At 68.2% G+C, this 55,132-nt stretch carries 59 protein-coding genes and 1 tRNA gene (1 of these 60 cut by a window edge); 31 read left to right on the top strand and 29 right to left on the bottom strand.

The features are described 5' to 3' along the window. From NUV94_03805 to NUV94_03825, 5 genes are all read right to left on the bottom strand, one after another. Positions 1-527 (bottom strand): ABC transporter substrate-binding protein (locus NUV94_03805; protein MCR4391908.1); only part of this gene is annotated, 527 nt, incomplete at its 3' end. Between the two features lie 310 nt (positions 528-837). Then, positions 838-2,388, bottom strand: a complete 1,551-nt coding sequence (locus tag NUV94_03810) for a DUF4384 domain-containing protein (GenBank protein ID MCR4391909.1) — start codon at positions 2,386-2,388, stop codon at positions 838-840. Between the two features lie 3 nt (positions 2,389-2,391). Further along, positions 2,392-3,054, bottom strand: coding sequence for a hypothetical protein (locus tag NUV94_03815; protein MCR4391910.1), 663 nt, complete (start codon positions 3,052-3,054; stop codon positions 2,392-2,394). Next, complete coding sequence (locus NUV94_03820) at positions 3,051-3,572, bottom strand: glycogen-binding domain-containing protein (protein ID MCR4391911.1); 522 nt, start codon at positions 3,570-3,572, stop codon at positions 3,051-3,053. Before NUV94_03820 ends, NUV94_03815 begins: the two co-directional genes overlap by 4 nt. Continuing rightward, on the bottom strand, positions 3,559-4,098 hold the full coding sequence (locus tag NUV94_03825; protein ID MCR4391912.1) for a sigma-70 family RNA polymerase sigma factor: 540 nt from the start codon (positions 4,096-4,098) through the stop codon (positions 3,559-3,561). Before NUV94_03825 ends, NUV94_03820 begins: the two co-directional genes overlap by 14 nt. Before the next feature lie 167 nt (positions 4,099-4,265). Here NUV94_03825 and NUV94_03830 point away from each other — a divergent pair, with 167 nt between their 5' ends. After that, positions 4,266-5,243, top strand: a complete 978-nt coding sequence (locus NUV94_03830) for a PKD domain-containing protein (GenBank protein ID MCR4391913.1) — start codon at positions 4,266-4,268, stop codon at positions 5,241-5,243. Between the two features lie 2 nt (positions 5,244-5,245). Here NUV94_03830 and lnt read toward each other — a convergent pair whose 3' ends face one another. Next, positions 5,246-6,718: an apolipoprotein N-acyltransferase gene (gene lnt, locus NUV94_03835; protein ID MCR4391914.1), complete on the bottom strand. Its 1,473-nt coding sequence runs from the start codon at positions 6,716-6,718 to the stop codon at positions 5,246-5,248. Between the two features lie 132 nt (positions 6,719-6,850). On the opposite strand from lnt, the gene lgt reads away from it, so the two are divergent. Beyond that, positions 6,851-7,621 (top strand): prolipoprotein diacylglyceryl transferase, encoded by a 771-nt coding sequence (gene lgt, locus NUV94_03840; protein ID MCR4391915.1) that lies wholly within the window; start codon positions 6,851-6,853, stop codon positions 7,619-7,621. An 82-nt stretch (positions 7,622-7,703) separates the two neighbouring features. Next, positions 7,704-10,310: an alanine--tRNA ligase gene (gene alaS, locus NUV94_03845; GenBank protein ID MCR4391916.1), complete on the top strand. Its 2,607-nt coding sequence runs from the start codon at positions 7,704-7,706 to the stop codon at positions 10,308-10,310. Here the strand turns inward: alaS and dnaN are convergent. The 3 genes from dnaN to lspA are packed head-to-tail and all read right to left on the bottom strand — an operon-like array spanning position 10,297 to position 12,508. Then, the gene (gene dnaN / locus NUV94_03850) at positions 10,297-11,436 is read right to left on the bottom strand and encodes a DNA polymerase III subunit beta (GenBank protein ID MCR4391917.1); all 1,140 of its coding nucleotides are present in this window, start codon (positions 11,434-11,436) and stop codon (positions 10,297-10,299) included. The genes alaS and dnaN overlap by 14 nt on opposite strands. Then, on the bottom strand, positions 11,394-12,062 hold the full coding sequence (gene tmk, locus NUV94_03855) for a dTMP kinase (protein ID MCR4391918.1): 669 nt from the start codon (positions 12,060-12,062) through the stop codon (positions 11,394-11,396). The genes dnaN and tmk overlap by 43 nt, the downstream gene beginning before the upstream one ends. After that, positions 12,059-12,508 (bottom strand): signal peptidase II, encoded by a 450-nt coding sequence (gene lspA / locus NUV94_03860; GenBank protein MCR4391919.1) that lies wholly within the window; start codon positions 12,506-12,508, stop codon positions 12,059-12,061. The genes tmk and lspA overlap by 4 nt, the downstream gene beginning before the upstream one ends. A 114-nt stretch (positions 12,509-12,622) precedes the next feature. Here lspA and NUV94_03865 point away from each other — a divergent pair, with 114 nt between their 5' ends. From NUV94_03865 to lepB, 3 genes are read left to right on the top strand one after another with little or no spacing between them, the layout of a single operon-like run. After that, the gene (locus NUV94_03865; protein MCR4391920.1) at positions 12,623-13,186 is read left to right on the top strand and encodes an RNA methyltransferase; all 564 of its coding nucleotides are present in this window, start codon (positions 12,623-12,625) and stop codon (positions 13,184-13,186) included. Further along, the gene (gene rplS, locus NUV94_03870; protein ID MCR4391921.1) at positions 13,170-13,508 is read left to right on the top strand and encodes a 50S ribosomal protein L19; all 339 of its coding nucleotides are present in this window, start codon (positions 13,170-13,172) and stop codon (positions 13,506-13,508) included. The genes NUV94_03865 and rplS overlap by 17 nt, the downstream gene beginning before the upstream one ends. Beyond that, positions 13,505-14,428, top strand: coding sequence for a signal peptidase I (lepB, locus tag NUV94_03875; GenBank protein ID MCR4391922.1), 924 nt, complete (start codon positions 13,505-13,507; stop codon positions 14,426-14,428). The genes rplS and lepB overlap by 4 nt, the downstream gene beginning before the upstream one ends. Here lepB and NUV94_03880 read toward each other — a convergent pair. Continuing rightward, complete coding sequence (locus NUV94_03880; protein MCR4391923.1) at positions 14,425-15,009, bottom strand: sulfite oxidase-like oxidoreductase; 585 nt, start codon at positions 15,007-15,009, stop codon at positions 14,425-14,427. The two genes, lepB and NUV94_03880, sit on opposite strands and share 4 nt — an antisense overlap. A gap of 104 nt (positions 15,010-15,113) precedes the next feature. On the opposite strand from NUV94_03880, the gene orn reads away from it, so the two are divergent. Next, positions 15,114-15,671 (top strand): oligoribonuclease, encoded by a 558-nt coding sequence (gene orn / locus NUV94_03885; protein ID MCR4391924.1) that lies wholly within the window; start codon positions 15,114-15,116, stop codon positions 15,669-15,671. A 45-nt stretch (positions 15,672-15,716) separates the two neighbouring features. Here the strand turns inward: orn and NUV94_03890 are convergent, their stop codons facing one another. Then, the gene (locus NUV94_03890; protein MCR4391925.1) at positions 15,717-16,493 is read right to left on the bottom strand and encodes a serine/threonine protein phosphatase; all 777 of its coding nucleotides are present in this window, start codon (positions 16,491-16,493) and stop codon (positions 15,717-15,719) included. Positions 16,494-16,638: 145 nt separating this feature from the next. Here NUV94_03890 and NUV94_03895 point away from each other — a divergent pair, with 145 nt between their 5' ends. Then, a complete protein-coding gene (locus NUV94_03895) occupies positions 16,639-18,201 on the top strand; it encodes an FGGY-family carbohydrate kinase (protein ID MCR4391926.1) in 1,563 nt (520 codons plus the stop codon). Here the strand turns inward: NUV94_03895 and NUV94_03900 are convergent. The 8 genes from NUV94_03900 to rsmA all read right to left on the bottom strand — a co-directional run bounded on the left by NUV94_03900 (position 18,183) and on the right by rsmA (position 26,668). Next, the gene (locus NUV94_03900; GenBank protein ID MCR4391927.1) at positions 18,183-19,601 is read right to left on the bottom strand and encodes an L-fucose/L-arabinose isomerase family protein; all 1,419 of its coding nucleotides are present in this window, start codon (positions 19,599-19,601) and stop codon (positions 18,183-18,185) included. The two genes, NUV94_03895 and NUV94_03900, sit on opposite strands and share 19 nt — an antisense overlap. Positions 19,602-19,632: 31 nt before the next feature. Beyond that, positions 19,633-20,676: an exo-alpha-sialidase gene (locus NUV94_03905; GenBank protein ID MCR4391928.1), complete on the bottom strand. Its 1,044-nt coding sequence runs from the start codon at positions 20,674-20,676 to the stop codon at positions 19,633-19,635. 13 nt (positions 20,677-20,689) lie between these two features. After that, on the bottom strand, positions 20,690-21,511 hold the full coding sequence (locus tag NUV94_03910) for a carbohydrate ABC transporter permease (protein MCR4391929.1): 822 nt from the start codon (positions 21,509-21,511) through the stop codon (positions 20,690-20,692). Beyond that, positions 21,508-22,428 carry a sugar ABC transporter permease gene (locus NUV94_03915; GenBank protein ID MCR4391930.1) on the bottom strand — a complete coding sequence of 307 codons (921 nt, stop codon included), beginning with the start codon at positions 22,426-22,428 and terminating at the stop codon, positions 21,508-21,510. The genes NUV94_03910 and NUV94_03915 overlap by 4 nt, the downstream gene beginning before the upstream one ends. Positions 22,429-22,488: 60 nt before the next feature. Continuing rightward, on the bottom strand, positions 22,489-23,748 hold the full coding sequence (locus tag NUV94_03920; GenBank protein MCR4391931.1) for an extracellular solute-binding protein: 1,260 nt from the start codon (positions 23,746-23,748) through the stop codon (positions 22,489-22,491). Between the two features lie 63 nt (positions 23,749-23,811). Continuing rightward, positions 23,812-24,735: a dihydrodipicolinate synthase family protein gene (locus NUV94_03925; GenBank protein ID MCR4391932.1), complete on the bottom strand. Its 924-nt coding sequence runs from the start codon at positions 24,733-24,735 to the stop codon at positions 23,812-23,814. Beyond that, on the bottom strand, positions 24,732-25,724 hold the full coding sequence (locus NUV94_03930; GenBank protein MCR4391933.1) for a LacI family transcriptional regulator: 993 nt from the start codon (positions 25,722-25,724) through the stop codon (positions 24,732-24,734). The genes NUV94_03925 and NUV94_03930 overlap by 4 nt, the downstream gene beginning before the upstream one ends. Before the next feature lie 92 nt (positions 25,725-25,816). Continuing rightward, positions 25,817-26,668, bottom strand: a complete 852-nt coding sequence (gene rsmA, locus NUV94_03935) for a 16S rRNA (adenine(1518)-N(6)/adenine(1519)-N(6))-dimethyltransferase RsmA (GenBank protein ID MCR4391934.1) — start codon at positions 26,666-26,668, stop codon at positions 25,817-25,819. Positions 26,669-26,766: 98 nt separating this feature from the next. On the opposite strand from rsmA, the gene NUV94_03940 reads away from it, so the two are divergent. The 7 genes from NUV94_03940 to NUV94_03970 all read left to right on the top strand — a co-directional run bounded on the left by NUV94_03940 (position 26,767) and on the right by NUV94_03970 (position 32,510). Continuing rightward, positions 26,767-27,261, top strand: coding sequence for a 3-isopropylmalate dehydratase (locus NUV94_03940; GenBank protein MCR4391935.1), 495 nt, complete (start codon positions 26,767-26,769; stop codon positions 27,259-27,261). Then, positions 27,262-28,389 carry an isocitrate/isopropylmalate dehydrogenase family protein gene (locus NUV94_03945; protein ID MCR4391936.1) on the top strand — a complete coding sequence of 376 codons (1,128 nt, stop codon included), beginning with the start codon at positions 27,262-27,264 and terminating at the stop codon, positions 28,387-28,389. Then, entirely contained in the window at positions 28,389-29,636 is a 1,248-nt protein-coding gene (locus NUV94_03950; GenBank protein ID MCR4391937.1) for an aconitase/3-isopropylmalate dehydratase large subunit family protein, read from the top strand. Before NUV94_03945 ends, NUV94_03950 begins: the two co-directional genes overlap by 1 nt. Positions 29,637-29,653: 17 nt before the next feature. Further along, entirely contained in the window at positions 29,654-30,532 is an 879-nt protein-coding gene (trpS, locus tag NUV94_03955; GenBank protein MCR4391938.1) for a tryptophan--tRNA ligase, read from the top strand. Then, the gene (locus NUV94_03960; protein MCR4391939.1) at positions 30,532-31,053 is read left to right on the top strand and encodes a 3-isopropylmalate dehydratase; all 522 of its coding nucleotides are present in this window, start codon (positions 30,532-30,534) and stop codon (positions 31,051-31,053) included. The genes trpS and NUV94_03960 overlap by 1 nt, the downstream gene beginning before the upstream one ends. Before the next feature lie 8 nt (positions 31,054-31,061). Next, positions 31,062-32,069 (top strand): thiamine-phosphate kinase, encoded by a 1,008-nt coding sequence (gene thiL, locus NUV94_03965; GenBank protein MCR4391940.1) that lies wholly within the window; start codon positions 31,062-31,064, stop codon positions 32,067-32,069. A 102-nt stretch (positions 32,070-32,171) separates the two neighbouring features. Then, entirely contained in the window at positions 32,172-32,510 is a 339-nt protein-coding gene (locus NUV94_03970) for a rhodanese-like domain-containing protein (protein ID MCR4391941.1), read from the top strand. A gap of 7 nt (positions 32,511-32,517) precedes the next feature. On the opposite strand, the gene NUV94_03975 is transcribed toward NUV94_03970, so the two are convergent. Genes NUV94_03975 through NUV94_03985 form a run of 3 tightly spaced genes read right to left on the bottom strand, consistent with a single transcriptional unit; the run spans position 32,518 to position 34,853 of the window. Continuing rightward, a complete protein-coding gene (locus NUV94_03975) occupies positions 32,518-32,814 on the bottom strand; it encodes a hypothetical protein (GenBank protein MCR4391942.1) in 297 nt (98 codons plus the stop codon). A gap of 15 nt (positions 32,815-32,829) precedes the next feature. Beyond that, entirely contained in the window at positions 32,830-33,168 is a 339-nt protein-coding gene (locus NUV94_03980; protein MCR4391943.1) for a hypothetical protein, read from the bottom strand. Beyond that, complete coding sequence (locus NUV94_03985; GenBank protein MCR4391944.1) at positions 33,168-34,853, bottom strand: formate--tetrahydrofolate ligase; 1,686 nt, start codon at positions 34,851-34,853, stop codon at positions 33,168-33,170. Before NUV94_03985 ends, NUV94_03980 begins: the two co-directional genes overlap by 1 nt. Before the next feature lie 45 nt (positions 34,854-34,898). Here NUV94_03985 and NUV94_03990 point away from each other — a divergent pair, with 45 nt between their 5' ends. Beyond that, positions 34,899-35,825 (top strand): bifunctional 5,10-methylenetetrahydrofolate dehydrogenase/5,10-methenyltetrahydrofolate cyclohydrolase, encoded by a 927-nt coding sequence (locus tag NUV94_03990; protein ID MCR4391945.1) that lies wholly within the window; start codon positions 34,899-34,901, stop codon positions 35,823-35,825. Beyond that, a complete protein-coding gene (locus tag NUV94_03995; GenBank protein MCR4391946.1) occupies positions 35,822-36,493 on the top strand; it encodes a cyclodeaminase/cyclohydrolase family protein in 672 nt (223 codons plus the stop codon). The genes NUV94_03990 and NUV94_03995 overlap by 4 nt, the downstream gene beginning before the upstream one ends. On the opposite strand, the gene NUV94_04000 is transcribed toward NUV94_03995, so the two are convergent. Then, positions 36,461-36,534, bottom strand: a tRNA-Gln gene (locus NUV94_04000). The genes NUV94_03995 and NUV94_04000 overlap by 33 nt on opposite strands. A 78-nt stretch (positions 36,535-36,612) precedes the next feature. Here NUV94_04000 and amrB point away from each other — a divergent pair. From amrB to NUV94_04020, 4 genes are read left to right on the top strand one after another with little or no spacing between them, the layout of a single operon-like run. Next, positions 36,613-37,461 carry an AmmeMemoRadiSam system protein B gene (gene amrB, locus NUV94_04005; protein MCR4391947.1) on the top strand — a complete coding sequence of 283 codons (849 nt, stop codon included), beginning with the start codon at positions 36,613-36,615 and terminating at the stop codon, positions 37,459-37,461. Position 37,462: 1 nt separating this feature from the next. After that, the gene (locus tag NUV94_04010) at positions 37,463-38,311 is read left to right on the top strand and encodes a YicC family protein (GenBank protein ID MCR4391948.1); all 849 of its coding nucleotides are present in this window, start codon (positions 37,463-37,465) and stop codon (positions 38,309-38,311) included. Then, positions 38,308-38,931: a guanylate kinase gene (gmk, locus tag NUV94_04015; protein MCR4391949.1), complete on the top strand. Its 624-nt coding sequence runs from the start codon at positions 38,308-38,310 to the stop codon at positions 38,929-38,931. The genes NUV94_04010 and gmk overlap by 4 nt, the downstream gene beginning before the upstream one ends. Beyond that, positions 38,919-39,308, top strand: a complete 390-nt coding sequence (locus NUV94_04020) for a 4'-phosphopantetheinyl transferase superfamily protein (protein MCR4391950.1) — start codon at positions 38,919-38,921, stop codon at positions 39,306-39,308. Before gmk ends, NUV94_04020 begins: the two co-directional genes overlap by 13 nt. Here the strand turns inward: NUV94_04020 and NUV94_04025 are convergent. From NUV94_04025 to hutI, 5 genes are all read right to left on the bottom strand, one after another. After that, positions 39,250-40,935, bottom strand: a complete 1,686-nt coding sequence (locus NUV94_04025) for a 30S ribosomal protein S1 (GenBank protein ID MCR4391951.1) — start codon at positions 40,933-40,935, stop codon at positions 39,250-39,252. The genes NUV94_04020 and NUV94_04025 overlap by 59 nt on opposite strands. A 116-nt stretch (positions 40,936-41,051) precedes the next feature. Then, positions 41,052-41,678 (bottom strand): 1-acyl-sn-glycerol-3-phosphate acyltransferase, encoded by a 627-nt coding sequence (locus NUV94_04030; GenBank protein MCR4391952.1) that lies wholly within the window; start codon positions 41,676-41,678, stop codon positions 41,052-41,054. Beyond that, on the bottom strand, positions 41,659-42,276 hold the full coding sequence (gene cmk, locus NUV94_04035) for a (d)CMP kinase (GenBank protein ID MCR4391953.1): 618 nt from the start codon (positions 42,274-42,276) through the stop codon (positions 41,659-41,661). Before cmk ends, NUV94_04030 begins: the two co-directional genes overlap by 20 nt. Further along, positions 42,273-43,109: a 4-(cytidine 5'-diphospho)-2-C-methyl-D-erythritol kinase gene (gene ispE / locus NUV94_04040; GenBank protein ID MCR4391954.1), complete on the bottom strand. Its 837-nt coding sequence runs from the start codon at positions 43,107-43,109 to the stop codon at positions 42,273-42,275. Before ispE ends, cmk begins: the two co-directional genes overlap by 4 nt. A gap of 3 nt (positions 43,110-43,112) precedes the next feature. Then, positions 43,113-44,366, bottom strand: a complete 1,254-nt coding sequence (hutI, locus tag NUV94_04045; GenBank protein MCR4391955.1) for an imidazolonepropionase — start codon at positions 44,364-44,366, stop codon at positions 43,113-43,115. 81 nt (positions 44,367-44,447) lie between these two features. On the opposite strand from hutI, the gene hutH reads away from it, so the two are divergent. From hutH to fabF, 8 genes are all read left to right on the top strand, one after another. Further along, a complete protein-coding gene (hutH, locus tag NUV94_04050; GenBank protein ID MCR4391956.1) occupies positions 44,448-45,944 on the top strand; it encodes a histidine ammonia-lyase in 1,497 nt (498 codons plus the stop codon). Beyond that, positions 45,934-46,821, top strand: a complete 888-nt coding sequence (gene era / locus NUV94_04055; protein MCR4391957.1) for a GTPase Era — start codon at positions 45,934-45,936, stop codon at positions 46,819-46,821. The genes hutH and era overlap by 11 nt, the downstream gene beginning before the upstream one ends. Positions 46,822-46,865: 44 nt before the next feature. Further along, positions 46,866-47,732: a hypothetical protein gene (locus NUV94_04060; GenBank protein ID MCR4391958.1), complete on the top strand. Its 867-nt coding sequence runs from the start codon at positions 46,866-46,868 to the stop codon at positions 47,730-47,732. After that, on the top strand, positions 47,732-48,838 hold the full coding sequence (gene menC, locus NUV94_04065; protein MCR4391959.1) for an o-succinylbenzoate synthase: 1,107 nt from the start codon (positions 47,732-47,734) through the stop codon (positions 48,836-48,838). Before NUV94_04060 ends, menC begins: the two co-directional genes overlap by 1 nt. 9 nt (positions 48,839-48,847) lie before the next feature. Beyond that, complete coding sequence (gene deoC, locus NUV94_04070) at positions 48,848-49,519, top strand: deoxyribose-phosphate aldolase (GenBank protein ID MCR4391960.1); 672 nt, start codon at positions 48,848-48,850, stop codon at positions 49,517-49,519. A gap of 82 nt (positions 49,520-49,601) precedes the next feature. Continuing rightward, complete coding sequence (gene recO / locus NUV94_04075; protein MCR4391961.1) at positions 49,602-50,306, top strand: DNA repair protein RecO; 705 nt, start codon at positions 49,602-49,604, stop codon at positions 50,304-50,306. A 65-nt stretch (positions 50,307-50,371) separates the two neighbouring features. After that, positions 50,372-50,623 (top strand): F0F1 ATP synthase subunit epsilon, encoded by a 252-nt coding sequence (atpC, locus tag NUV94_04080; protein ID MCR4391962.1) that lies wholly within the window; start codon positions 50,372-50,374, stop codon positions 50,621-50,623. Then, the gene (gene fabF / locus NUV94_04085; GenBank protein MCR4391963.1) at positions 50,616-51,845 is read left to right on the top strand and encodes a beta-ketoacyl-ACP synthase II; all 1,230 of its coding nucleotides are present in this window, start codon (positions 50,616-50,618) and stop codon (positions 51,843-51,845) included. The genes atpC and fabF overlap by 8 nt, the downstream gene beginning before the upstream one ends. On the opposite strand, the gene pheS is transcribed toward fabF, so the two are convergent. After that, positions 51,842-52,843, bottom strand: coding sequence for a phenylalanine--tRNA ligase subunit alpha (pheS, locus tag NUV94_04090; GenBank protein MCR4391964.1), 1,002 nt, complete (start codon positions 52,841-52,843; stop codon positions 51,842-51,844). The genes fabF and pheS overlap by 4 nt on opposite strands. A 109-nt stretch (positions 52,844-52,952) precedes the next feature. Between pheS and NUV94_04095 the strand changes: the two genes are divergently transcribed. Both NUV94_04095 and NUV94_04100 read left to right on the top strand, forming a co-directional pair. After that, positions 52,953-54,041 (top strand): Xaa-Pro peptidase family protein, encoded by a 1,089-nt coding sequence (locus NUV94_04095; protein MCR4391965.1) that lies wholly within the window; start codon positions 52,953-52,955, stop codon positions 54,039-54,041. Positions 54,042-54,098: 57 nt separating this feature from the next. Then, positions 54,099-55,132 carry the 5' portion of a bis-aminopropyl spermidine synthase family protein gene (locus NUV94_04100; GenBank protein ID MCR4391966.1) on the top strand. 22 nt of this gene lie beyond the right edge of the window, so the window shows 1,034 of its 1,056 coding nt (coding positions 1-1,034); it begins with the start codon at positions 54,099-54,101; its stop codon lies off the right edge, out of view.

Consider the following 55,132-nt stretch of genomic DNA (forward strand, 5'->3'; position numbering starts at 1 on the left):
GCCAAGCCGATGCGTCCGGTCGGGCTGGCATAGAACAGGTTGGGCTCCTTGTAGACGATGGTGAAGTTCTTGTCGTCCCGAACCTTGATCTCCTCGATGATCGCCGAGAACGTTCGGAACGTCACCGGGATCAACGGGTGGTTCTGGACCTCAAGGGTGAACAGGACATCGGCGGTGGTGATGGGGACCCCGTCCGACCAGAAGGCCTCATCGCGGATCGTCCAGTCCACTTCCTGGCGCACGAAGTTCCCCGCCGCGTCGCGGACGATCCGAAGACGGCCGTTGGCCTCGCTGGGGACCTCCGTGGCCAGCCCGGGCAGAAGGTTCCCTTCGGTGTCGAAATAGGTGAGGCCGATGAAGAACAAGGCCATCACGTTCTCTTTCGTGTCGGCTGCACCCTCCCACGGATTGAGCTGGTCCGGTTCCTGGGTTGTCCCAATGACGATGTTGTTCTGGTCTGGCCCACCCCATACAATCGCTCCCACCAGAACAATCAACAGAAATGCCATTCCAACCTTGTGCACCATCGAACACCTCCTTGCATCAAACACGCTGGTTGAGACGCCTCATCCAAATGGAGGTTGCCAGGTGCCTCCCTTCCCACCCCCTTGCGCTCCGAGGACATGGCCCAGCTCGGGGCCGGAGTCAACGCTGGGGGGCATTATACGTGGTTCCCGGCGGGAAGTGAAGAGCTCTGCCTCTAGCCTGTGTGGGAAACCGGGAACCTCCGCCCCGGGGCTTCCTCATCGTCTTCATTCTCAACGCGAGTGGACCTGGGCCGAAAAAAGCCCGGCCCATTCGGGCCGGGCCCCGTCCGTCAACCGAAGAACCCCTGGCTTAGGGGCCCTCCAGGGCCCCGATCGTGGTCTGCCACCACACGATCCTGACCACGTCCGTATAGGAGATCGGCATCCCGATCCGGAAGTTCAGGCTGGGCACCAACGCCCCGGTGTACCCCTCCGGCACCCCCACCACGAGCGGGTTGGTGGGTGGGCTGACCATAAACTCTCGCAGCCGCACGAATCCCGACGAGCGGTCGAGGTTCCCATCGCCGTCCATGTCCAGGCGCAGGTCCATGTAGATGGACGTGGCCCCGGTGACCTGGAACGCGTACGTCACTCGGTTCGATACCACCGAGCCCTCGAACACCAGGCGCCACCCCTCGGTGGTGGGCTCAGGGATCAGCCCAAGCGGGGATGGACCGGCCTCGGTGGACACCCCCACGAACTGGCCGTCGGTGCGGAGCTCGATCCGGTAAGCGTGCGGGGTGGTCCAAGTGGACGCCCCGTTCACGGTGATCCGCCAGGTGTCGGTGCCCCACACGTAGATCCCGGGGATCCCGAACATGGGGGGCATCCCGGGGATCCCGGTCCACACCACCGTCACCGGCCGCGTGGTCTGCCCGGTGGCGCCCATGTTGTCCATCACGTACAGGGTCACGTTGTAGGTGCCGGGCAGGGTGTAGGTCCACGTCACGACTGCCCCCGTCCGGTCCACCACCCCGTCCCCGTTCAGGTCCCACTGGTAGGCGATGATGGACCCATCGGGGTCATAGGACCCGGTGCCGTTGAACGTCACCGATGTCCCCGGAAGCGGGGTCGGAGGCGTGTAGGTGAACTGGGCCACCGGCGGCTGGTTTACCGCGAAGGGGGTCAGGGCCACATCGAGGGTGCGGGTCCGCCCAGCGATGATGAACACCCGGACCGAGTGGTCCTGGTACCCGGACTTGCGGATGAGGACATCGTGGAACCCGGCAGTGAGGTTGAGGGTCCGCGGCGTCCACCCCCGGAACACCCCATCCACGTACAGACGGGCCAGGGAAGGCGTGGTGTTCACCACAAGCGTCCCATAGCCGGGGGCCACCCCCGACACGATCTCAAAGCTCGTGAAGTCGAACGCTCGCTCCGCCGGCTCCGGCACCAGCCCCTGGATCTGCACCTGGAACTGGAGCGGGTCTGGGCTCAGGATCGGGAACGGGATCTCCACCGAGAACCCGCCGAAGATCCCCGGGATGGGCTGGGTTACAGCCATGATCTGCAGCCACTCCGTGCCTGTGGGCGGATCCACCCTCCATCGGAACGTGCCCGGCCGGGGCAACGTGTGCCGGCCGGCCGGGAAGTAGTTCTGCTGGTCGTACTGGTTGGGGAAGATCTGCTGCACTCGGCCGTCGGGCAGGATGTCCCAGATGTAGATGTACGCGGCCTTGTTCACCTCGAAGTTGACCTGAACGTACTCGCCGATCGCATACGCCGGCTTGTCCACCCAAATCCGTACCGTAAGCCCTTCCGGCGTCGGGGGCTCGATGATGATCCCCTTCGGCTCCACCTGGCCCAAGCCGGTGGCGGCCAGGGCCAGCACCAATGCCACGATCCATGCCATCTTCTTCATGCACTACCTCCTTTCCGGTTGCAACACGCGCTCCATGATCTGCGCCAAGACTGGCGCCCTAACCGCCGCCAAAAGAGCGTCGATTTCCGGGGCCAACGGCGTGCCCGTCCGCGCGAGCTTCCCGAGCTCGCTTTGGACAAACAAAAGCATCCCATCGTAATCCGTAAAACTCCCCGACACCCCGGTGATGAAGTCCCCGAGGATGCGGGCCACCTCCATCCTGAGCGCGGGGCTGTATGCACCGAGGACGACGAAGGTGGCCGCGCCCAGCCGGGCCCGCAACTGGAGCTCGGAGGCGACGTAGTCCCACCGCTGCGTCTGCATCCCCTTGGCGATCGCTTTGGATGCGGTGACCAGAAGATGATCCATGACCACACCCTGCTGGAGGACCGGGATGAGGATCTGGGTGAGCTGGATGGCGACCTCTACAGGCACCGTGGCCAACGCTTCGAAGAACGGCTTGGCCACGCGGGGATCAACCGTGCCCTGAGCGAACGCGCCCGGCAGGATGCCGAGCCACGATGCCTTCACCTCGGGCGGCAGGCTCGACCGCTCTAGCCAGTCCAGCACCTGGGCCGGGGAAACCTGTTCCACGATGAGCGGGACCTGGGCCTGGGCGATGGCCCACGCCCCTACCACGAGGACCGCCACCACGCGACGGATCACGAGCCCCCCCCGATGTACCGCACCGAGGCGTACTCGCCGAAGCTGCGGACGTACTCGTCGGCCAAGGGGTCCTGGCCGATCCACCGCCCGTCCACGACGAACGCGTACTCGTACCGCCCGGGAGGAAGGGCGATGGTCGCGGTCCAGATACCGTCGCCATCCGGATCGGCCAGGGGCACCGGCTGCCAGGCGGAGAAGTCCCCGACCACGGCCACCATCCGGGCGCCGGGGACGGCCACCGCGAACAGGCTGCCCCCGTGGGCAAGAAGGGGGGACGGACCCGGCGCCGATAGGCGCCCGATGACGAACCCGATGGCCAACACGGCCACACCGCACCCGGCAAGGGCCCACCGCCACCGCGCCCGGGCGAGCCGGGCCCAAAATGGACGCCGATCCGGGCGGGCAGCGAGTTCGGCCATGACCCGGGCCTCCATCCCCGCCAGGCGGGGCAGCCCCGCTTCCACTTCTTGGGCGATGGCATTCCGAATGCGCTCGTCCAGTTCGTCAAACGGCATCATGGATCACCCCCCGTTCCGCGAGCTCGGCCCGTACCAGGGCCCGCGCCCGGTGCAGGCGCGTCTTCACCGTCCCCAGCCGGAGGCCGAGGGTCTCGGCGATCTCCTCCAGAGAAAGCTCGTGCCAGTACCGCAGCACGAGCGGGGCCCGGTACGCCTCCGGGAGCCCCCACACCGCCTCCCGAACCGCGGCCTCCATGTCTTCCCGCCACACCATGTGCGCTGGGTCCTCGGCCCAAATGGCCTTGGGCATGGGATCACGCCGGCGCCGCCGGAGCGCGTTCTTGGCCACGTTGGCGGTGACGGCGAACAGCCAAGTGGAGAACTTGCGCGAAAGATCGTACCGATCCAGGCGCTGGTAGGCGCGGATGAACGCGTCCTGAACCACGTCCTCGGCGTCGGCCCGGTTGCGGACGATGGCCATGGCCACCCCGAATGCCGCGTTCTTGTACCGGCTCACGATCTCCCCCCACGCCTCCAGGTCCCCGTTCAGGCTACGTTGGATGAGCACCAGCTCTCCTTCGGACACCTGGCCTCCTTCCGCGGGAATATACACCGTGCCGGAAGGGAGGGTTTCGGGCGGGACACGTGTCCGCCGGCCGACGGACGGAACCGCTGAGCGGAGTTCGCTGTATTCCTCTGGGGTACGCGTGAGTCGGGCTACGCTCGGGCCAGTTGAAGCACAAGGAGGTCGGTATGCGCAGTGTCGGCAAGGTAGCGGTGTTGGTCCTTCTCGGGCTGGGGCTTTCCGGGTGCGCGTGGCTGTTCACCCCGCTCCAGGCGGTGCTCACGGCGACGCCTACGTCCGGCGTGGCCCCTCTGAGCGTGACCTTCAGCGCGGCCGGCTCGACCGGAACGATCGTTTCCTTCACCCTGGACTTCGAGACCGACGGGACCGTGGACTACACCGGCACGGACATCACCGTGGCCGTGGTCCATACCTACGACGCGCCCGGGACGTACACCGCCACCCTCACCGTGCAGGACGCCCGGGGCAGGACGAACGCGGCCACGGTGACGATCACTGTGACTGCTTCGCCCACGACGACGGTGAGCCTGGGGGCCATCCCCGCCAGCGGCCCCGCCCCCCTCGACGACGTGGACTTCTGGGTCACCATCAATGCCGCTCCCGGGAGGAGGATCGTCCACCTCAGACTGGAGTACGGCGACGGATCGCCGGATTTCGAGGCCACCGTGGACCTCGTGGCCTACAACGGCCTGCTCACCGGTCATTCCTACACCGATCCGGGGACCTATACCGCCACGCTAACCGCCACGGACGACGAGGCCCAGGCGACCTCGGCGTCGGTGATGATCACCGTGACCAGCCCGCCGCCGGAGATCACGTCGTTCAGCGTGTACGATGGCGTAAATCCGCCCGTCAAGTTCGACGATGTCGATCCCACACTGGCCATCACCGCTGGTCATACGGTCGACTTCGACTTCGCTGCCCAGGCGGCCGCGGGGAGGGAGATCGCCAAGTACACGCTTCTATGTCCGGGAAGCGACATCCCCTCCCTGACCGAAGAGGGACTGACCGGGAACACGCTGACCCGCAACGACTTGATGCGAACCTACGCCACGGCAGGCACGTACACGGCAACGCTGCAGGTGTGGGATGATGTCGGGAACTCCGACTTGGCCACCCTGACCATCGAGGTCACGGCCCCGTAGGATCAGCGCTCTATGACCGACCTCCGCGGCCCCGCCCGGCATGGGCGGGGCCGTTTCTTCGGGATGAACCCGAGGAGGGCGAGGGCCCCGGCGAGAGCGAGGGCCGGACCGTCCCCGACGCGGGCGTAGGGGGTGAGACCTGTGTACAGGGGCACCCGCAGCGTGAGCACCCCCTGCTCCCAGGGAGGCAACCGCCCGAGGTCCTTCCCCGAAGGTCCCCAGCCCCCGGTGAACCCGGTCTGGCCCGCTTGAACGAACGCCCGACCGGTCTCCGCCGCCCGGAGCGCCCCCAGGGCGTAGTGCTCCCACAGGATCCGGGTCCGGCCGAACCAGGCGTCGTTGGTGGGGGTGAGGAGCACTTCCGCCCCGCCGCGGGCCAGTTCCCGGCTGATCGCCGGAAATGTGGATTCGAAACAGATCATGACCCCGTAGGAGCCCACCGGGCGCACCCCCTCCCCGGGGGCCTGGTCGACGGGCAACAACCGGGCGAACAAGGGCCCCAGCCCCAGCCGGCGCCAGATCTCCCGCCCGGGCACGTACTCGCCGAACGGGACCAGGTGTGTCTTCGCGTACGTGCCCACCACCTCCCCAGCCGGGGAGAGGACGAGGATCGTGTTGTAGATGCGGCCGGACCGGAAATCGCCTGTCCCCACCAGGAGTGTGGCGTTCAGGCGCCGGGCCGCGTCTTGGAAGAGGGCAAGGTGCTCCGGCTCCTGACGCAGGAACGCAGGGAGCGCGTTCTCCGGGACCACCACCAGGTCCAGCGGGGGGGCGATCCCAGCGAGGAGCTCCCGGTACCGGGCCACGAGGTCCGGCAGGCGTTCCGGATCCAGCCGGTCCGCCTGGGGGATGTTCGGCTGGACCAAGGCCACGGTGAGCGCCCCCTGGGGCGGCAGGGCCGGGCTGGCCCAGGCCAGGGCGAGGAGGGCCAGCGGGCCAAGGGCGGTACCCGGGAGCCAGCGCCGCCGGCGCAGGCCCCGGGCGAGACACCCGGCCGTCCACGCCACCCCGAGGGACAGGAGCCACGGGCCGCCAAGGGCAGAAGCTGAGAGGAACGGGGTTCCGGACACCGCCGCCGGGAGCGAGCCAAACGTGAACCCCAGCGGTCCGGCAGCTCGGGCCACCTCGAGGAGCGTCCACGCCCCAGCCCACAGGAGGGGCGAGGCCCGGATCCCCCCCACACCAGCGAACACGACGGCGAACAGCGCCCCGTAGATGGCGAGCGCCCCACACACGAGGAACGCCACCCCACCCACGAACGGCCGCAGCGAGAGGAGCGAGGAGAACTCCAGGGCGAAGAACAGGACCCCAAAAGTCGCCCCCACCGCGGCCCCCCGCCGCACGCCGGCGCCGTCCACCGCCCAGAACAGGGGCACCAACGCGACCCACGCCAGCATCGCCATCCCGGGAAAGAACGCCGCCCACAACAGGCCAGCCGCGAGTGCCCCGGCCAGTACGCGAACGAAGAGGACCACAAGCCATTGTACCCGCTCGGACGAGGGCTTGGCTTCGGCGAGGCCTGGCAATGGCTTCGGGAACGTTACTTGAAAAGCACCTAAAGCGCTCCCTCCGACCAGATCCGGTATAATCCGGGCCAAGGGGGACCGATGCATCCGATCCTCGTGCGGTTGGGCCCAATCGAGATCCGTTACTACGGGCTGATGTACGTGATCGCCTTCGTCCTCGGCTACTTCATCATCCGTGCCGAGGCCCGGCGGAAAGGGCTGGTCACGTCGTCCGAGGACGTCCTGGACCTCTTCCTCATCACCATCCCCCTCGGGATCCTGTTCGCGAGGGCCTACTACGTGGCCTTCCAGTGGGAGCGGTACCGGTACGCCCTGTGGGAGATCCCCCAGGTGTGGCACGGGGGGCTGGCCATCCACGGGGGGCTCCTCGGCGGGGTGCTCGGCCTCCTGATCTTCTCCCGCTGGAAGCGGGTCGCGTTCTGGCGGCTCGCCGACGCATCGGTCCCCGCACTGGCCCTGGGCCAGGTGCTGGGCCGAATCGGCAACTTCCTGAACGGCGATGCCTTCGGCACCCCCACGGATCTCCCGTGGGGGGTGGTGTTCCCCCCCACGTCCATGGCTGGCCAGTTCTATCCCGGCCAGCCAGTGCACCCGGCGATGCTGTACGAGGCGGTGGGGGTGCTCCTGATCTTCGTCCTCCTGTGGCGGCTGCGGCGACGGCCGGCGCAGCCGGGGTTCCTGGCCGCGGTCTACTTCCTCGCCTACGGGGCGTTGCGGTTCGTGTGCGAGTACTTCCGCGGGGATGCCCTGATGCTCGGGCCGTGGCGGGCGGCCCAGGTGGCGAGCGTGCTGCTCGTCATCGGCTTCGCCAGCTGGCTCCTCGCCCGCAAGCTGTGGCGCCCGATCCGGTGACCGCAGAAGAGACCGCTCTCTCGGAGAGCGGCTTCTCTTTGCCCCGGGCTCCGGACAGGCCGGGACCAGGTACAATCCGAGCATGAATAGCCGGGACCTGCGCAGAGCCTACCTCGAGTACTTCCAAGGGCAGGGCCACGTGGTGCTGCCGTCGGCGGGCCTCGTCCCGACCGATCCCACCCTCCTCTTCACCTCGGCGGGGATGGTCCAGTTCAAGGACATCTTCTGGGGCAAGGTCCCCCCGCGGTATCCGCGCGTCGCCACGTGCCAAAAGTGCTTCCGCACCACGGACATCGAACGGGTGGGCACCACCGCCTACCACCACACGTTCTTCGAGATGCTCGGGAACTTCAGCTTCGGGGATTACTTCAAGGAGGGAGCGATCCAGCTCGCCTGGCGGTTCCTCACCCGGGAGCTCGGCCTTCCGGCGGAACGGCTGTGGGCCTCCGTGTACGAGGACGACGAAGAGGCGTTCGCCATCTGGAACGACGTGATCGGGATCCCTCGGGAGCGGATCGTGGCCCTCGGGAAGGACCACAACTGGTGGGGGCCGGTGGGGGACCGCGGCCCGTGCGGCCCGGACACCGAGATCTACTGGGACTGGGGCATTCCTCCCTGCGGCCCGGATTGCAAACCCTCCTGCGACTGTGGCCGGTTCTCCGAGATCTGGAACCTCGTGTTCATGCAGTACGACGCCGGAGCCGACGGAGCGCTCCGGGAGCTTGCGCGGAAGAACATCGACACCGGGATGGGCCTGGAGCGCATGACTGCCGTCCTCCAGGGTGTTCCCTCCAACTTCGACACCGACCTCTTCATGCCAATCGTCGAGACCATCCAGGATATGTCACCGATAAAATACCATCCGGACCAGCTCCCGTTCCACCGGAACGCTGTGGCTGACCATATTCGCGCTGTTACCTTCCTCATCGCCGACGGTGTGCTGCCAGACAGCGAAGATAGCCGTGGTTCGGTGTTGCGGAAGGTCTTTATCCGCCTCTTTACCTGTGCCGATGCGCTTCGGATCCCCTCGGACAAGGTGGTCCGCCTTGTGGATCCGGTTATGGAAACGCTGGGGGACGTGTATCCCGAAATCCGTGAGCGCAGAGAGCTGATAACGCGGGTAGTCTTGGCAGAAGCTGACACATACCAGCGGCGCTGGGACACATTGCGGCGGGTTGCGGCCGAGCTCCCCTCAGACTTGGACAAACTCTCCGGCGACATCATCTTCAAATGGTACGACACTCACGGCATCCCGAAGGACTTAATCCTCGCGTTTGCCTCAGAGCGAGGGCTCATCCTGGACTGGGAAGGGTTTGAGCGGGAGCTTGCGGCCCAGCGGGCCCGCTCCCGCACGGTCGTGTCCTACGACACCGTGGGCGTGACCGGCGAAGAGGCGGTGGTGAGCCGCTCTTCCAGGTTCTTGGGCTACACAACCCTCGCGGCCGAGACTTCCCTCGATGTGATCCTCACCCGTGAGGGAAGGACGCTGCCCGCGGCTGGGCCTGAAGCTCAGGCGCTCTTTGTCTTCCCGGAGACCCCGTTCTACGCCGAGGCCGGGGGCCAGATCGCCGACACCGGCTGGATCGAGAACCTGGACCGACCCGGAAAAGCAGAGGTCCACAATGTACAAAGAACGCGGCACGGGACCCTCCATTACGTGCGGGTCACGGAAGGGGAGTTCAGTCCGGGCGATCGGTGCCGGCTCGTGGTGGACGAGGCCCGGCGGCGGGCCGTGCAGCGCGCCCACACCGCCACCCACCTCCTCCATGCCGCCCTGCGGCGCGTGCTCGGGGAGCACGTGATCCAGGCCGGGTCCTGGGTGGGACCGGAGGAGCTGCGGTTCGACTTCACCCACTTCGCCCCTCTCGCGCCGGACGAACTCGCCCAGGTGGAGGAGCTCGCGTTCGCTCCGGTGCTTCAGGACTTGACGGTCCAGGTCCAGGAGCTGCCCTTGGACGAGGCCAAGGCCCGGGGGGCGATCGCCCACTTCGAGGAGGAGTACCGGGGCAAGGACCGGGTGCGGGTGGTGGAGGTCCCCGGGGTCTCGCTGGAGCTGTGCGGGGGCACCCATGTCCGACGGACCGGGGAGATCGGGCTCATCGTTCTCCTCTCGGAAGAAGCTGTGGCCGCGGGCACGCGGCGCCTGCGGGCGCTGGTTGGGGAGGCGGCGCGGCGCTACTGCGCCGGCTTGCGCCAGGAACGGCTCCGGCTCTCCGGTCTCCTCGGGGTGCCGGAAGGGGGGCTCGCTCAGGGCATCCAGAGGGTCCTGGACGAGGTCCAGGCCCGGCGCCGGCGCGTGGAGGCACTGGAGGAGGAACTCGCCTCCCTGCGCGCCCGGGAGCTCGTGGGCCGTGCCGAGGACGCGGATGGGGTGAAGCTCCTCGGGGCGGTGGTGGAGGGAGGGGCCGAGGAGGTCAAGCGCCTGGCGGACACCTTGGCGGAGCGGCTCGGCCGGTGCGCGGTGGTGCTGGGGTCACGCCACGAGGGGCGGGGGCTCCTCGTGGCCAAGGTCGTGGACGAACCGCGGCTCGCCGCGGGGGACCTGGTGCGGATCGCGGCGGAAGTGTTGGGGGGCAAGGGCGGGGGACGGCCCACGTTCGCCCAAGGGGGAGGTCCCCGCGCCGAGCACCTGCCTCAAGCCATCGAGAAGGCGCTGGCGGCCGCGCGTAGCCGGCTCACAAGAGCCTGACCGGCATGCACACGTAGATGAACCCCTCGTCTCCGGGGGCGATCTCCCCGGAGGGCTCAAGGAGCCCGGCCCGTTCCGGGGCCGAAAGCCACAGCACCGCCTGCCCTGAGTCCATGCGCCGCACGGCGTCGATCAGGTACTCGGCCTTGAACGCGATCTCGATGCTCTTCGGCGCCGGCTTCACCAGCTCCACGAACTCGTGCCCCTCCCCCTTGTCCTTGGACGCGCTGGACACCTCGAGGATGGTCCCCTGGGCAGTGGCCTTCAGGGTCACCGCCCCGGACTCCTCGGCGGAGGTGATCTCCATGCGTCGCAGGGTTTCCAGGAACGGCTCCCGGGGGAGGTGCAGGCCGATCTCGTTGTCCCGGGGGATGACCCGCTCGAAGTCGGGAAACTGCTCCTGGATGAGGCGGGAGGAGAACAGCACCGGACCGGCCTCGAAGTGAAGTTGGCCGCCCTCGGCGTAGATGGACACGGCGTCGGCGGTCACCCCGGACAACACCCGGTGGAGGTCGGTGAGGATGGCCGCGTCCACCAGGAACGCGGCCTCGTGGCCCTCGGGCAGCCCATCCACCGGCACCCGCTTGATCGCCAGGCGATACCCGTTGGTCGCGGCGAACTTGACCGCCCCGTCCCGCAGCACCAGGTCCACCCCGGTGAGGGCAAGCCGGGTGGTCTCCGAGGCGCGCAGGGCGGCGAACGCGGTCTGGGCGATGCACTGGAGCAGGGCGGGCAGGCTCAACCGACACAGGGGCGCGGTGGCCGGCCGGGTCACCTCGGGGAACTCGTCCGCCGGCAGGGTGAGGAGCTCGAAGCTCGCCTGCCCACAGCTGAGCCGGACCCGCCCGTCCGCTTCCTGGAGGTGGACAGGGTCCACCTCGGGCAACCGGGTCACCAGTTGGCTCAGCACCTGCCCAGGGAGGACCATCACCCCTTCCCCTTGGACCTGGGCCGCAGCCCGGCACTGAATGGCCCGCTCCAGATCGGTGGCCCCAAGCTCGATGCCGTCGGCAGTAGCATGGAAGCGGATGCCCCCGAGGATGGGCATCGAGGTACGCCCTCCCAGGGCATGACTGACGGTCCTTACCCCGAAAACGAGGTCCTCTCGCTGGCAGACGATCTCCATTTGCCCTCCTTGCCTGAGGGATCATATCCGGGCAGGGGGAGGTGGGCTAGGATCTCCGCGGAAACCCGATCCGGGGGCAAGGTGCCGTCGATCACGTACCCCCGGGGGATGGAGCGGATGAGCTCCAGGTACGCCACCCGGACCTGGGTGAAGAACGCGAGGCCCTCCCCCTCGAACCGGTCCCGCTCCCGGGTGCGCTCGTAGGCCACTTGGGGCGGGAGGTCCAAGAGAAACACGTAGTCCGGCTCCAACCCCCCGGTCGCCAGCTGATTGAGCCGCTGGATCAGCCCCAGGTCCACCCCTCGCCCCCGCCCCTGATAGGCGCAGGTGGAGAGCGTGTACCTAGAACACAGCACCCACTTCCCCGCGCCGAGCGCCGGCCGGATCACGTCCTCCACGTGCTCGTGCCGGTCGGCAACCATCAGGAACAGCTCGGTCAGAGGATGCATGCGCTGCACCGGATCGAGCAGGAGCTCGCGCAGCTTCTGCCCCAAGGGCGTGCCCCCCGGCTCGCGGGTGGTGAGCACGGGGACCCCCCGGGCGGTAAGGGCTTGGGCGAGGAGCTTGAGCTGGGTGGACTTCCCCGACGCGTCCGGCCCCTCCAGCACGATGAACAAGGGCTTCACCGCCTCCTCCATAGGATCCCCACCGCCAGCACCGCCGCCCCGAGCACGATTGCCGTGTCCGCCACGTTGAACACCGGCCAATGGGGGAGCTCCAGGAAGTCCAGCACATATCCCCAACGCAGGCGATCGATCACGTTGCCCACCGCCCCGGCCAACACCAACGCCCCCCCGAACCGGACGGCGCGCCCCCCCCACCGCCCGCTGACCAGGACGCCGAGGAGGGCCGCACTCACCCCGAGGGACACGGCGATGAACGCGGACTTGTGCTCGGGGAACAGGCCAAACGCCCCGCCCAGGTTGTGGGCCCGGGTCAGCCGGAGGAACGACCCAAGGAGGGGGCGGGACTGCCCCAGGACGAGGTGCTCCGTCGCCCAGGCCTTCGTCGCCTGATCCGCCGCCAGGACGAGGGCGGCGGTCACCAGCGGCCACGGTCCGGGAACATGCATGACGTTCCAGTCTACCGTGCCTCCCCCACGCGGGCAAAGGGACGCCCCACCGCGGAGCCTCCCCCTTCCTTGTCCTGGTCCGCCCCGCGGTTTACCCTTACCCACGGACGGACGATGCCAAACCTGTACATCGCGCTCTTGCATTTCCCGATGCGGGATCGTGCCGGGAACGTGGTGGCCACCGCCATCACCTCGATCGACGTCCCGGACATCGCCCGCACCGCGCGGACGTATGGGGTGATGCGGTTCTACGTGGTGACGCCGCTTGAGAGCCAACGCCGGATCGCGGCGCGGCTGCGGGAGTTCTGGCTCGCGGAGGAGACCGCCAATCGTCGGGAGGCGCTGGAGCCGGTGGCGATCCAGGAGGATCTCGAGGACTGTTACGCGGAGATCTCCCGCTTGGAGGGGCAGGCCCCAGCGGTGTGGGGCACGAGCGCCCGGGCCGGGCTTCCCTACCCCCAGCTCAGCTGGGAGGAGGCACGCCGGCTCCTGCGGGCGCGGCCGACCCTGATCCTGTTCGGCACCGGACACGGGATGGCCGAGGAGTTGCTGGCCGCGTGCGACGCGCTCCTGCCCCCCGTGCGGGCGGGGGCCGGGTACAATCACCTTTCGGTACGGGCTGCAGCGGCCATCATCCTAGATCGACTGAAAGGAGAGGATCATGACGGGGATGGATGACCTGATCCACGCGCTAGAAGCCGAACACAAGCGGGAGATACCGGAATTCCGGCCCGGGGACATCATCCGGTGTTACGAGCGGGTATCGGAGGGGGCCCGGGAGCGGCTCCAGCCGTTCGAGGGCGTGGTGCTCAAGATCTCCGGTTCCGGGACGCGAACGATGGTGACCGTACGCAAGGTGGCGGCCGGGGTGGGAGTGGAGCGCACCGTGCCCGTGTACTCCCCGAAGTTGGAGCGGATCGAGGTGGTCAAGCGCCACGGCATCCGCAAGGGCCGGCCGTACTGGCTGCGCCGGGTGGCCCGCATCCACAAGATCGGATGAGCTGGCGTTGGCCGTGGCAGAGACGGGGCCCGCCTAAGAAGGAGAAGAAGCCCCCGTGGATCGTCCGCCTCCTCCGGCGGCGTGGGGTGCACCTCTCCCCCCGCGCGGAGTGGGCCCTGGGGTGGGTCGAAACCATCGTCGAGGTCGGGGTCATCTTCTGGCTCACCATCACCTTCGTCACCGTGCGGATGACCGTGCCCACAGGGTCCATGAAGCCGACCATCGAAGAAGGGGACTCGTTCTTCGTGGACATCCTGTCCTACCATTTCCGCGACCCCACCCCGGGGAGCGTGATCGTGTTCTGGCACCTCGAGGAGTTGCGGATCACCGAAGTCCGGGCGGGGAGCGCGGCGGCCCAGGCCGGCCTCGAGCCCGGGGACTGGATCGTCGCCCCCGGGTACCCGACGATCGGCGTCGGCGGGGAGCCCGTGCCCTCGATGGTCACCCTGAACCGCCGCATCCAGGCCGCTCAGGGGACGACGCTCGCGTTCACCGTGCTCCGGGAGGCCCTCGGGCACAAAACCCTCACCGTGGCCGTGCCCCAGGGGGCAAAGGATCTTGACGATCTTGGGATCAAGGCCCGGGTCCGCAACGCCCGCTACGTGAAGCGCCTGATCGCCGTGGGGGGACAGACGGTGTGGATCGCCTCGGACGGCAAGGTGATGGTGGACGGCGTCCCTCTGGCCCGGATCGCCGACCGCACCTACTGGACCCATGGCCCGGGGATGCGGTACGGGGTGGAGCCGACCTTGGTGCCGCAGGACCACTACTTCGTGCTCGGCGACAACACCATGAACTCCTACGACTCCCGGTACTGGGGGTTCGTGCCGGTGGAGGACTTCATCGGGTGCCCGTTCTTCCGGGTGTGGCCGTTCCGGAGGTTCGGCCCGATGAACGGGTATTTCTGGTCCGCCCTCTAGGGGAGCGCGCGCCGCTTGCGGTACCGCTCTTCCCGCCACGGGTCGCCCACGTCGTGGTAGCCACGCTCCTCCCAGTACCCACGCCGAAACTCTGTCAGGAACTCCAGTGCCGTGAGGTACTTGGCGCTCTTCCACGCGTACAGGGAGGGGATCACCAGGCGCAGCGGGTGCCCATGCTCCAGCGGCAGCGCCGCCCCGTTCAAGCGGTAGGCGACGAGGCTTCCTGCGGCGAGGAAGTGGCCGTAGGGGATGTTGGTGGAGTAGCCCTCGCGGCCGTAGGCCATGACCCAGCGCACGTCGGAGGTGGGCCGGACGAGGTCGGCGAGGACGCGGGTGGACACCCCTTCCCACACGAGGTCCCGCACGCTCCAACCGGTCACGCAGTGGAAGTCCTGGGTCACCACCGTGTTGGGAAGCCGCAGGAGCTCCGCCCACGAGAGCTCGACCGGATGGGCCACGCTCCCGTACAGGCGGAGACGGAACCGGGCAAGGTCGGCAGGCGGCACCGGGCCGATGTCGAACGGGATAGGCCGGTCCACCCATCGCTGCCCAGGAGGCAGACGATCGTCCCCAGCCGCCATGGGCCAACCCTACCCGAATGGCGGTCCCCGCGCAACCCGGCAGCGGACCTAAGGGGAACGGAGTATCCTCGCCCCACCCGGGGAGGCCGGGGGAAAGGACGCGCATGCCGGAACGGCAAGACCCGAGCAATCTGGTGTGGATCGACCTCGAGACCACCGGGCTGGACCCGGAGACGTGTGCCATCCTGGAGATCGCCACCATCGTCACGGACAAGGACCTAAACGTGATCGCCCAGGGGCCGAACCTCGTGATCCATCAGCCGGAGCACGTGCTCGCGGGGCTGGACGATTGGGCCAGGCGGCAACACGAGGCGTCTGGGCTCCTGGCCGAGGTCCGGCGGTCGCGGGTCACCCTGACCGAGGCCGAGGAAGGGACGCTGGCGTCCGTGGCCGCGCATTGCCCACCCGGGGCGTGTCCCCTCGCCGGGAGCTCAGTGTGCTTCGACCGCCGGTTCCTCATCAAGCACATGCCTCGGCTCAACGCGCACCTCAATTACCGGCAGGTGGACGTGAGCACGGTGAAGGAGCTCGTCAAGCGGTGGTACCCGGACAAGGCGCTGCCGGAGGGCAAGGCGTCACGGCATCGGGCCCTGCCCGATATCCTCGATTCCATCGAGGAGCTCCGCTACTACCGGACGGTGGTGTTCCGCCCAAGCGTCTGAGCTCAGGCTTCCGATGCTCGGTGGCCTCTTCGGTGCGGTTGGGCGTCATAGCTCCACGAGCTCGAGGTCGCGGGCGTTGCGGATGGTCCGCCCCGGCCGGAGCACGGCCACCCGGCGCACGGTCCCGCCGTAGGCCCGGGAGGTGAACAAGGTCAGGCAGCGGTCCTGGAACAGGTGCGTGGGAGCGGACGGCTGGTGGGACCGCACCAGGGCCTTGAGCCCCAGCCGCCCGACCACTTCTGCGAAGTAGTCGCGGCCGAACGTGGGCCGGCCGAACGGGTCGGGACCAACGGCGTACCCCGGGGCATCCGCCCAGTCCCCCCATGTCATCTTCCGCCAGTCCGCCGACCCGAGCTCGATCCGGACGATGTCGTCGATGCGGGCTACATCGGGGAGCGCCCCGTGCACGGCGAGGACCCCACCGGGGTGGTAGGCAGCGAACGGGAGGAACGAGAGCATCCCCCCCAGGGTTCGTTCTTCCGCCGGCGAGAGAGCTTGCCAGAAGTCGGCGGGGGAAAACGGGGCCACCGCCCACGCCTCGTGGTTGCCCATGAGGAGGACGATCCGGTCCGGGTGGGCGGCCTTGGCCTCGAGGAGGAGGCGGAGGTTCCCGGCCGAGTCCGGGCCGCGGTCCACGTAGTCCCCGAGGAACACGAGCACGTGGTCCGGGGCCAGGAACCGGGCGAAGACGCGCTCGGTGGCCTCCCGGTCCCCGTGGGTATCGCCCACGAACACGGCGGTCCTGTCGGGGGGGAGGCACACCAGCCGCCCTTCCCGTTGGAACAGTTCCCGGAGTTCGGCGAAGAGCTTCGCTTCCGGCACAGGACAGACCCTACCCCACCCGATTTCCCACGGCAATACCCGAAGGCGGAGGTTGTGGTGGGATCCCGCTGATCGAGGCCCGCAAGCCATCCTGATTGGGTGGGACCATGGCGCTCGGCTAAGATCGCTTGGCACAGGGGGGAAGATGAAGGAGTACTTGCTCGGGGTTGACGTGGGCACCCAGGCGACCAAGGGCGTGCTGGTACGGCCGTCCGGTGAGGTGGTGGCCGTAGCCGCGGAGGAGTACGGGGTACTTCACCCCCAGCCGCTGTGGGCCGAGCAGTGGCCAGATGTGTGGTTACAAGCAGTATGCAATGTGATCCGCAGGCTGCTTGCGACGCCTGGGCTTTCCCCGCGGGCGGTGGCCGGGGTGTGCGTGAGCACCCTGTACGGCGGGAGCGGGATCCCCCTGGACGCCTACATGGAGCCGGTCCGGCCGTGCATCATCTGGATGGACCGGCGGGCCACGGCTGAGGTCGATTGGGTCCGAGAGCATGTGGATCTGGACGCCCTATTCCACGTCACCGGCAACTGGGTGGACAGCTACTTCGGGTACACCAAGCTCCTGTGGATCAAGCGCGTGGACCCCAAGCACTGGGCCCGGATCTCCCTGTTCCTCCCGCCCAATGCCTACATCAACTGGCGCCTCACCGGCCAGGTGGCGATCGACCACTCCTCGGCGGGGAACTTGGGGGGCCTCTACGACATTCGCGCACACCGCTGGTCGGAGGAGATGGCGCAAGCGCTGGGGATCCCCCTCGACCGCTTGCCCCAGCGGATCGTCCCCTCGGGGGAGGTGATCGGCGAGGTCACCAAGGAAGGGATGAAGGTTGCGGGGCTGGCCCCGGGGACGCCGGTGCTGGCCGGTGGGGTGGACGCCCCCACGGCCACCCTGGCCGCCGGGGCCCTTCACCGCGGGGACAACGTGGCGATGATGGGCACCTCCACGTGCTGGGGGGTGATCCACGCCGGCGAGGGGTTCGCGCGGGAGCTGGTGTCCATGCCCCACGTGGTGGAAGCGACCGAGAAGTTCTACACCTGGGGCGGATCGGCGACCTCCGGGGCCCTGGCCCGTTGGTTCCGGGACCAGTTGGGTCGGGACGAGGTCGCGCGCGGGACCGAGGTGGGGAAGGACCCCTATCAGCTCCTCGACGACCTGGCCCGGGCCGTTCCTCCCGGTTGCGAGGGGCTTCTGGCGTTGCCCTACTTCATGGGCGAGCGGGCGCCTCTGTGGGACCCGAGCGCGCGTGGCGCCTGGGTCGGGCTCACCCTGTCCCACACCAAGGGCCACCTGTTCCGGGCTCTCCTCGAGGCCACCGCGTTTGCCTTGCGCCACGCCATCGAGGTCGGAGAGGAGATCGGCCTTCCCTTGAGGGGGGAGACCGTGGTGGTGGGTGGGGTCGCGAAGTCCCCGCTGTGGCTGTCCATCATCGCCGACGTCACCGGCCGCGCCATCCGCACCCCGGCCACCGAGGGGATCGAGGCCCCGTTGGCCGATGCGTTTCTGGTCGGGCTGGCCACCGGGTTGGTGGACCGCTACGAACGGATCCAGGAGTGGGTGCGGTACAGCGAACCGGTGCTTCCCCACCCCGAGCGGCACGCCGTATACGACCGGTGGTACGCCCTGTACCACCGGCTGTATGAGGCCCTGCGCCCGTTGCTTCCCGAATTCGGCGGGTCCGCGGGGGATCAGGCGAACACCCGGTAGGGGATCCCCAGCATCTTGGCCACCCACACGAGTTCGTCGGTCCAGTCGCCGTACACGCCGTGGATGTGGTTGGAGTCGTACTCGGCGAGGAGCTCGTCGGGGCCCACCGCGAGGCGGGCGAAGGCGTGGGGCCACTCCGCTTGGGTCGCCGCCGCCTTGCGCTCGGCTTCTTCGCGGGGTAGATCGATGAACTCCCCGGGCAGGATCGCCAGCCAGTATTGACCGTTCCTGCGGGCCAGGCGGGCCAATGTCACCTTCCCCGGGGTGGCGATGTGGCGGACCGACGCCCCCCCGGCCGGGAAGTAGAACCCCTGGGGATGAAACTCTACCCTGGGGAGGTTGTCGTGCGGGTCGCAGGAGCGGCCGGCAAAGTAGGTGGGGTGGGTCCCGGAGTTGCACAGGTCGAAGATCCCGAGCTCCTCGTCGTAGTGGCGGAGGTCGGCGAACAGGACCGGCTCGCCGGTGATGTGCTTCAGGATCTCCATGGTGAGCGCCCCGTCCATGTCCGCCTCGGTGGCGGCCACGGTGGGCTCCTTGGCCCCGTTCCAATCGTAGGGGTCGTTGAGGAACGCCTCGGCCACGTCCATGGTCACGAAGTGGTCGGTGAGCTCAGGCTGGCTCTTGATCCCGAGGAAGTCGAGGTTCATCGCCCTGGCCATCTCCCGGACGGCGATGTAGCTCCGGATCTGGAGCTTGAGTTTCGCCGGGGTGAGCTGTTTTCCGTCGTAGCGGATCTTCCCCACCTTGGCGGAGAGCCACTGGAACGCGTGTTCCACTTCCTCGTCCGGAGCTTCCGCAGCGCGGCGGACGATCTGCCACTGGTCGATGTGCTCCACGTCCACCCCGAACAAGCTCATCCACTGATCCGGGTTGGCCACTGCAGTGTACATGCCCATGGGCCGGCCGCCGAACAGGCCGAACGTCTCGCCCTTAAGACGATGGAGCGCGGATCCAGCACGGATGAACGCGAGGACCTTGCGCAGGACCTTGGGGTCGCGGATGTCCCCGAATAGACGCCCGTGAAAAGTGCCGATTTGGTCTAAAGCTCCTGCGGCGGCGAGCATCCCCACCATCCCTGGGTAGCGGGGGTTGATGTTGGAGAAGAGGAGGAATGGCCCGGGGGCGAATCGGCAGGCCACTGCAGCGAGGTGAGGGAAGCTCCACACGGCGAAGTTGAAGACGGTGACTTCACAGCCCTCGTGGGCCAGGCGCACGGCCTCGTTCCGGGCGAGCTCCGCGGTCCAGATGATCTCCCGGCCAACCACGGGGTCCACTTCACCGCTGGCTTGGAGGGCTTGAGCCAACCGTTCTTGAAACTGCCGGTTGACCGGTTCGACCTCGTGGTAAACCGATTCCCTCCCATCCGAGAACGTGAGAATCCCTACCCTCCCCTTCTTCATGTTGGCCTCCTTTCGCGGTTTTTCTGTTGCGCTACGCGTTTTTTATCAAGCCTTCGCCTGTACTTTCCTCTATGATCACGTGTCCAATGCTCTTCCGTCGATGGGTATAAGCGACATGGATGTTTCCATCGACGGTTTGAATGATCGCAGGGTAACTATACTCGCCTTCGCCTTGTTCTAGGATCAATGAGTAAGGCCAAATCTTGCCTTCGTCGTGAGAAAAGGAAAGGCAAAGCGGGCTTCGGGGACCCCATCGGTTAAATCCCACAGGCAACTGGTCCGGCCACCCCGTTTCCACCGGGATGGGAAATGGCATGAGCCCAGTGGGATTGTGCGCCAAAGCCAGAACCCCGGACCGCAGGCGGACCATATCGAGCCCACTGTTGTTGTTGGAAAGGGATGTGGGCGTAGGGGTGGACCACGTCTTCCCTAGGTCCTGGGAGTAGCTTGCGAAAATGTAGCCCTCCTGGCTCCGCATGTAGGCCATGAGCCTCCCGTCAGCGAGCGGGACCACAGCGGGTTGGATCAGATGAGCCCCTGCTTCCTTTGCAAGATCCCCCACGACCTCCCACGTCCTTCCGTTGTCCTCGGAGCGCAGGAATGCCGCGCTCCATTCGCGCTCCCACTCCACTGGAAGGAGCCAGACTGCCCCGAGGTGGAGGGGCTTGTTCTTCCCAAGAATCCCTTTCTGTTCCCAAAAGAGCTCGAGGTCATACCACGTGTGTCCAAAGTCGAAGCTCCGCTTGAGGAAGAGGTGGGTATCGCCGCTGCACCACCGCGGACCGTAGTTGATCCCGACGAGAAGCCACACGGCGCCGTCCGGGCCCAGGAAAACTCGGGGATTGGCGACTGCTCGGCCGGGCACGTCCACCCAAACCTCCGGCGGTGACCATGCGGAGCGCTTGGGGTCAAAGCGCGCTCCGAGCACCACCGAGTCCGGTGCCCCCTCCCTGCTGCCGGCGTAGAACGCGAGGAGGAGCCCCCCGTCCGGCAGCTCACAGAGGCTCGGGGCGTGACAGCTGGGATGGGAAGGCGGAGCTTGGATGTAGTGCCGGATCAGGTCGAGGGTCTCCAATGCCTCCTCCTCGTCAGCCTTTGATGCCGGAGGACAAAGCGATCCCGCGGATGATGCGTTGTCGAAGGATGAGGAAGACAATCAGAGATGGGAGAGAAGCCATGAACGCTGCGGATGTGATCAGCCCGTAGTTGATTTCAAACGCTCCCTGGATAAGCCTCAACCCCACAGGGAGCGTGACCTTTTGAGGGCTCCGCAGGCAAATCAAGGACCAGAAGAACTCGTTCCACGCGTAGTTGAAGATGTACATGCCATAGGCAGCGAAGACCGGGATGGCGTTAGGGATGATAACTCGGATGAGCACCCCCAAGCTTGAGCAACCGTCGATGCGTGCCGCGTCATCAAGATCGCGTGGGATGTTGAGGAAGAATTGGCGGAGGAGGAACACACCGATGGGGAGGGCGATCATGGGTAGGGCAGCGCCGTAGATCGTGTTGAGGAGCCGAAAGCGAATCATCATGAAGTACAAGGGTATCACGCTGACTTCCATGGGAAGGAGCATGAACACGAGAATTGTCAAGAACGCCGCGTCGCGCCCGCGCCACTGTAGGCGGGCGAAGGAAAAGGCGGCTAGGGTCGAGACGAATAAGGAGCCCGCGGTGACCAAGGACGCGAGGATCAAGCTGTTCAAAAGCCAGCGCCCGAAAGGCCAGCTTGCGAAAAGTTGGGCGATGTGGGCTGTGGTTAAGCGCGAGGGGACCCATTTCGGTGGGATGGAAAAGATGTCGGGGTTGGGTTTAAACGCGGTCTCGGCGACCCACAGGGTGGGGATCACCCATAGGAAAGCCATGGCGTACATCACGAGATAGGGTGCCCAGGCTTTGAGCTTCGTCATTGTAGCTCCGATTTGAGGCCCAATAGCTTGACCCCGATGAGGGTGAGGATCAGCGTGAGCGCCAGCAGCACGACTCCGGAAGCCGCAGCTTTTCCGATCTTGAAATACTCGAAGGCGGTCCAATACAGGTAGAGGGCAAGGACTTCTGTGGACCTGCCCGGTCCTCCCTCCGTCATCATCAACACCTGCCCGAAGGTACGGAAGGCGGAGATGATCGTCAGGACCAAGGAGAAAAGGAGGGCCGGTTTGAGGAGCGGCAGGATGATGTGCAGGAACTTATGGCGGAATCTCGCTCCGTCGATGGAGGCTACCTCAAAGAGTTCCTGGGGGATGTCGCCAAGGCCAGCTTGGAATACGACCATGCGATAGCCGCTCAGCCACCAGGCGGTGGCAAAGGCGATTGCTGGCAGCGCCCAGGCGGGCTCCGTGAGGAATACAGGGGCGGGGACCTTCAGGGCCTTGAACGCGTGCGTCACCAGGCCAAAGTCGGGATCGAACATCCATTTCCACGTGATGGCCACGGTGGAGACGGTGAGTAGGTAGGGGAAGAACAGCACGGCTTGGACGAAACCTGCCCCCCGGCAGGTCCGTCCCCAGCTCCAGAGCATCAGGGCAAACAGCAGCCCCAGGCCAAGGATCAAGGGCACGGCCATTGCGGCAAACTTGAACGTGTTGGCGAGGGCGTTCAGGAAGCGAACGTCGCGAAAGAGGGCAACGTAGTTCTCCAAACCTACGAAACGAGAACCCTTAATGGGATTCCACTCGAACAGGCTGAGGTAAATCCCATATCCCACCGGCCAGGCCAGGAAGACCCCCCATAGGGCGGCAAACGGGAGAACATACACGATGCCCTCGATTCCCCGGTGGCGATACAGGAATCGCGTGAGTTTGCTCTTCACGGTCCAATCCTGCTCCATCTGGGTGTTAGGAAACCGGGGGTGGAGGCCTTCGCCTCCACCCCCGACGTTGCTTCGATGCTACCTGCCCTGCAGGATCTTGTTGCACTCCGCTTCTGCTTGGGCCAAAGCCGCTGCGGGCGCGATCTTCCCGTTCACCGCCAGTTCAATGTAGGTCTCGATGGCCTTTTCTAGCTCTGAGCCGCGCGGGTGGTTGATCGGGAACTTGACCAGACCCTGCTGGATCATCTCATCCAGTAGATGTCCGGAGCGGGTCCAGTAATCTGAGGAGAGAAGAGCTGGGTTTTTAAGCGCTGTCCGATTCGCCGCAATGTGGCCACCCGACATGGTCCAGATGTGGGAGTGTTCGACGACGAAGCGGGCGACCTCCATCGTGGCTTGGTACACGGCGGGCGAGGTTCCAGCAGGCTGGAGCGGGACAGAGAGCTGGTGGCTTGCTCCCCAGGTGTAGGGCGTTCCGAAGAAGTTGGGGACCTTAGCATAGCCCCAGTTGACGCCGCTGTCCCGGGCTGTGGGGTAGAACCAGTTCCCGGCGAACAGCATCCCTAGTCTGCCAGCGGTGAACTGGTTGTACCCATTGCCGCCCACGATGTTCCAGCCGAAGTTGTTGAAGATGTCCACGAGGAACTGCAAGGCGAGGAGGCCCGCCGGGTTGTTGAAGGTGGCCTTCGTGTACCCCTCATCGAAAAGAGCCCCTCCCCCCATCTGATAGAAGAAAATCTCCCAAGCTCGGCGCAGCTTGCGTGGGAGGGAATCCTCGGCTGGATGGAACGCGTAGTAACCCGCGGCCTTGATGGCCTCGCACGCGGCCATGAATTCGCCCATCGTTTGGGGTGGCTTGTCCGGATCAAGGCCCGCGGCCACAAAGATGTCCTTGTTGTACCACAGCCCCCACCCGTGCGTGTCCAGCGGGATGAGGTAGTGATGGCCGGCGAGCTCCCCGGCGTCCCAGGTGGCCTTCGGGAAGTCAGCGGGGTTAATACCGCCGATCTGGATGAGGTTTCCAACCGGCGAGGCCTCAAGCGGGGTCAGGTAGTCCGCCACTTCCACAAGCCTGTTCACGTGGCAAATCCCGAGCTGCGGGGGAGTGCCGGCGATGACGGAAAGCCGCAGCTCCGCGTAGTATTGAGCCCAACGCCCCTGAATGAGCTCGACCTGGATGTTCGTGTGGCTTGCGTTGAACAGGTCGATGATTTCCTCCATAGCCTTGGCGTCTGCCTCGTGGAACAGCGTGTTGAACTCGATCTTAATGACCTCACCGAGAGCCACCATCCCCCATACCAGCACTGCACCCATTGCCAACGATACGATCTTGCGCATTTCGTTCACCCCCTACGGAAGATGTGCACCCTCACGTCCTCCTACTCGGATGCTCCCAGGCGATCACCTCCTTGCGCCACCCGTAGTGGTCGCTTCGCTTAGCTGTGTAAGGGCTTGGCGCATTTCAGCTAGCTCCGTCGGACGAAGGGCCCGCAGCGGCGATAGGGCAGGCCCGACGGCCCAGCCCAGGACCTCCAACCCTTCTTTGATGAACGCAAGCGGCGTGCCGTAATGAACCGCTTGGCATAGCCGTCTGATCAAGTCTTGACACGCCTTGGCCTGGGCGATGTCCCCTATGCGGACTGCGCGATAAAGTTGGACATAGAGCTCGGGCAGAAGGTTCGCGGGTCCGGAGACGATCCCGGACGCGCCCATCGGTAGCGCAGGAAGGCACATCGTATCCGTCCCCACAAACACGGCCATCGATTCGGCGAGGGCCAAGTACCCCTCCCACGCCTCCCAATCCGATCGGCTCACCTTTGCCCCCATCACGTTCGGAGCTTGTTCGCTGATGCGGATGAGGAGGTCAGCGCTCAATGGGTTCCCGGTGGCACACGGGATGTCATAGAGGAGCACGGGGAAATCCCCGAGGGCCTGGGCGACCTTGAGGAAATGGGCCTCAAGTTCACCTTCATCCAGGTGATAGCGGGCTGGAGCAGAAACCGCTACGGCAGCCGCCCCTGCAGCTTTGGCATGCACCGCGAGTTCCACGGCCACCGACGTGCGATCGTGTCCCGTGTGGACGATGACAGGAAGCTTCCCTTTCGCCTCCTCTAGAACTGCTTCGGTGAAGCGCCTGCGCTCCTCGGGGCTTAAGAGGGTGCCCTCCCCGGTGGTCCCCAGGATGAAGAGTCCATTAACACCTGCCTGCGCAAACCGGTCGGCCAGCCTCGCCAGCGCATCCCGCCGCGGGGCCCCTTGGGCTTCATCCCAGGGGGTCACCATGGCAACCCACACACCGTGCAGTTGCCGTCTGGACAGGCTCATGTCGACCCTCGCACCCGGAGGTCCACTGGGACGCGTACCTCTCGGAATCCTTCTTCACCGGAACCATTGAGGCGCGCGAGCAGGCGTTCAAACGCACGGTGCCCGATCTCATAAGGATGCTGGGCGACCACCGTCAGGGGTGGAACAACCATCTCCGCCCATTCCAAGTCGTCAAAGCTCACGACTGCAACCTTGTCGGGGACTGGGATACGGCGGAGAAAGAGCTCCCGCAGCACCCCCACCGTCATCTGGTTGTTGGTGCTGAAGATCGCGGTGGGGGGATCGGCGAGCGAAAGAAGCTGCGCCGCTGCCGCGCGGCCCCCCTCAACCCGATAGCCACCCCAGGCCACAAGCTCCTCGGAACAGGGGATCCCCTCTTGTTTCAGGGCCTGGCGGTAACCGGCGAACCGCTCTTCGGTCGTCGTCGCCCCGGGGATCCCGAGCACGATCCCGATCCGGCGATGGCCGCGCTCGATGAGGTGACGGGTGGCTTGGTATGCGCCACCGATGTTGTCGGAAAGAACCGCGTCAGCAGGAACACCTGAGGCCTTGCGGTCGATGAACACGAACGGCATCCGGCGCTCGGCAAGCTCCTGCACCGCTGGGTTTGCTCCATCGCGGACTGGGGCGATGAGGAGCCCATCCATCCTCCGCCGCAGCAAGAGCCGCACGTAGGAATCCTCTTTGCTGGGGTCCTCGTCGCTATTGCAGACGATCACGGAGTACCCGGCCGCCACGGCAGCATCCTCCGCACCGCGGACGAGAGTGGCGAAAAACGGGTTGGTAATATCGGACACGACCACCCCGATCGCATGAGTGACGCGGGTGCGCAACGACTGGGCCACCGCATTGGGCTGGTAGTCGAGCTCCTCCATCGCCCGACGCACCCGCTCAGCCGTGTCCGGGGCCACCTTGCGGGTCCCGTTGATCACGTGGGACACCGTGGCCACCGATACCCCCGCCCGCTCTGCCACGTCGCGAATGGTCACCATGGTCCCCGTTAACCGTTTACGGTAATCGTTTAACATCCTAGCGGGCACACCTCCCTCTGTCAAGGGGGAGCGTGGCCCCCAGGGATGGATCAGCCGACGAGGCCAGCGCGGTCCAGGGCTTGGGCAAGGCGGTCCATTGCCCCCAAGGGCAACGCCTCCCCCCGGACCTGGGGGTCAAGTCCAAGCTCAGCGAGGAGCCGGTCCACCTCCGCCGCCGGCAGCCGGCCGAGCAGCGCCCGGCGCAGGGTCTTGCGGCGCGCGGAAAACAGCACGGCCAGGGTCCACTCCAGCGCCTCCTCCGGCGCCGTGACCCGGGGCGTCGGAAGCCGGCGCAACCGGATCAGGTCCGAGTCCACCTCCGGCGCGGGGAAGAACACGGTCCGGGGGACCTTCCGCAGGACCTCCACCTCGTAGTAGGCCCGCAGGTGCACCCCAAGCCGGGTCACCTCTGGCCCTGGTGGGGCGACGAGCTTCTCCGCGACCTCGCGCTGCACCATGAACACCGCCCGGTCCATCACCTCCCGTTCGCGGACGAGCTTGAGGAGTACCGCGCTCGTGATCCCGTACGGCAGGTTCCCCACCACGAGGAGCCGCTCCCCGAAGTCCTGCAGGGTTAGCGCCCGGAAGTCGGCGCAGACCACGGTCACGTTGGGGAACGAGGCCACCTGCTCCCGAAGGAGGGGGATCAGCCGGGGATCCACCTCCACGGCGGCGAGCGTCCGCACCCGCGGGGCGAGGGCCACGGTGAGGGTCCCCACCCCGGCCCCCACCTCCACCGCGGCCTCATCCCCCTGCGCCTCGGTCAGGTCCACGATCTTCCCCAGGATGTTCTCGTCCACCAGGAAGTGTTGCCCCAGTTCCGATCGAAGCCGGATGCCCCGACTGCTCAGGAGATCCCGCACCGCGGTAGGTGAGGTGAGCTTCGGCGTCGTCTCCCCCATGGTCACTGGATCATACGTCGGTCATCGCGACCGGGTGCACCCCGGTCTTTGGCAGGGTGCGGGCGCCCGGGTACCATCCTCGGGCCAAGGAGGGGAACGTGATCCAAGGCCGAGCTTGGAAGTACGGGGACAACGTGAACACGGATGTGATCTTCCCCGGGCGCTACACCTACGCCCGGATGGAGCCGGGGGAGATGGCCAAACACGCCCTCGAGGACCTCGACCCGAAGTTCGCCCGCGAGGTCAAGCCGGGAGACGTGATCGTGGCCGGACGCAACTTCGGGTGCGGCTCGTCCCGGGAGCAGGCCGCGACCTGCCTCGCCGCAGCCGGGGTAGGGGCGGTGGTGGCCAAGAGCTTCGCCCGCATCTTCTTCCGCAACGCCATCAACTCCGGCCTCCTCGCCCTGGAGATCCCGGAAGCGGTGGACGTGATCCAGTCCGGGGACAAGGTGGGGATCGATGTGGAGCGGGGGGTGCTCGTTCACGGCGGGAAGGAGTACCGGTTCCCACCGTTGCCGGCGGCGGTTCAAGAGATCCTGGCCGCGGGGGGCCTTATCCCCTACCTCAAGGCCAAGCTGGTCAAGGAGGCATGAATGGCCGAGTACCGGATCGCATACCTGCCCGGTGACGGGATCGGGCCGGAGGTGCTGGAGGCGGCCCGCATCGTGCTCGACGCGGTCGGGTTCGACGCCGAGTACGTGCCCGGTGACGTGGGCTGGAAGTTCTGGTGCCAGGAGGGCGATGCCCTGCCCCAGCGGACGATCGACCTCCTGAAGGTGGTCGACGCGGCCCTGTTCGGGGCGATCACCTCCAAGCCGGCCAAGGATGCCGAGGCCGAGCTCTCCCCGGCCCTGCGGGGCAAGGGCCTGACGTACCGGTCGCCCATCGTGCGGATGCGCCAGCTCTTTGACCTGTACATCTGCTTGCGCCCGTGCAAGGCCTACCCCGGCAACCCCCTCAACTACAAGGAGGGGATCGACCTTGTGGTGTTTCGGGAGAACACAGAGGATCTGTACGCCGGGGTCGAGTTCCGCCCGGTGCCGGCGGACCTCGCGCAGGCGCTTGGCAGGCTCGCCAAGTCATTTGCGCCGTTTGCGGACCTGCCGTCCGATCAGTACGCGATCTCCTGCAAGATCAACACCCGCCGAGGTTCCGAGCGCATCGTCCGGGCCGCGTTCGAGTTCGCCCGGAAGAACGGACGCAAGAAGGTCACCGTGGTCCATAAGGCGAACGTGGTCCGGGCCACGGACGGCCTGTTCCTGGAGGTTGCCCGTGAGGTGGCCAAGGACTACCCGGAGATCGCCCTCGACGACGCCAACATCGACTCCCTGTGCATGTGGCTCCTCAAGAACCCGTTCAACAGCGACGTGCTCGTCGCCCCGAACCTTTATGGCGACATCATCTCCGACCTGTGCGCCCAGATGGTAGGGGGGCTCGGGTTCGCCTGTTCGGGGAACATCGGGGAGAGGCTCGGCATCTTCGAGCCCACCCACGGCTCGGCCCCCAAGTATGCGGGCCAGTACAAGGTCAACCCCACCGCGGCGATCCTCGCGGCGAAGATGATGCTCGCGTGGCTGGGCGAGGAGGAGCGGGCCCAGCGGATCGAGCACGGCGTGGCCCAGGTCATCGCCGAGGGCAAGGTCCGCACCTACGACATGGGCGGAACGGCGTCCACCCTGGACATGGCGGGCGCCATCGCCGAGGCCGCACGGAGGGCCTAATGGGGCAGACGGTGATCGAGAAGATCCTCGCCGCGCACTCCCGGGACGAGGTCGCCCCAGGGAAGATCATCTGGCTCGGAATCGACGTGCGCACCGCCCGCGACTTCGCCGGGGCGAGCGTGGTCAAGAACTTCCGCAAGGCATTTCCCGGAGCGAAGGCAGACGATCCCAAGAAGACGTTCTTCACCTTCGACTGCAACGCCCCGGCCAACACCATCGCCTACGCCCAGAACCAGCAGGTGTGCCGCGTGTTCGCCCGCGAGCAGGGGATCCGCGTGTACGACGTGGACTGGGGCATCGGCTCCCATGTGCTCCTGGAGGAGGGCCTCGCCCTCCCCGGAACCACGACGGTGGGCACCGACTCCCACCTCAACGTGCTCGGGGCAGTGGGGGCGTTCGGCCAGGGGATGGGCGACGTGGACATCGCCTATGTCTTCCGCACCGGGCGCACCTGGTTTGAGGTCCCGCCGACGATGAAGGTCGTGCTGCACGGCCGATACGGGTTCCCGACTACGGCCAAAGACCTCACCCTGGCCTTGGTGGGGCGCTTGGGGGCGCGGGGGGCGCTGGGGCGGGCGGTGGAGGTGACCGGTTCCGCGGCCGATGCCCTGGACCTGGCAGGCCGGATCACGCTCGCGTCGATGGCCACGGAGATGGGGGCGATCATCGCCTTCCTCCCGCCATCCGACGAGGTGATGGAGTTCGTGCGGGCGTTGGGCCGGGACGACGTCGCCTACCCCGTGCCCGATCCGGACGCGGCGTACGAGGAGACGGTGGAGCTGGACGTCACCGGCCTCCGGCCCAAGATCTCCGCCCCGCCTAACCCGGAGAACGTCCACGACGTGGCCGACCTCGAGGGGGAGCCGGTGCACACAATCGTCGTCGGCTCCTGCACCAACGGGCGCTACGAGGACATCCGCCTGGTGGCGGAGATCCTGAAGGGGAAGCGGGTCGCCCCGGGGGTGGTGCTCAAGGTGTCTCCCGCCACCCGCCGGGCCTGGGGTCGCCTCCTCAAGGAGGGTTGGCTGGAGGTCCTGTACGACGCAGGGGCAGTTGTGTCCCACCCCGCGTGCGCCGGCTGCGCCGAGGGCCAGATCGGGATGACCGGGGAAGGGGAGGTCCAGCTCTCCACCGGCAACCGCAACTTCCCGGGCAAGCAGGGCAAGGGCCCCACCTACCTGTGCTCCCCAGCCACCGCCGCCGCCTCGGCCCTCACCGGAACGATCACCTCGCCGGAACGGCTGTGAAGGAGGTCCCCCATGGGGTGGAAAAGGTAGGACGCATCCTCACCGGACACCGGCCCACCGGGCCCCGACACCTTGGGCATCTGGTAGGGACCCTCAACACGTGGGCCCGGCTCCAGGACGAGTACGACTGCTTCTTCCTGGTGGCTGACCTGCACGTGCTGATCACCGATTACACCCATCCCCAGCGCATTCGGGAGAACATCGCCGCGGTGCTCCTAGACTGGCTCGGGGCCGGGCTGGACCCGGAGCGGAGCACGTTCGTCCTCCAGTCGGCGGTGCCCGAGCACGCCGAGCTCTCCGTGCTCCTGGCGATGCTGGTCACCGTGGCCCGGGCAGCGCGAAACCCCACGTACAAGGAGCAGGTGCGGGAGCTCGGGCTCTCGCCGTCGCTTGGGCTTCTGGCGTACCCCGTCCTCCAGGCGGCGGACATCCTCGTGTACAAGGCGGACGCGGTGCCCGTAGGGCAGGACCAGCTCCCGCATCTTGAGATAACCCGGCAGATCGCGCGGGCGTTCAACCGCCTCTACGGGGCCACGTTCCCCGAGCCCCAGCCGATCCTGAGCGCGGTGCCCCGCCTGGCGGGCACCGACGGCCGCCCCATGCACACGAGCTACGGGAACACGATCCCACTCTCCGCCGACCCCGGGGAGATCGAGCGCAAGGCGCTGGCCATGGTCACCGACCCGGCCCGTGTACATCCTTCCGACCGCGGGCACCCCGAGGTGTGCCTGGCCTTCGCCTACCATCAGGCGTTCAACGCGGGGGCGGTGGCCGCGGTCGAGGAGCGGTGCCGGCGAGGGGAGATCGGGTGTGTGCCTTGCAAGCGCGATCTGGCCCAGGTGCTCGCCGAGGTGCGAACGAAGATGGGTTTGGTATCGCGGGAAAGGAGGGACTGATGCGACCCACGGTGGTCACGGGACGGCCATGGCTCATCGCCGATGAGGCGGGGAAACTGATCGACGACATCGACACTGACCAGATCTACCATAACGCCCACCTCGCCATCACCGACCCCAAGGAGATGGCCCGTTATGCGTTCGGAAACCTGAAGGGCTGGGAGGACTTCCCGAAGAAGGCCCGGCCTGGGGATGTGCTGTTCGTGGGGGAGAACTTCGGGGCCGGCTCGTCGCGGCAGCACGCGGTGGACTGCTTCCTCGCCCTGGGGATCGCGGCGATCGTGGGTCGGTCGTTCGGGGCCATCTACAGGCGCAACGCCATCAACTCCGGGCTCCCGCTCCTCCTGCTCCCCGACATGCCGGTGGCCCGGCTGCGGGACCTCCCCCAGGTGACGCTGAACCTGGAGACCGGGGAGATCCAAGGGCCCGATGGGGAAAAGGTTGTCCGCGCCGAGCCCATGCCCCGGGTGGCGCTGGACATCTACCACGCCGGAAGTCTCCTCAAGCTCGGGGCTCGTTAGGAGCAGGGTTGCGCCTATCCGACCTTGGGCAGTTCCTGCTCATCGAACGGTTGAGCCGGATCGTGGCGAGCGCACGGCCGGACGTGGTGGCGGGGATCGGCGACGACGCGGCCGCACTGGACCTGGGCGGGGAGGAACTGGTCCTGGCCAAGGTGGACAGCCAGGTGGAGGGGGTGCATTTCCGGCGCGACCGCATCCCGCCCCATTCGCTGGGCCGAAGGAGCTTGGCGATCGTCCTCTCCGACATCGCCGCCATGGGCGGGCGGCCGACCCATGCCCTGGTCTCCCTGGCGTTGCCGGCCGATCTCGAGGTGACGTGGGTGGAAGACCTGTACCGGGGCCTGCGTGAGGAAGGGGATCGGTTCGGGGTGGCGATCGTCGGAGGGCACACGGCGCGCTCGCCGGTCGGGGTCGTGATCGACGTATGCCTGCTCGGCCAGGTGAGCCGCGCGCGCATCCTCACCCGCGCCGGGGCCCGGCCTGGGGACGCGGTGCTGGTCACCGGCTCTCTCGGCGACGCCGCGGCCGGGCTCGCCCTTCTGGACAACCCACGCCTCCACCTGCCCGCAGCCGTGCGGGACGGCCTGATCGCCCGCCACCTCACGCCCACGCCGCGGTTGCCCGAGTCCGCGGTGATCGCTGCGTCTGCTCTCGCCACGGCGATGATCGACCTCTCCGACGGCCTGGCGAGCGACATCAGCCACGTCTGCAATCGGAGCGGGGTGGGCGTCAAGCTGTACGCGGACCGCCTACCCATCTCCATGGCCGTGGGCCAAGTGTCCGAACGGATCGGCCGGGCACCGTGGGACCTGGCCCTCGGCGGCGGCGAGGACTACGAGCTCTGCTTCACTGCCCCGGCCGCGGCCGCCCCAGCCTTGGCCGAGCGGGTAACGGCGGAGACGAGCACCCCCGTGACCGTGGTCGGGGAGATCTTGCCCGCCCCGGCCGGCCGGTGGCTGGTCCTCCTGGATGGGCGGGAGGTCCCGCTCGAAGCCCAGGGCTGGCGCCATTTCTAACGCTGGGGTTTGGTTCCAGCGTGAGGGTCGCCGCGTGCTCAGCGGTGAATCCAGCCAACCCAAGGCAAGCGTACAATGGTTCGGCGGCAAGGAATGGGGGCAATGGCGCGCGTGGTCGGCCGGGAGGAGCTCAAGGCGAAACTCGACCGGGGGGAGAACTTTGTGCTCATCGAGGTTCTGGGCCCCGAGGATTACGCGCGCGGCCACATCCCCGGGGCGATCAACATCCCTGTCGAACGCATCGCCCACGAGGCCAGGGCGCGGTTCAAACCCGAACAGGAAATCGTCCTGTACTGCGCGAACCTCGCCTGCACGGCGAGCACCGTGGCCGCCCGCAAACTCGAGCAGATCGGGTTCCACAACGTGTGGGAGTACGCGGGAGGGAAACAGGACTGGCGGGAGGCCGGCTATCCCATAGCGTACGGGCCTGAGCCGGGATGACCGCCCGTTACGTGCGCCGCAGGTCTTCTTCCAAGAGCTCCTTGCACCGCCAGCATTCCTCTTTCGAATAAACCGGGTCCATGCACCGGAGCTTGGCCTCCTCCCGGATCCTTCGCGCCGCGGCCGCGTTCACAACGACCAGGAGACGCTCGGCCAGCTCCTCCTGGCCCACTGCGTCCAGCGCCTCCGCCAGGGACTGCCCGAAGGCGTAAGGCAGGGGCACATGCTGCCCGGTGTGCACATCCTCCAGCCACAGGCCGTCTTCGTCCGCGTGCACATGGAGCTCTACCTGGAGCTTGCCCATCGGCCCACCTCCCCATCACACGATAAGCAGGGCCGGCTTGGCCGTCAATCCCTGTGGGGCGCTACAGGTTGAGGAAGACGATCCCGACCAGGATCGCCACCACCCCAAGGAGGAACCCCCACAGGGGCGTGGTAAACGCGAGCGGCACCACCCGCGACAGTTCCCCCGCTTGAGGGCAATGTAGAACGCGAGCATCCCCAGCGCCCGCGCCGGCAGCTTCGGCGCGGCGAGCAGGATCAGCACCGTCGTCGACACCGCCAAACGCACCGCCAGGCCCTGCTCCGGGGCCAGCCCAGCGGTGGACATGCCCTTCTTCCCGAAGAACGACCCCACCGCCCACAGCTCCGACCGCATCACGCGAGCCCTACCACGTTGCCGTCCTCATCCAGGTCCACCCGCTCCCCGGCCGGATGGGACGGGAGCCCTGGCATGGTCCGGATCTCCCCACACAGGGCGTACAGGAACCCGGCCCCAACCGACGGTCGGATGTCCCGCACCGGGAGCACGAACCCTTCCGGCCGCCCCTTAAGCCCCGGATCGTGGGAGAGGGAGAGATGGGTCTTGGCCATGCACACCGGGAACGCATCCCAGCCGAGGTCGGTGTAGCGGGCGAGCATCCTTTTCGCCCTCGGGGTGAACTCCACGTCTGCCGCCCCGTACATCCGGGTGGCCACAACCCGGATCTTGTCGGCGATGGGAAGGTCGAGGTCGTACAGAAACCGGAACTCCACCGGTTCCTCGGCGGCGGCCAGCACCGCCTCGGCGAGCGCCGTCCCGCCCTCCCCCCCGTGTGCCCACGCCGCACACTCTACGGCGGCCCTGGCTCCCGCGGCCAGGGCCCGCTCCCGCACCACCTGGATCTCCGATGCCCGATCGGAATCGAACCGGTTGATGGCCACCACGCACGGGACCCCATAGGCGCGCGCGTTCTCGATGTGCTTCTCCAGGTTCGCGCACCCCGCGGCCACCGCCTCCGGGGCCTCCTGAGCAAGCCGAGGGTCCAGGGGCTTCCCTGGGCGTACGTCGAACCGGCCGGAGTGGGCTTTGAGCGCACGCACGGTGGCCACCAGCACCACCGCGTCCGGGCGGAGCCCGGACGCCCGGCACTTGATGTTCATGAACTTCTCCATGCCGATGTCCGAGCCAAACCCGGCCTCAGTGACCACGTGGTCGGCAAGCCGCAGGGCGATCTGGTCGGCGAGCACCGAGGAGTTCCCGTGGGCGATGTTGGCGAACGGCCCGGCGTGGATGAACGCCGGCGTCCCCTCCAGGGTCTGGAGGAGGTTCGGCTTGATCGCGTCCCGCAAGAGGGCAGCCATCGCCCCAGCTGCCCTGAGGTCCTCGCACGTCACCGGTCGGCCATCCCGGGCAAACGCCACCACCATCCGTCCGATGCGGGCCCGCATGTCGGCTAGCCCGTCGGTCAGGGCGAGGATGGCCATCAGCTCCGAGGTCGGGGTGATGTCGAACCCGGTTCGGCGCACGTGGCCGGCGAGGCCCACGATCACGTCCTCCAGGGCCCACCGATCGCACAGGTCCACGACCCGGCGGAGCACGATCTCCTCGGGGTCGATGTCCAGGGCGTTGCCCCGATAGAGGTGGTTGTCGAGGAACGCGCACGCCAGGTTGTGGGCGATGGACACGGCGTGGAAGTCGCCGGTGAGGTGGAGGTTGAGGTCCTCCATAGGCAGGATCTGGGAACGGCCGCCGCCGGCGGCGCCGCCCTTGATCCCGAACACCGGCCCGAGCGACGGCTGGCGCAGGCACACCACCGACGTCTTCCCCAACCGCCACAAGGCCTGGGCGAGGCCGATCGCGGTCACCGTCTTCCCTTCCCCGAGCGGGGTCGGGGTGATCCCGGTCACCACCACGTACTTCCCGAGCGGCGCATCCGCCCGCCGGGCGAGGGCGTCGAGCTTGACCTTGGCCTTGTGGTCGCCATAGAGCTCGAGCTCGTCCCGGCTCAAACCCACCATGGCCGCCACATCCCAAATCTTCTTGAGCCTTACGCTCCGCGCGATCGCCAAGTCGGAGTTCACGAGAGCACCTCCAATCCGCCCGAGCAGTGTATAGTCAGGGGGACGATGAACACAAGGTCGATGGAACACGGGGCGCGGGTCCTGTCCGGGGTATCCGTGGCCGAGGCCATCCGGGCCCGGATCGTCCGCGACATGGCCGGGCTGCGGGCCCACGGGGTGACGCCCACCCTGGCCGTGGTGCGGAGCGGCAGGGACAAAGCGGCGGCCGCGTACGCGGGCTCCATCCGCCGGACGGCGGGCAAGGTGGGGATCGCGGTGGTGGAGGTGGAGCTCCCCCCGAATGCCTCGCCGGAGCATGGGCTAGAGGCGATCCGGGAGTGCAGCGCCGCCGCGCACGTGCATGGGGTGCTCCTCCTCGAGCCCCTGCCGCCTAGCCCGGATCCGCTCTCGTTGGCGTTGGCCGTGCCCCCGGAGAAGGACGTGGACGGGGTCCACCCCGAGAACTTGGGGGCCCTCCTCGCCGGCGGGGCAGGGAGAGCCACCTACCACGATCTCCAGGCCCGCGACGACGTGTTCCTCCCCGCCACGGCCGAGGCGGCGATGGAGATCCTCCTCGCCTACGGGATCGAGGTCTCCGGCCGCGAGGCGGTGGTGGTCGGCGCCGGGCGGGTCGGCCTGCCCCTGGCCGTCCTGCTCCTCCGGGAGGGCGCAACCCCCGTCACCTTATGCCGGCGCGCTACAGCGGACCTCACCACGACCACACGCCGGGCGGATCTGCTGTGCGTGGCCGCGGGGCGACCACGGCTGATCACCGCGGACATGGTCAAGCCAGGGGCTACGGTGATCGACATCGGGATCAACGCCGCCTCGGACGGGGTAACCGGGGACGTGGACTTCGCCGGGGTGCGGGCGGTGGCCGACGCGGTCACCCCGGTCCCGGGCGGGGTAGGGCCGGTCACGGTGGCCCTGCTGCTCGCCCACACCGTGCGCGCGGCTCGGGCGGCAGCACGGGAAAGGAGCACCCGCGAATGACGGAGCGTTCCCTCAGGGCGATACGGGTGGAGGAATTCCTAGTGGCGTTGGGGTCGAGCGATCCCACCCCGGGCGGGGGGGCGGCGGCGGCCCTGAGCGGGGCGCTGGCCGCGGCCCTGGCCCAGATGGTGATCGGCCTCGCCCACCGTCGGGCCAAGGACCCCGTGGCCTCCACCGCGTTGGCCACGCTCCAAGAGCGGGCGAGGGCACTGGTGGCGGGGTTCCTGGACCTGGCCGATGCCGACGTGGCCGCCTACGGCGCCGTGGCTGCCGCGTTGCGCCTGCCGCGCGGGACCTCAGAAGAACAGGAACGGCGCCGCGCCGCGGTGCAAACCGCCCTCAAGCAAGCGGCCGCTGTGCCCCTGGGCACGGCGGGAAGGGCCGTGGACGTTCTGTCCCTGGTCGGGGAAGTGGCCGCGGCGTGCCCGAAGAGCGCCCAGAGCGACCTCGCCGCCGCAGCCCGGCTGGCGTGGGCAGCGTGCTCTGCCGCCCTGGACAACGTGGACGCCAACGCCCTCTACATCGAGGATCACGATCACCTGCGCGGCATCGCCGGAGTCCGTCGGGACCTTGCCCTGGAAGCAAAGAAAAAGGCGGCTCAGGTGCTTGTTCCCCTGGAGAAGGAATTGGAGCGGTGGCTGGGAGAGAGGGATTCGAACCCCCACTAGCAGGTCCAGAGCCTGCCGGCCTACCGTTAGCCGATCTCCCAGGGGCGTTCGATTCTAGCCCTCCCCCGGCATGGGATCAAGCTTTGCGTTCCCATTTGCACCCTTGGTACAATGCGGTGATGGGGTGGCGTTGGGCGTGCGCGGCCGGGACGTTCTATCCTGCCGATCCTCCGCGGCTTACGGCGGAGATCGAGGCCTGCTTCCATGGCCCGCGGGAGGCGTTGGGCCCGCCGGGGGAGGGCCTCACCGGCCCGGTGGGGCTGATCCTCCCTCACGCCGGGTACCGCTACTCCGGATCGGTGGCCGCGACCGGGTTCAGCGCCCTGTGGCGGCTTGGCCGGCCGGAAGCGGTGGTCATCCTGGGCACCAACCACACCGGCCTCGGGGGAGCGATCGCCGTCGGAGGGCCCGGGACGTGGGAGACCCCGCTCGGGACGGTCCCGGTAGAGGAGGAGCTCGCCGGGGCGATCGCCGATGGCACCGGGGCTGACCGGACCGACCTCCCCTTCCACGACGAGCACTCGGTGGAGGTGCAGCTCCCGTTCCTGCAGCACCTGTTCGGGGCGGTGCCCCTTGTCCCGGTGGTGGTCCAGTACCTGGACCTGGCTCAGGCCCGCGCTGCCGGGACGGGGCTGGCCCAGGCCCTGGCCGGGCGGCCGGTGGCCCTGATCGCGTCCACCGACTTCACCCACTACGAGCCGGACGAGGTGGCCCGCAAGAAGGACCGTCGGGCGCTCACCCACATCCTGAACCTGGACCTCGCCGGGTTCCTGGACGAGGTGGCCCGCCAGCGCATCACGATCTGCGGGGTGGGAGCGATCGCCCTCCTCCTCGCCGCCTGCCGGGAGCTCGGCCTCCTCGGGACCAAGCTCCTCGCCTACCGGACCTCGGGCGAGGTCGCCGGACACCTGGACCAGGTGGTGGGGTACGCGGCGGTGCTGTTCCAACGGGTGGACGACGTTGCGTAGCATGACCGGGTTCGGCCGCGCCCAGGCGACGCAGAACGGCTACGCTGTCCAGGTGGACCTGCGCAGCCTGAACCATCGTTTCCTCGAGGTGCGGGTGCGGGGCCTCGCGGACCTCCCCCTCCTCGTCCAGCGCTGCGAGGAGCGCCTGCGGGACCAGTTCGCCCGCGGGGCGCTGGAACTCTATGTGAAGTGGGAACACCAGGGGGAGGCCCGACCCAAACACCTGGAGCTCGCCGCAGCCCGGCGGTACCTGGCCGACCTCACCCGCCTTGGGGAGGAACTGGGCCTCGCGGACCCGCCGCGTTTGGACCACCTGCTCCAGCTCGGCGCCTTCCAGGAGCGGCCCCCGCACGAAGAGGAGCTGTGGCCGGCGCTGGCGGCGGCGCTCGACCAGGCCATCCACGCCGTGCACGCCGCCCGGGCCGAGGAAGGGGAGCACCTCCGGGCCGCCCTGGCCCGGGAGGCCGGTCTCCTCCACCGCCTGACCGAGGACGCCCAACGCCTGGCCGCGGAAAGCCTGCGCGAGGCCGAGGACCGGCTGCGCCAGCGGCTCGCGCAGCTCAAGGTGGAGGCCGACCCAACGCGGGTGGCGACCGAGCTCGTCCTGTGGGCGGAGCGGAGCGACGTGCGCGAGGAGCTCGACCGCCTCCAGGCCCACCTCCGGCGGCTGAGCGAACTTTTGGACCTCGATCGGCCGGTGGGGCGGGAGCTGGAGTTCCTCGCCCAGGAGATCGGACGGGAGGCGACCACGCTCGCGGCCAAGGCCCGCTCTGCCGGCCTCTCCCAGGTGGCCCTGGAGATGCACCTTGCCGTGGAACGGATCCGGCAGCAGGCGAGGAACGTGGAATGAACGACTTTCTTCCTCGCGGATGGGGCGTGCAGGGGGAACGGGGGATCGCGTTCGTGATCACCGGCCCGTCGGGAGCCGGGAAGTCCTCGGTGATCGCCGAGCTCCTCCGACGCGATCCCAAGCTCGCGTTCTCCGTGTCCGCCACCACTCGCCCCAACCGGGCGGACGAGGTGGACGGCCGCGACTACTACTTCGTGTCCGAGGCCGCGTTCGACCGGCTGGTCGCTGAGGGGAAGCTCCTGGAGTGGACCACCTACCAAGGCCACCGCTACGGCACCCCGCGGAGCGAGGTGGTGGATCGCCTCGCCGCCGGGCAGGACGTGGTGCTCAACGTAGAGGTGCGGGGGGCACTAGCCATCCTCAACGCTGGCCTTCCCCATCCGGTGGTGCTGGTGTTCATGGTCCCCCCGACCCGGGACGAGCTCATCCGCCGCATCCGGGCCCGGGGCACGGAGTCCCCCGACACCCTCCAGGCCCGCCTGGCCATCGCCGACGAGGAGGTCAAGCTCATCCCGGCGTTTCACTACCTGGTGGTCAACGACGATCTCGCCGCCGCCGTGGCCCGGGTGGAGGCGATCGTCGCCGCGGAGCGGGCGCGGATCGTGCCATGGCCCAGGTAGGGGTCGACCTGGTGGAGGTGGCGCGGATCCGGGACCTTTTCCTCCGGCGGGGGGAGCGGGCCCTGGAGCACCTGTTCACGCCGCGCGAGCTCGCCTACGCCCTGGCCGCCCGCCCCTCCCTTCGCTTCCAGCGCTTGGCGGCTCGGTTCGCGGCCAAGGAGGCATTCCGCAAGGCCATGGATCATCCCGTCCCGTTCCGAGAGATGGAAGTTGTCAGGGAAAACGGACGGCCCCGCCTGCGTTGGCGGGGCCGCGACTATCCCCTCACGATCTCGCACACGGCCGCGCTTGCCGTGGCCGTGGTCTTGGTGGAGGACGCTACCCCCCTTCCTCCGCCGCCTCCGCGGCCAGGCCCTTCAGGCGCTCCCGCAGGGTGATCGTCTCCCGCCCCAGCTGACCGGACAGAAACCGGTCCTTCTCCGCCTCGGCAATGTCTTCCGAGAGCTTCTTGATCGATAGCCGCACCTGCCGCTTGGCCTCGTTGATGCCGATGATCTTGGCCGTGATCTCTTGGCCCAGCCGCAGCACCTCGGACGGGCTGGCGATGCGCTCCTCGGAGATCTCCGACACGTGCACCAGCCCCTCCACCGCCGGGGTGATGCGCACAAACGCGCCGAAGTCCTTGATCTGGGTCACCGGGCCGGACACGATGGACCCCACCGAGTATTGCTCGAGGAACTCCTCCCACGGGTCCTGCTGGAGGGCCCGCAGGGACAGGCTGATCCTCCGCTCCGCCTGGTCCACCTTGAGCACGATCGCCCGCACCGTCTGCCCGGGCTGGAGGACCTCCTGGGGATGGGCCACCCGCTGCCAGGAGAGCTCGGAGATGTGGATCAGGCCTTCTATCCCCTCCTCCAGCTCCACGAACGCCCCGAAATCGGTGGTGTTGGTGACCTTGCCCTCCACCAGCGCTCCCCGTGGGTAGCGGTGCTCCACGTCCTCCCATGGGTCGGGGAGGGCCCGCCGCAGGGAAAGGCTGATCCGTTTGCGCTCCTCGTCCACGGACAGGACCACGACCTCCACCACGTCGCCCTCGGCCACCACCTCCTTGGGGTGCTTGGGGGTGGTCCAGGAGAGCTCGGAGATGTGCACCAGGCCCTCCACGTCCTCTTCCAGCTCCACAAACGCCCCGAAGTCGGTGACCGACACCACCTTGCCTGTGACCTTCGCCCCCGCCGGATAGCGGGCGGCGATCCCCTCCCACGGGTCGGGCCGCAATCGCTTGATGGACAAGGAAATGCGCTCCTCCTCCCGATCGGCTTCCAGGACCATCACCTGAATCTTCTGCCCGGGCTTGAACTTGTCCGGAGGGGGGACGGGGATGTCCTTCCAGCAGATCTCGGTGCGATGGACAAGGCCATCGTGGCCGCCCACGTCGACGAACACACCGAATTCGACCACGCTCTTGACCGTGCCCTCCACCACTTTGCCCGGGGTCAGGGAGGCGAACAGCTCGTCCTTCTCCTTCTCCTCGAGCTGTTTCAGGAACTCCCGGCGGGAGACGACGATGTTTCGGTTCCGCCGAGAGAACTCGATGATCTTGAACTCGAAATCCTTGCCTTTGAGGCGTTCGAACTTGGTGGACACGCCCTTGCCCAAGTGGGATGCAGGCAGAAACGCACGAATTCCCCCCAAGCTCACCTGATACCCAGCCCCCGCCACCTCCTCGTAGATGGTGCCCTTGACCGACGCGCCCGCGCGGTACGCCTTCTCCAGCTCCGCGTAGCGCTTGGCGAAGTAGGCCTGGCGCTCGGAGATGTAGACAGTCCCGTTTTCCTCATCAATGTAGGTGATGAGGACCTCGATCTCCTCCCCTGGCCGCATCGCCTCCCGGCAGGGGGCGATCTCCCGCTTGGGCAACAAGGCCTCGGATTTGTAGCCAATGTCCACTAAGACCTCGCCCTCGGTCTCCTGCACCACCCGCCCCCGCACCGTATCGCCACGGCTGAAGAGCCGCACGTCGCTCTCATCGAGCGCGTCCTCCATCTTGATCCACTCCGCCATTTTCAACCACCTCGTTTAGGTTTCCCCGTTTTCGGGCCCGCGAACCATACGCTCCGATAGCGAACCCCGGCTGGGTAAACTATGCGATCATATCCCGGCCCGAGCGGCCGCTCAAATCACAGCGCCTGGATATGGGCCATCAACCGGTCGGCGAGGAGGCGATGGCGTTCCGGCCGGGGCAGGTCAGGGGGAAGATCACCGGCCAACTCGTGGACGGTGATGGGGAGGCCGATGCGGGCCTCGATCCGCGGAAAGCCAAACGGGTAACGAGGTGGGTACGGCCCCCGGGGGACGATGTTCACCGGGATGAGCGGCCGGCCCAGGAGCTCGGCGAACCGGATGGCGCCCGGCTTGGGCCGCGCCCCGGGGCGGGTCGTCCCCTCGGGGAACATCCCCAGGAGCCGCGCCCGATGCGCGGAATGCAGGGCCCGACGAAAGTCGTCCCGGCCGAATGCCTCCCGGTCGATCACGGTAGCGAACCCCCACACGAACGGGGCGAACAGGGGGTTGCGCAGGAGCCCCCGCCGGGCGATGAACGTGATCCGGCGGAACGGACCACAGGCCACGCACAGGATGGCGATGTCCCAATACGAACGGTGGGGGGCGACGAGGATCCCCCGCGCCCGCAGGTTGCGCCGCCCGCGCACCGAAAGGCGGAACAGCCCGACCACCACCGGCCACGCGATGAGCACCAAAAGCCCATACAGCACATCCCGCACCCGATCAGCGACCCACGTGCGCACGGCGTTCCTCCACGAGCCTTCGGACCACGGCCAGCACCTGGTCCGGGGACTTGTCGGTGGTGTCGATCACCACGGCGTCCGGGGCCGGGCGGAGGGGGGAGTCGGCCCGGGTGGAATCCCGCTCATCCCGGCGGCGGATGGCCGCCAGCACGTCCGCGAATTCCCCGCCCTGGTCCCGCATCCGCCGCCGGGCCCGTTCTTCCGGCGTGGCCCAGAGATAGACCTTGAGCTCCGCGTCCGGCAGCACCACCGTGCCGATGTCCCGCCCCTCCATGACCACGTCCTGCCCTTCGGCGATGCGGCGCTGGATGGCCACGAGACGCCGCCGGACGCGGCCGTCCACCGCCACCTGGGACGAAAGGTCGTCCAGCTCCGGACTCCCGAGGAAGTCGGTCACGTCCTCCCCGTCGAGCAGGATCCGCCCATCCGCGGCCACGGCGATGTCCGTGGCCTCGAGGGACAAGCCGCGGCGGCGGGCGAGGGCCGCCGCCCGGTACATGGCCCCGGTGGGCACGAAGAGAAACCCCAGCTCCGCCGCCAGCCGCCGGGCGATCGTGGTCTTCCCGGCCGCCGCCGGCCCGTCGATGGCGATCCTCATCGCTGAATGTTGTACCCCCGGGGCACCGGAGCCGCAACGAACAGGGTTCCGTCCACCTTGGCCTCCACCTCCTCCCGCGCCGCGTGCGCCTCCTCCCGGGACGGGAACGCGACGAACAGGGCCGACCCGGACCCGGTCATGCCCACGCCACGGCTGGAGATCTCTGCCAACGCCGCGCGGAGGCGAACGAGCTCCGGTCTGAGGCGCGTCGCCGCCGGCCACAGGTCGTTTGGGAACGCGTCAAGCTCCTTCGGCGGCGCGGGGGGGGCAAACGGGAGCCCGAGGGCATCGAACGTCCGGTACACCTCGGCAGTGGGACAGCCGAACCGGGGGACGACGATGACGAACGCCCCGGGGAGCTCCACCTCCACCGGGGTTACCCGGTCCCCGATCCCCTCCACCCAAGCCGGGCTGGGACCGAGGAAAAACGGGACATCGGCGCCGATGCGCGCCCCCACTGCCTGGAGCTCCGCCGGGGAGTGCCCGAGACCCAGGAGCTCGTTCAGCCCGGCGAGCACCGCCGCGGCATCGGCGCTCCCCCCGCCGAGGCCCGCCCCGGTAGGGATCCGCTTGTGCAGGGCGATCCGCACGCCAACGTCCCGGTGGCCGAGGAGGGCCCGGGCCGCACGGAACGCCAGGTTCCCCTCGGGCGGGCCGATGCCCTTCGGCGCAGAGAGCTCGACGCCCTGGCCACCATGCGCGAGCACAAGTTCGTCCGCCAGGTCCACCGCCGCCATCAGGGACTGGAGGAGGTGGTAGCCGTCCGCCCGCCGGCCCACCACCCGTAGGACTAGGTTCAGCTTAGCGTAGGCGAGAACTTTCAGCCTTTCCATTTCTCAGCTTTCCACTTCCCCCTCTCCCCCCGCGGGAGAGGGTCGGGGTGAGGGGGAGACGAACACCCTCCCCTCCTTCACCACCGCCCAGGCGAGGTTTTGTCCCATCCAGTACGGGATCTCCGCGAAGCTCTCCACGTCCCAGACCACGAGGTCCCCGTGTTTTCCGACCTCCAGCGATCCAACGCGGTCGGCCAGGCCCAGCGCGGCTGCGGCGTTGAGGGTGGCCGCGGTCAAGGTCTCCTCCGGGGACATCCCCAGGCGCAGCACGCTCAACGCCATGACCAGGGGCATGGACGCCACCGGACACGACCCCGGGTTGAAGTCGGTGCCCAGGGCCACCGGGACCCCGGCGGCGAGCAAGTCCCGGGCCGGGGGATAGGGCTCGCCCAGGACGAACGCGGTGGCCGGAAGGAGCACCGCCACCACCCCGGCCGCGGCCAGGGCTCGGATCCCCGCCGGGGACACGTGGAGCAGGTGGTCGGCCGAGGCCGCCGCAAGCTCTCCGGCCAGCTCCGCCGCCCCCACGGGCGCCAGCTCGTCCGCGTGGAGCTTCAGCGCGAGCCCCGCCGCCCGGGCGGCGGTGAGGATGGCCCTCGCCTCGTCCACCGTGTAGAACCCGCGGTCGCAGAACACATCGCAGAACTGGGCGAGACCCTGTGCGGCCACCCGGGGGATCATGTCCTCCATCACCCCCCGGAGGTAGGCCTCCCGCGGCATGTCCGGGGGGAAGGCGTGGGCACCCATGAACGTGGGCACCAGGGTCAGGGGGAGCTCCTCCCCGAGGCGCCGGACGGCCCGCAGCATCTTGAGCTCGTCCTCGGTGGAAAGGCCGTAGCCGGACTTCACCTCGACCGTGGTGGCGCCCAAGGCGAGCATCCTGAGGAGCCGCGGCCGGGCGAGCTGGGCGAGCTCGAGCTCACTCGCTTCCCGCACCGCGGCGACCGTGGTCAGGATCCCCTCCCCGGTGTACCGCTCGCCGCGGGCCCGGACCAGGAACTCCGGGAGGCGCGACCCGGCGAACACGGCGTGGGTGTGGGGATCCACCAGGCCGGGGGTCACCGTCCTCCCCTCCACACCGAGACGGGGCCCGTGGAACCGGGGCCACGAGCCGGACCCGACCGCGGCCACCCGGCCCTCTCGGATGAGGACGCAGGCGTCGCGCAACACCGTGAGCTCCCCCATTGCCGGTCCGGCCCGCGGGCCGGAGCCGGTGGGGGTGGCGAGCTCGCCGATCCCGTACACGAGGAGATCCATCCTTAGGGATTATACGAACTTCAAGAATCCGATCGCCGAGGGCTTTCCCACGTTTATCCCCCCGGCTATACTGGAGACGCTGTGATCGAGCTCGATGGACACCTGACGCCAGCGGATGCGGAAGCGGTCATCGAGGGGGAGCAGGTAGCGGTGGCAGGTTCGGCCCTGGCCAAGGTGGACGCCGCTCGCCGCGTCCTTCTCTCCTTGATCGCCCGTGGGAAACCGGTGTACGGGGTGAACACCGGGTTCGGCGGGCTGAGCACCGTGCGCATCCCGGTGGAGGATCTTGGCCGCCTGCAGGTGAACATCGTCCGCTCCCATGCCGCCGGGGTGGGCCGACCGCTTCCGGACGAGGCGGTGCGGGGGATGCTCCTGTTCCGGGCCAACTCCTTTCTCCAGGGGGCGTCCGGGGTCCGGCCTGAGATCGTGGCGCTCTTGGTGGGGATGCTCAACGCGGGGGTGCATCCGGTGGTACCGGAGCAGGGGTCGGTGGGCTCGTCCGGGGACCTGGTGCCCCTGGCCCACCTCGCCCTGGTGCTCCTCGGGGAGGGCCGGGCCCGGTGGCGGGGCGAGGAGCTCCCGGGGGGAGAGGCGCTGCGTCGGGCCGGGCTGGCCCCGCTTGCTGAGCTCGCCCCCAAGGAAGGCCTCGCGCTGCTCAACGGCACCGCGTACATGCTGTCCCTCCTGTTTCTGGCCTGGCTCTACGGCTGGCGCGCGCTCAAGGCGAGCCTGGCCACCGCCGCCCTGACCTTCCAGGCCCTCCGCGGACGAACCGAACCCCTGGACGCCCGGATCCACGCCCTTCGCCCCCACCCGGGCCAGGTCCAGGTGGCGGCCTGGCTGCGGGAGCTCCTCCAAGGGAGCGCTCTGGTGAACTCGTACCAAGACGACGTCCAAGATCCCTATTCCCTGCGGTGCCTGCCCCAGCTCCTGGGGCCGGTGGTGGAGGCGCTGTGGGCGGTGGAGGGGAAGCTCCGCGTGGAGATGAACGCGGCCACCGACAACCCCCTCATCTTCCCGGAGGAGGCGGGGGTGACCCTGTCCGGGGGCAACTTCCACGGGGAGATCCTGGCGTTCGCCGGGGAGTGGCTGGCGGTGGCGCTCACGGAGCTGGGCGCGTCCTGCGAGCGGCGCCTGGATCTCCTCCTCACCGCCCGTGATCGCGGCCTGCCCCCGTTCCTGTCCCCGGAGCCCGGGCCCAGTTCGGGGTTGATGGTCCTCCAGTACACGGCCGCTGCCCTGACCGCGGAGAACAAGGTCCTCGCCCACCCGGCGGCGGTGGACTCGATCCCCACCTCCGGGGGCAAGGAGGACCACAACGCGATGGGGGCGACCTCGGCCTGGAAGGCCCTGCGCATCGCCGAAAATGTTCTGGCCCAGGTAGCCCTGGAAGGGGTATGCGCCCGGTGGGCGGTGGCCCTGGCCGGGGTGGACGGCCTGTCCCCGGCCACGCGGCCCCTGTACACCGCCCTCGCCGAGCTGGTCCCACCGCCGGGGGAGGACCAGTACCTGGGGGACGCCATCCAGGCGGTGTGCGCCGCCGTCCGGCGAGGGAGGATCGGACCGCATGGGCTATAAGGTGGGCACGGTGGCGGTGGTGGGCAAGGCCAACGTGGGCAAGTCCACGTTCATCAACGCCGTCATGGGACGTAAGGTGGTCATCGTGTCCGATTGCCCCCAGACCACCCGCAACCGGATCCGCTGCATCTACACCACCCCCGAGGCCCAGGTGGTGTTCGTGGATACCCCGGGCCTCCACCAGCCGGTGAACAAGCTCTCCGCCCACCTCCTGCGCGAGGCGTTCCGGGCCCTGGCCGGGGTGGACGAGGTGGCGTACATGGTGGAGCCCACCGGCGAGGTGGACGCCTACGACGAGACCGTCCTCCCTCGGATCAAGGCCCTCCCCTGTGCCAAGGTTTTGCTCGTGAACAAGATGGACCTCGCCCGGGGCAACGCCCTTCCCGAGACCCTCCTCGCCTACGAGAAGCTGGGCATCTTCGATGACCTGGTGCCCATCTCCTCTACCCGGGGCAAGGGCCTTGATCGGGCCCTGGCCGTGATCGTCCATCACCTCCCGGAGGGGGAGCCGTTGTTCCCCGAGGGCACGGCCACCGACCGACCCCTGGAGTTTACCGTGGCGGAGCTTATTCGGGAGAAGATCTTCCAGTTGACCTATCAGGAGATCCCGTACTCCACGGCGGTGGTGGTGGAGCGGATCGAGGAGCGGGAGGACCCTCCCCTGGTGTCCATCTACGCCACCATCTACGTGACCCGGGATTCCCAGAAGGCGATCGTCATCGGGAGCGGGGGAGCGAAGCTCAAGGAGATCGGAAGGTTGAGCCGCCTGGAACTCGAGGCCCTCCTCGGCCGCAAGGTGTTCCTATCCCTTCACGTCACGGTGCGACCAAAGTGGACCGAGAACGAGGCGGAGATCGCCCGCCTGACCGGGGAGTGAAGCCCTTCAGAACGAAGCGTGGAACGTGCTATACTTCCACAACCATGGAGCGGAACGCGGATGTGGTGATCGAGCCGGTCCACGATGGCCCGGGGTACCGGGCCTGCGAGGGCCTGCAGAAGGAGGTGTGGGGGTTCCCCGACGTGGCGGTGATCCCCGACCATCTCTTGCACATGGTCGTGGGGGCAGGGGGACTCTTGCTGGGGGCGTTCGACGGGATCGGTCCCGGGCGGGAGATGGTAGGGTTCACGGTGTCCGTGGTCGGCCTGACCGAGGACCGGCGGCTTCGTCATCATTCGCTGATGGCCGCGGTGCGGCCAGGCTGGCAGGACCGGGGCGTGGGGTACCGCCTCAAGTGCGCCCAACGGGAGCATGTCCTCGCGCAGGGAATCGATCTCATCACCTGGACGTTCGACCCGTTGGAGTCCCGCAACGCCCACTTCAACCTGAACAAGCTCGGCGGGGTAGCCACCCGGTACCTGCCCAACTACTTCGGTGAGCTCCGCGATGCCCGCAACCAGGGCCTGGCCACCGATCGGTTCCTGTGCCAGTGGCACCTCGCCTCGCCCCGGGTCCGTACCCACCTCGCTCGGGAGACGCGGCCCGACCTGGCGTTGGGGGAGGTGGAGACCATCAACCGCACCCAGCGCCTCCCGTCGGGGGTTCGGGCCCCGCTCGGGTTCCGTCCCGACCTCACCGCGCCGAACCTCCTGTTCGAGATCCCGTCCGACCTTCAGGCGCTGCGCAAGGCGGACCTGGACCTGGCCCGCCAGTGGCGCCGGGAGGCCCGCCAGGCCCTGACGAGCTACCTCGACGAGGGGTACCTCGTCACCGCTCTCTTCCGGGAAGGGGATCGGAGCTTTCTCGTCCTGGAACGGCGCCCTCTTCCCAACGTGCTGGAGCGGCCATGATCCGACCGGAGCGCATCTCCCTGCATCTCGTGGAGCTCCCCCTGGTGCAGCCCTTTGTGACGAGCTTTGGGGAGGAACGGGTGCGGCGGGTCCTTCTTGTGTCCATGACCGCGGACGGGCTCATCGGGTGGGGGGAGTGCGTGGCCGGGGCCGGCCCATGGTACTCCGCGGAGACAGTGGACACGGCCCGGCACGTGATCGGGGAGTTCGCCCTGCCCCTCATGCGGGGCCGGGCGTTTGATCACCCCCGGGAGCTTGCCGCCGTCCTCGCCCCGATCCGTGGGCACCCCATGGCCAAGGCCGCCCTGGAGGCGGCGCTGTGGGATCTCCACGCCCAGGCCGCCGGAAAGCCCTTGGCCCAGGTCCTCGGGGCCGTGCGAACCGAAGTCCCGGCCGGGGTGAGCGTGGGCATCCACCCGAACATCCCGGCCCTGGTGGAGCGGGTCACGGCGTTCGTCGAGCAAGGCTACCAGCGGGTGAAGCTCAAGGTGAAGCCGGGGTGGGACGTGGAGCCGGTGGCCGCGGTGCGGGAGCGGTTTCCCGATCTGCCCCTGTCCGTGGACGCCAACGCCGCCTACACCTTGGATGACGCGAACCACCTGCGGAAACTGGATCGTTTCGACCTGTTGATGGTGGAGCAGCCGCTCCCTTACGACGACCTGGTGGGGCACGCGCGGCTTGCCCGGACCCTGTCCACCCCGATCTGCCTCGACGAGTCCCTGAGCTCACCCCATCGAGCATGGGAGGCGCTCGAGATGGGAGCGTGCCGGATCATCAACGTCAAACAGGGCCGCCTGGGAGGGCTTTCCGCGGCCCTGGCGGTCCATGACCTCGCCCAGGGGCGGGGCGTGCCCTTATGGTGCGGCGGGATGCTGGAGACCGGGGTCGGCCGGGCCTTAAACGTGGCCCTGGCTGCGCTCCCGGGGTTCACCCTCCCCCACGACATCTCCGCCACCGACCGCTACTACCATCAGGACCTCGCCGCCCCCCCGTTCCACTTGGAGCGGGGGTTCATCCGTGTGCCCCAGGGGACGGGGTTGGGAGTGGAGGTGGACCTGGCCCGGCTTCATCGGTTCACCGTGGCCAGCTGGGCCTGGCAACTCTAGGAGGCGCTCGTGAGGAAAGCGGAGCTGGCGAGGCTGATCGATCACACCGTGCTTGGGCCGGAGACGAACCGGGCGGCGGTAGAGCGGGCGTGCGAGGAGGCCATCCGCCACCGGTTCTATGCGGTGTGCGTCACGCCCGGCCATGTGGCCCTGGCCAAGAGCCTCGTGCGGGACAAGGGGATCTACGTGTGCACCACGATCGGGTTCCCCCACGGCCAGCACAAGCCCGAGGTCAAGGCGCTCGAGGCCAAGGCGGCGGTGGACGACGGCGCCGACGAGGTGGACATGGTGATCGATGTGGCCGCGCTCAAGGACGGCGACTACCAGCGGGTGATCGCCGACATCCGCGCGGTGCGGGAGGCGATCGCCAAGGCCCCGCGGCCGGTGGTGCTCAAGGTCATTTTGGAGTGCTGCTTCCTCTCGAACGACCAGAAGGTGGCCGGGGCCATCCTGGCCAAAGCAGCGGGGGCGGACTTCGTGAAGACGTCCACCGGGTTCGGCCCTGGTGGGGCCACCGTCGAGGACGTGGCCCTGCTGCGGCGGACGGTGGGGGAGAAGATGGGGGTCAAAGCTGCCGGCGGGATCCGCGATTACGAAACGGCGGTGCGCATGGTCGAGGCCGGGGCAAACCGGATCGGGGCCTCAAAAAGCGTCCAGATCCTCGCTGGAGCACCGGATTGACCCCGCGGCCGCTGAACGCAACAGCCGGAGGAGCACGGCCCAAGGTCACCGCAATGGGCGAGTCCGCCGAGAACGAGCCAAGGTGATCGAGGTGGCCCAGCTTGCTCGGGCTGACGGGATCGTCCTTCGCACCCAGGACCACGCGGAGACCGACCGCATCGCGGTCGTCCTCACCCCAAACCATGGCCGCCTCGACCTCCTCGCCAAGGGGGCGCGGCGCATGGAGCAAGCGGCGGGGGCGGCCCTAGACGTGCTCAACGTGGTGAAGATCATTTACTACCGGCGCCGATCCGGGCTCCATCTCCTGAAGGAAGTGGAGCTGGTGCGCACCTTCCCCGGCATCCGCTCCGACCTTGACCGGGCCACCACCGCCTTGTGGGGGATCGAATGGGCGCTCGCGCTCATCCCCACGGAGGCCCCGGACGAACGGGTGCACCGCCTGACCGTGGAGTTTCTTGCCGCCCTGGACGCAGGGCACCCGCCGCGGGTGCTGGCCCTGGGCTACGTGCTGCGGCTCCTGGCCGTGGCCGGCCATCGTCCCCACCTCGATGGGTGCCTGTCCTGCGGGGCCCAAGATGGCCTGACCTGGTCCCCGGAGCGGGGTGGGCTCCTATGCCGCCCGTGCGGGGGCAGCGGCGAGGCCGTCTCACCCCGCGTGTGGCGCACCCTGGGGGCGATCGCCCGCCTTCCCCTGCCCGCCCTGGCCCGGCTGCGCGTGGAGGAAACGGATTTGGAGAGGGGAGAGGCGCTGGTAAGGGGATTCCGCGAGGCGCAACTGCGCCGCTAGCGCCCCCCTTACCTGGGGAAACGCGCCTGGCGCAGGGCGCGTTCCACGGCTATATTCTCGTATCCATGGAGTGCCGGATCATTGCCTGTGAGCGCGTGGCCTTCTCTGGGAAGGCCGAGGGTGTGTATGCCCGCAGCCCGGAAGGGTGGTTTGGGGTGCTCCCCGGGCATGCCCCGGCCGCGTTTACGCTCTCGGACTCCCCGGTGCGGGTGATCACCACCGAAGGAACACGCACGTTTCACGTCAAGGCCGGGACGCTGTACGTCAGCCGGGAGGGCGTGACCGTGCTCGCCGACCGAGCGGAGACCCGTGGCTAAGGTGGTGGTGACCGGGCTCGGGCTCGTCACCCCATTCGGGGTGGGGCGGGACGCGTTCTTCCAAGGCCTCACCGAGGGCCGGGTTGCCATTCGCCGGATCGATCAAGACCTGGACCTCTCCGGGATCGGGGCCCAGGTGGCCGCCCCGGTGGACGGGTTCGACCCGCTGGCGTTCATGTCCCCCCGGCGTGCCCGGCGGATGGGCCGGGTATCGCAGATGGCGGTAGCCGCGGCCCGGCTGGCCCTGGAGGACGGCCGGTTCGTGCCCCCACACACCGGGCGCGGGGCGGTGGTCATCGGCACCGCCATTGGGGCGTTGGAGGCGCTGGTGGACAACCACCGCACGATGCTGGAGCGGGGGGCGGAGCGGGTGTCGCCGTTCCTGGTGCCGGTGATGATGCCCAACGCCCCGGCAGCGGAGGTGTCCATCGAGGTCGGGATCCGCGGCCCGAGCTTAGGGGTGGTCACGGCGTGCGCGTCTGGGGCCCACGCCCTGGGGATCGCGTGGAGATGGATCCGCGAGGGGGCCTTGGACTGGGCCCTGGCCGGGGGGGCAGAGGCGGTGATCCTACCCCTGGTGTTGGCGGCGTTCGACCGGATGGGAGCCCTTACCCGCTCGCCCGATCCCGCGGTGGCGTCGCGGCCGTTCGACGCCCGGCGGGATGGGTTCGTGCTCGGGGAGGGGGCGGCGGTCCTGCTCCTCGAGTCGGAGGCCCATGCCCGGAAGCGGGGGGCGGAGCCCCTGGCGGAGATGGCCGGGTTCGGCCAGAGTTCAGACGCGTACCACATCACCGCCCCTCCGGAGGACGGGGAGGGGGCGCGGCAGGCGATGGCCGAAGCCGTGGCCTCGGCCGGGCTCTCCCCGGACGAGGTGGACTACGTCAACGCCCACGGGACTTCGACGCCGCTCAACGACCGGGCGGAGACGGTGGCGATCAAGGCCCTCCTCGGGGAGCGGGCGTACCAGGTGCCGGTGAGCTCCACCAAATCCCAGATCGGGCACCTCCTCGGGGCGGCGGGGGCGGTGGAGGCGGCGGCGGCGATCTTCCCGTTCCTCACTGGACTACTTCCGGCCACCGTGACCTGGCGGGCCCGCGACCCCGAATGTGATCTCGATTACGTTCCTGGGGCGCCGCGGCCGGCCAACGCAAAGGTGGTCCTGTCCAACTCGTTCGGGTTCGGCGGCCAGAACGCGTGCCTCGCCTTCCGCGCCCCGAGCTAGAATTGCGATAAGAACCGGAGGTCGTTCTGGTAGAAGAGGCGGATGTCGTCCACCCCGTAGCGGAGCATCGCCATCCGTTCCACCCCCAGGCCGAACGCGAAACCAGTGACCTCCTCCGGGTCGTACCCAACCTCGACGAGCACCGCCGGGTCCACCATCCCCGCCCCCATGATCTCCAGCCACTTCCCCGGAGGCTTGCGGATGTGGACCTGGGCCGAGGGCTCGGTGAACGGGAAGAAATCGGCGGAGATGCGCATCTCATAGCCGGGGCCGAAGAACGCCCGCACGAACTCCCCGATCACCCACTTCAGGTGGGCCATCGTCAGGCCCTGCTCCACCCACAGGAGCTCCACCTGGTGGAACACCGGAAAGTGGGTGGCGTCGGGGTTGTCCCGGCGGTAGCAGCGGCCGGGACAGATGATGCGCACCGGTGGTTTCCTCGACTTCATGACCCGGATCTGCACCGGCGAGGTGTGGGTCCGGAGGAGACGGGCATCGTCGATGTAGAAAGAATCCCAGTCATCTCGGGCCGGATGGTCTGCCGGTATGGCCAGGGCCTCGAAGTTGTAGTAGTCCGTCTCCACCTCGGGCCCGGTGGCCACATCGAACCCCAGGCGCAGGAAGACCTCCTCGATCTCCCGCCGCACCTGGGTCAGGGGATGGAGATGGCCAAGGGGACGCCACCGCCCAGGCAGGGTAAAGTCGTACCGTTCCGCAGCCGCTCGCTCGGCAAGCGCCCGGGCCGCAAGCTCCCCCTTGCGCGCCTCGAGAGCGGCGGTGATCTCGGCCTTGAGCGCGTTGAGGAGCTTGCCGGCCTCGGCCCGCTCCGCCGGGGGAAGGCCGCGCAGGCCGTCGAACAGCTGGGTGAGCACGCCTTTCCGCCCGAGGAACCGCACCCGCAGCGCCTCCAGCGCCGCGAGGTCCCGCACCTCGACGCTCGCCCGCGCCCACTCCGCCCGCGCCGCCTCCACCCGCCGCCGCACCTCGCCCAAGGTCATGATGATCCGGATTATACGTACGGGATCAGGACTTTGACAACACAAACGCCCACAGACTAGAATGGGCCGGTGCACGAGGTACAGCGGTTACGGTCGTGAAGGAGGTCGGATGGACTACGCACGGCGACGGGCACGTCTCTGGGAGGAGGTACGGGGAAGAGGGCTCGATGCCTTCCTGGTCATCAATCTGGAGGGCTCGGAGGGCCCAAACCTCCGCTACCTTTCCGGGTTCACCGGCTCGTCTGGCATCCTGATCCTCGCCAAGGAGTCGGTATTTGCCACCGACTCCCGGTACACGGAGCAGGCACAACACCAGGTCCGTGGGCTCCCGGTGGAGGAGGCGAAGGGGCGCTGGCTCCCGTGGCTCGTCGAGCGCCTGAGCGCCCTTGACCTCCGGAAGATCGGCATCGGCACCTACGGCACGAGCTTGCACACCTACCGGGAGCTTTGCCGGCTCGGGGAAGGCATGGAGTTCGTGCCCGCAAACGGGCTCGTGGAGGGGCTGCGCCGGGTGAAGTCCCCGGAGGAGATCGAGCGCATCGCCGCCGCCGCCCGCCTCACCGATGAGGGCCTGCGATGGACGCTCGGGCAGCTCAAGCCGGGCCTGACCGAGCGGGACGTGGCCCTGGACCTGGAGATCTGGTACCGCCGTCATGGGGCCGACGACGTCGCGTTCGACCTCATCGTGGCCAGCGGGCCGGCGAGCGCGATGCCCCACCACCGGGCCGGGGAGCGAAGGCTCGAGGGTGGAGACATCGTCCTCCTGGACATCGGGGTACGCCTGGACGGGTACTGTTCCGACCTCACCCGGGTCGTGGCGTTGGGACACGCCAGCCGGGAGCTGCGCGACCTGTACCGCCTGGTGCTCGCCGCCAACCGGGCCGGGCTGGAGGCGGTCCAGGCCGGGGTGTCCGGCCAAGACGCGGACCGGGCCGCCCGGGCAGTGATCGAGGCCGGGGGGTACGGGGACAGGTTCGGCCACGGCCTCGGCCACGGGGTCGGCCTGGAGGTCCACGAGGCGCCGCGTCTGGCTCCAACTTCGGACGACGTCCTCGCAGCTGGCCATGTGGTCACGGTGGAGCCCGGCGTGTACCTGCCCGGCCGGTTCGGGATCCGCATCGAGGACCTGGTGGCGGTGCACGCCGACGGCTGCGAGATCTTGTCCGGCTTCCCTAAGGAGGAACTCCTTGTGGTGTAGCGCTTTTCGGCCTCGTTCGGTGTCTTCCAGCCTGAAGAGGGAGATCAGAACGTGGACATGACGCTCGCCGAACTGGCCGATCGGGTACGCCGCGAAAGCGGGCTTGCCGTTACCGCTCGTGACCTGGAGCGGATTCTCGCCGCGCTCCAGGCCTCGGAGGACATCTGGCGGATCGTGGACCTGGCCCCGGTGCCGATGATGGCCACCTGCCAAGGCTTGCACGCCCTGGCCGGGATCGGCTGGGTAACGTGGGCGAATGGGCGCGTCCGGCTGACCCCGGCCGGGGACCGGGCGTGTCGCAAGCTCGCCATCGCCGCGGCCCAGGAGCTCAAGTGCCCCCGCTGCGGCGGACGGGGGGTGGAACTAAGCCCCCTTCGGGAGGTGGCGGCCGCGTTCCATCGCATCGCCCGCGGCCGGCCGGAGGCATCCCAAGAATTCGACCAGGGCTACGTGACCGAGGACAGCACCATCGCCCGGGTCGCGTTCATGTGGGCGAAGGGGGATCTCGCGGGGAAGGACCTCCTGGTGCTCGGGGACGACGACCTTGTATCCATCGCTGTCGCCCTCACCCGGGCCCCCCGACGGGTGGTGGTGCTGGACATCGACCCGCGGATCGTGAACTTCGTCGCCGAGGCCGCCCGCGCCGAGGGGCTCGCCGTCGATGCCCGCCAACACGACCTACGGGAACCCTTGCCCGAGGAGCTGCGCGGCCGGTTCGACACGTTCTTCTGCGACCCCACCGAGAGCCTACGTGGGTTCCTCGCGTTCGCGGGGCGGGGCCTCGCCGCCCTACGGGGGCCGGGGTGCGCCGGGTACCTCGGGCTCACCCGGTACGAGGCGTCCCTCACCAAGTGGCGGGACATCCAGCGGGAGCTCCTCGCCGCGGGAGGGGTGTTGACCGACGTCGTGGACGATTTCCATACGTACGTGAACTGGCCGTACATCGACTCGATGCGCGCCTGGGACCGGCTCCCGGTGAAACGGGTCCCGGGGCGGGACGAGCCCTGGTACCGGTCGGCCTTGATCCGGGTGGAGCTGGTGGAGGCGGCGCGGGTGGAGAACCCACGCTACACGGGAGACATCTTCAACGA

Source organism: Candidatus Acetothermia bacterium, from assembly GCA_024653305.1.
Lineage (GTDB): Bacteria > Bipolaricaulota > Bipolaricaulia > Bipolaricaulales > Bipolaricaulaceae > JACIWI01.

Excerpts from the sequence above, each read along its gene's own strand:
- NUV94_03810 (MCR4391909.1), bottom strand. The coding sequence starts at position 2,388 with ATGAAGAAGATGGCATGGATCGTGGCATTGGTGCTGGCCCTGGCCGCC.
- NUV94_03820 (MCR4391911.1), bottom strand. The coding sequence starts at position 3,572 with ATGATGCCGTTTGACGAACTGGACGAGCGCATTCGGAATGCCATCGCC.
- NUV94_03830 (MCR4391913.1), top strand. The coding sequence starts at position 4,266 with ATGCGCAGTGTCGGCAAGGTAGCGGTGTTGGTCCTTCTCGGGCTGGGG.
- lgt (MCR4391915.1), top strand. The coding sequence starts at position 6,851 with ATGCATCCGATCCTCGTGCGGTTGGGCCCAATCGAGATCCGTTACTAC.
- alaS (MCR4391916.1), top strand. The coding sequence starts at position 7,704 with ATGAATAGCCGGGACCTGCGCAGAGCCTACCTCGAGTACTTCCAAGGG.
- dnaN (MCR4391917.1), bottom strand. The coding sequence starts at position 11,436 with ATGGAGATCGTCTGCCAGCGAGAGGACCTCGTTTTCGGGGTAAGGACC.
- lspA (MCR4391919.1), bottom strand. The coding sequence starts at position 12,508 with ATGCATGTTCCCGGACCGTGGCCGCTGGTGACCGCCGCCCTCGTCCTG.
- NUV94_03865 (MCR4391920.1), top strand. The coding sequence starts at position 12,623 with ATGCCAAACCTGTACATCGCGCTCTTGCATTTCCCGATGCGGGATCGT.
- rplS (MCR4391921.1), top strand. The coding sequence starts at position 13,170 with ATGACGGGGATGGATGACCTGATCCACGCGCTAGAAGCCGAACACAAG.
- lepB (MCR4391922.1), top strand. The coding sequence starts at position 13,505 with ATGAGCTGGCGTTGGCCGTGGCAGAGACGGGGCCCGCCTAAGAAGGAG.
- NUV94_03880 (MCR4391923.1), bottom strand. The coding sequence starts at position 15,009 with ATGGCGGCTGGGGACGATCGTCTGCCTCCTGGGCAGCGATGGGTGGAC.
- orn (MCR4391924.1), top strand. The coding sequence starts at position 15,114 with ATGCCGGAACGGCAAGACCCGAGCAATCTGGTGTGGATCGACCTCGAG.
- NUV94_03895 (MCR4391926.1), top strand. The coding sequence starts at position 16,639 with ATGAAGGAGTACTTGCTCGGGGTTGACGTGGGCACCCAGGCGACCAAG.
- NUV94_03900 (MCR4391927.1), bottom strand. The coding sequence starts at position 19,601 with ATGAAGAAGGGGAGGGTAGGGATTCTCACGTTCTCGGATGGGAGGGAA.
- NUV94_03910 (MCR4391929.1), bottom strand. The coding sequence starts at position 21,511 with ATGACGAAGCTCAAAGCCTGGGCACCCTATCTCGTGATGTACGCCATG.
- NUV94_03915 (MCR4391930.1), bottom strand. The coding sequence starts at position 22,428 with ATGGAGCAGGATTGGACCGTGAAGAGCAAACTCACGCGATTCCTGTAT.
- NUV94_03920 (MCR4391931.1), bottom strand. The coding sequence starts at position 23,748 with ATGCGCAAGATCGTATCGTTGGCAATGGGTGCAGTGCTGGTATGGGGG.
- NUV94_03925 (MCR4391932.1), bottom strand. The coding sequence starts at position 24,735 with ATGAGCCTGTCCAGACGGCAACTGCACGGTGTGTGGGTTGCCATGGTG.
- rsmA (MCR4391934.1), bottom strand. The coding sequence starts at position 26,668 with ATGGGGGAGACGACGCCGAAGCTCACCTCACCTACCGCGGTGCGGGAT.
- NUV94_03945 (MCR4391936.1), top strand. The coding sequence starts at position 27,262 with ATGGCCGAGTACCGGATCGCATACCTGCCCGGTGACGGGATCGGGCCG.
- NUV94_03950 (MCR4391937.1), top strand. The coding sequence starts at position 28,389 with ATGGGGCAGACGGTGATCGAGAAGATCCTCGCCGCGCACTCCCGGGAC.
- NUV94_03960 (MCR4391939.1), top strand. The coding sequence starts at position 30,532 with ATGCGACCCACGGTGGTCACGGGACGGCCATGGCTCATCGCCGATGAG.
- NUV94_03970 (MCR4391941.1), top strand. The coding sequence starts at position 32,172 with ATGGCGCGCGTGGTCGGCCGGGAGGAGCTCAAGGCGAAACTCGACCGG.
- NUV94_03975 (MCR4391942.1), bottom strand. The coding sequence starts at position 32,814 with ATGGGCAAGCTCCAGGTAGAGCTCCATGTGCACGCGGACGAAGACGGC.
- NUV94_03980 (MCR4391943.1), bottom strand. The coding sequence starts at position 33,168 with ATGCGGTCGGAGCTGTGGGCGGTGGGGTCGTTCTTCGGGAAGAAGGGC.
- NUV94_03990 (MCR4391945.1), top strand. The coding sequence starts at position 34,899 with ATGAACACAAGGTCGATGGAACACGGGGCGCGGGTCCTGTCCGGGGTA.
- NUV94_03995 (MCR4391946.1), top strand. The coding sequence starts at position 35,822 with ATGACGGAGCGTTCCCTCAGGGCGATACGGGTGGAGGAATTCCTAGTG.
- amrB (MCR4391947.1), top strand. The coding sequence starts at position 36,613 with ATGGGGTGGCGTTGGGCGTGCGCGGCCGGGACGTTCTATCCTGCCGAT.
- NUV94_04010 (MCR4391948.1), top strand. The coding sequence starts at position 37,463 with ATGACCGGGTTCGGCCGCGCCCAGGCGACGCAGAACGGCTACGCTGTC.
- gmk (MCR4391949.1), top strand. The coding sequence starts at position 38,308 with ATGAACGACTTTCTTCCTCGCGGATGGGGCGTGCAGGGGGAACGGGGG.
- NUV94_04020 (MCR4391950.1), top strand. The coding sequence starts at position 38,919 with ATGGCCCAGGTAGGGGTCGACCTGGTGGAGGTGGCGCGGATCCGGGAC.
- NUV94_04025 (MCR4391951.1), bottom strand. The coding sequence starts at position 40,935 with ATGGCGGAGTGGATCAAGATGGAGGACGCGCTCGATGAGAGCGACGTG.
- cmk (MCR4391953.1), bottom strand. The coding sequence starts at position 42,276 with ATGAGGATCGCCATCGACGGGCCGGCGGCGGCCGGGAAGACCACGATC.
- ispE (MCR4391954.1), bottom strand. The coding sequence starts at position 43,109 with ATGGAAAGGCTGAAAGTTCTCGCCTACGCTAAGCTGAACCTAGTCCTA.
- hutI (MCR4391955.1), bottom strand. The coding sequence starts at position 44,366 with ATGGATCTCCTCGTGTACGGGATCGGCGAGCTCGCCACCCCCACCGGC.
- era (MCR4391957.1), top strand. The coding sequence starts at position 45,934 with ATGGGCTATAAGGTGGGCACGGTGGCGGTGGTGGGCAAGGCCAACGTG.
- NUV94_04060 (MCR4391958.1), top strand. The coding sequence starts at position 46,866 with ATGGAGCGGAACGCGGATGTGGTGATCGAGCCGGTCCACGATGGCCCG.
- atpC (MCR4391962.1), top strand. The coding sequence starts at position 50,372 with ATGGAGTGCCGGATCATTGCCTGTGAGCGCGTGGCCTTCTCTGGGAAG.
- pheS (MCR4391964.1), bottom strand. The coding sequence starts at position 52,843 with ATGACCTTGGGCGAGGTGCGGCGGCGGGTGGAGGCGGCGCGGGCGGAG.
- NUV94_04095 (MCR4391965.1), top strand. The coding sequence starts at position 52,953 with ATGGACTACGCACGGCGACGGGCACGTCTCTGGGAGGAGGTACGGGGA.